Source organism: Escherichia sp. MOD1-EC5950 (assembly GCF_002965345.1).
Lineage (GTDB): Bacteria > Pseudomonadota > Gammaproteobacteria > Enterobacterales > Enterobacteriaceae > Escherichia > Escherichia marmotae.
Map to the genome: position 1 here is coordinate 56854 of NZ_PTSR01000006.1, position 57671 is coordinate 114524.

Annotated in this window: 47 protein-coding genes (2 of these 47 only partly in view); 17 read left to right on the forward strand and 30 right to left on the reverse strand. The window is 50.1% G+C overall.

Annotated elements, in window-relative coordinates; genetic code table 11:
* On the forward strand, positions 1–1411 hold the 3' portion of the coding sequence (gene pckA / locus BEA93_RS09175) for a phosphoenolpyruvate carboxykinase (ATP) (RefSeq protein WP_001517232.1). It extends 212 nt beyond the left edge of the window; 1411 of the gene's 1623 nt are visible here — the last part of the coding sequence; its start codon lies off the left edge, out of view; it ends in the stop codon at positions 1409–1411.
* A 74-nt stretch (positions 1412–1485) separates the two neighbouring features.
* Positions 1486–1878, forward strand: coding sequence for a hypothetical protein (locus BEA93_RS09180; protein WP_016249283.1), 393 nt, complete (start codon positions 1486–1488; stop codon positions 1876–1878).
* 90 nt (positions 1879–1968) lie between these two features.
* Here the strand turns inward: BEA93_RS09180 and envZ are convergent, their stop codons facing one another.
* On the reverse strand, positions 1969–3321 hold the full coding sequence (gene envZ, locus BEA93_RS09185) for a two-component system sensor histidine kinase EnvZ (RefSeq protein WP_001253702.1): 1353 nt from the start codon (positions 3319–3321) through the stop codon (positions 1969–1971).
* Positions 3318–4037, reverse strand: coding sequence for an osmolarity response regulator transcription factor OmpR (gene ompR / locus BEA93_RS09190; RefSeq protein ID WP_001157751.1), 720 nt, complete (start codon positions 4035–4037; stop codon positions 3318–3320). Before ompR ends, envZ begins: the two co-directional genes overlap by 4 nt.
* Positions 4038–4264: 227 nt before the next feature.
* Here ompR and greB point away from each other — a divergent pair, with 227 nt between their 5' ends.
* The 8 genes from greB (at position 4265) to BEA93_RS09245 (ending at position 12463) form a co-directional block, all read left to right on the forward strand.
* Positions 4265–4741: a transcription elongation factor GreB gene (gene greB / locus BEA93_RS09200; RefSeq protein ID WP_001517234.1), complete on the forward strand. Its 477-nt coding sequence runs from the start codon at positions 4265–4267 to the stop codon at positions 4739–4741.
* A gap of 96 nt (positions 4742–4837) precedes the next feature.
* A complete protein-coding gene (locus BEA93_RS09205) occupies positions 4838–7159 on the forward strand; it encodes a Tex family protein (RefSeq protein ID WP_000980770.1) in 2322 nt (773 codons plus the stop codon).
* Between the two features lie 698 nt (positions 7160–7857).
* Positions 7858–8085: a ferrous iron transporter A gene (feoA, locus tag BEA93_RS09215; protein WP_001200455.1), complete on the forward strand. Its 228-nt coding sequence runs from the start codon at positions 7858–7860 to the stop codon at positions 8083–8085.
* A gap of 16 nt (positions 8086–8101) precedes the next feature.
* Positions 8102–10423 (forward strand): Fe(2+) transporter permease subunit FeoB, encoded by a 2322-nt coding sequence (gene feoB / locus BEA93_RS09220; RefSeq protein WP_000737036.1) that lies wholly within the window; start codon positions 8102–8104, stop codon positions 10421–10423.
* 10 nt (positions 10424–10433) lie between these two features.
* Positions 10434–10670 carry a [Fe-S]-dependent transcriptional repressor FeoC gene (feoC, locus tag BEA93_RS09225; RefSeq protein ID WP_000157586.1) on the forward strand — a complete coding sequence of 79 codons (237 nt, stop codon included), beginning with the start codon at positions 10434–10436 and terminating at the stop codon, positions 10668–10670.
* Positions 10671–10885: 215 nt separating this feature from the next.
* Positions 10886–11812, forward strand: coding sequence for a recombination-promoting nuclease RpnA (gene rpnA / locus BEA93_RS09235; protein ID WP_105224507.1), 927 nt, complete (start codon positions 10886–10888; stop codon positions 11810–11812).
* 19 nt (positions 11813–11831) lie between these two features.
* Positions 11832–12104 (forward strand): AbrB/MazE/SpoVT family DNA-binding domain-containing protein, encoded by a 273-nt coding sequence (locus BEA93_RS09240; RefSeq protein ID WP_032141466.1) that lies wholly within the window; start codon positions 11832–11834, stop codon positions 12102–12104.
* Complete coding sequence (locus BEA93_RS09245) at positions 12098–12463, forward strand: type II toxin-antitoxin system PemK/MazF family toxin (protein ID WP_105224506.1); 366 nt, start codon at positions 12098–12100, stop codon at positions 12461–12463. The genes BEA93_RS09240 and BEA93_RS09245 overlap by 7 nt, the downstream gene beginning before the upstream one ends.
* Before the next feature lie 18 nt (positions 12464–12481).
* Here the strand turns inward: BEA93_RS09245 and bioH are convergent, their stop codons facing one another.
* Positions 12482–13252: a pimeloyl-ACP methyl ester esterase BioH gene (gene bioH, locus BEA93_RS09250; protein ID WP_001060066.1), complete on the reverse strand. Its 771-nt coding sequence runs from the start codon at positions 13250–13252 to the stop codon at positions 12482–12484.
* A 37-nt stretch (positions 13253–13289) separates the two neighbouring features.
* Here bioH and gntX point away from each other — a divergent pair, with 37 nt between their 5' ends.
* From gntX to gntT, 3 genes are all read left to right on the forward strand, one after another.
* On the forward strand, positions 13290–13973 hold the full coding sequence (gene gntX / locus BEA93_RS09255; protein ID WP_001517237.1) for a DNA utilization protein GntX: 684 nt from the start codon (positions 13290–13292) through the stop codon (positions 13971–13973).
* A 58-nt stretch (positions 13974–14031) separates the two neighbouring features.
* Positions 14032–14607, forward strand: a complete 576-nt coding sequence (gene nfuA, locus BEA93_RS09260; RefSeq protein ID WP_000619389.1) for a Fe-S biogenesis protein NfuA — start codon at positions 14032–14034, stop codon at positions 14605–14607.
* A gap of 361 nt (positions 14608–14968) precedes the next feature.
* Positions 14969–16285, forward strand: coding sequence for a gluconate transporter (gene gntT, locus BEA93_RS09265; protein WP_001131743.1), 1317 nt, complete (start codon positions 14969–14971; stop codon positions 16283–16285).
* Positions 16286–16386: 101 nt separating this feature from the next.
* Here the strand turns inward: gntT and malQ are convergent, their stop codons facing one another.
* Positions 16387–18471 carry a 4-alpha-glucanotransferase gene (gene malQ / locus BEA93_RS09270; protein ID WP_016249287.1) on the reverse strand — a complete coding sequence of 695 codons (2085 nt, stop codon included), beginning with the start codon at positions 18469–18471 and terminating at the stop codon, positions 16387–16389.
* A 9-nt stretch (positions 18472–18480) separates the two neighbouring features.
* Positions 18481–20874 carry a maltodextrin phosphorylase gene (gene malP / locus BEA93_RS09275; RefSeq protein WP_000081932.1) on the reverse strand — a complete coding sequence of 798 codons (2394 nt, stop codon included), beginning with the start codon at positions 20872–20874 and terminating at the stop codon, positions 18481–18483.
* A gap of 623 nt (positions 20875–21497) precedes the next feature.
* Here malP and malT point away from each other — a divergent pair.
* Positions 21498–24203 (forward strand): HTH-type transcriptional regulator MalT, encoded by a 2706-nt coding sequence (malT, locus tag BEA93_RS09280; protein WP_000907051.1) that lies wholly within the window; start codon positions 21498–21500, stop codon positions 24201–24203.
* A 42-nt stretch (positions 24204–24245) separates the two neighbouring features.
* Here the strand turns inward: malT and rtcA are convergent, their stop codons facing one another.
* Both rtcA and rtcB read right to left on the reverse strand, forming a co-directional pair.
* Positions 24246–25262 (reverse strand): RNA 3'-terminal phosphate cyclase, encoded by a 1017-nt coding sequence (gene rtcA, locus BEA93_RS09285; protein ID WP_105224505.1) that lies wholly within the window; start codon positions 25260–25262, stop codon positions 24246–24248.
* Between the two features lie 3 nt (positions 25263–25265).
* A complete protein-coding gene (gene rtcB, locus BEA93_RS09290; protein ID WP_105224504.1) occupies positions 25266–26492 on the reverse strand; it encodes an RNA-splicing ligase RtcB in 1227 nt (408 codons plus the stop codon).
* A gap of 188 nt (positions 26493–26680) precedes the next feature.
* Between rtcB and rtcR the strand changes: the two genes are divergently transcribed.
* Positions 26681–28279: a DNA-binding transcriptional regulator RtcR gene (gene rtcR, locus BEA93_RS09295; protein ID WP_001232910.1), complete on the forward strand. Its 1599-nt coding sequence runs from the start codon at positions 26681–26683 to the stop codon at positions 28277–28279.
* Here the strand turns inward: rtcR and BEA93_RS09300 are convergent.
* From BEA93_RS09300 to glpE, 3 genes are read right to left on the reverse strand one after another with little or no spacing between them, the layout of a single operon-like run.
* Entirely contained in the window at positions 28261–29019 is a 759-nt protein-coding gene (locus tag BEA93_RS09300; protein ID WP_000815101.1) for a DeoR/GlpR family transcriptional regulator, read from the reverse strand. The genes rtcR and BEA93_RS09300 overlap by 19 nt on opposite strands.
* A gap of 16 nt (positions 29020–29035) precedes the next feature.
* On the reverse strand, positions 29036–29866 hold the full coding sequence (gene glpG / locus BEA93_RS09305) for a rhomboid family intramembrane serine protease GlpG (protein WP_001517241.1): 831 nt from the start codon (positions 29864–29866) through the stop codon (positions 29036–29038).
* A gap of 44 nt (positions 29867–29910) precedes the next feature.
* Entirely contained in the window at positions 29911–30237 is a 327-nt protein-coding gene (gene glpE / locus BEA93_RS09310; RefSeq protein WP_001517242.1) for a thiosulfate sulfurtransferase GlpE, read from the reverse strand.
* A 189-nt stretch (positions 30238–30426) separates the two neighbouring features.
* On the opposite strand from glpE, the gene glpD reads away from it, so the two are divergent.
* Positions 30427–31932, forward strand: a complete 1506-nt coding sequence (glpD, locus tag BEA93_RS09315) for a glycerol-3-phosphate dehydrogenase (RefSeq protein WP_105224503.1) — start codon at positions 30427–30429, stop codon at positions 31930–31932.
* Between the two features lie 337 nt (positions 31933–32269).
* On the opposite strand, the gene BEA93_RS09320 is transcribed toward glpD, so the two are convergent.
* The 16 genes from BEA93_RS09320 to asd all read right to left on the reverse strand — a co-directional run bounded on the left by BEA93_RS09320 (position 32270) and on the right by asd (position 53179).
* Positions 32270–32734 carry a hypothetical protein gene (locus tag BEA93_RS09320; protein ID WP_105224502.1) on the reverse strand — a complete coding sequence of 155 codons (465 nt, stop codon included), beginning with the start codon at positions 32732–32734 and terminating at the stop codon, positions 32270–32272.
* A gap of 3 nt (positions 32735–32737) precedes the next feature.
* On the reverse strand, positions 32738–33142 hold the full coding sequence (locus BEA93_RS09325) for a hypothetical protein (RefSeq protein WP_105224501.1): 405 nt from the start codon (positions 33140–33142) through the stop codon (positions 32738–32740).
* 21 nt (positions 33143–33163) lie between these two features.
* A complete protein-coding gene (locus BEA93_RS09330; protein WP_123057411.1) occupies positions 33164–34678 on the reverse strand; it encodes a PstS family phosphate ABC transporter substrate-binding protein in 1515 nt (504 codons plus the stop codon).
* 81 nt (positions 34679–34759) lie between these two features.
* The gene (locus BEA93_RS09335; protein WP_016249294.1) at positions 34760–35890 is read right to left on the reverse strand and encodes a fimbrial protein; all 1131 of its coding nucleotides are present in this window, start codon (positions 35888–35890) and stop codon (positions 34760–34762) included.
* Positions 35891–35903: 13 nt separating this feature from the next.
* The gene (locus BEA93_RS09340) at positions 35904–36680 is read right to left on the reverse strand and encodes a fimbrial biogenesis chaperone (RefSeq protein WP_016249295.1); all 777 of its coding nucleotides are present in this window, start codon (positions 36678–36680) and stop codon (positions 35904–35906) included.
* Positions 36646–37170, reverse strand: coding sequence for a fimbrial protein (locus BEA93_RS09345; RefSeq protein ID WP_000199134.1), 525 nt, complete (start codon positions 37168–37170; stop codon positions 36646–36648). Before BEA93_RS09345 ends, BEA93_RS09340 begins: the two co-directional genes overlap by 35 nt.
* 7 nt (positions 37171–37177) lie before the next feature.
* Complete coding sequence (locus BEA93_RS09350; protein WP_072274845.1) at positions 37178–37693, reverse strand: fimbrial protein; 516 nt, start codon at positions 37691–37693, stop codon at positions 37178–37180.
* 47 nt (positions 37694–37740) lie between these two features.
* Complete coding sequence (locus tag BEA93_RS09355; RefSeq protein WP_105224499.1) at positions 37741–40332, reverse strand: fimbrial biogenesis usher protein; 2592 nt, start codon at positions 40330–40332, stop codon at positions 37741–37743.
* A 41-nt stretch (positions 40333–40373) separates the two neighbouring features.
* On the reverse strand, positions 40374–41126 hold the full coding sequence (locus BEA93_RS09360; protein WP_105224498.1) for a fimbria/pilus periplasmic chaperone: 753 nt from the start codon (positions 41124–41126) through the stop codon (positions 40374–40376).
* A 121-nt stretch (positions 41127–41247) separates the two neighbouring features.
* Positions 41248–41952 carry a fimbrial protein gene (locus BEA93_RS09365; protein WP_001517251.1) on the reverse strand — a complete coding sequence of 235 codons (705 nt, stop codon included), beginning with the start codon at positions 41950–41952 and terminating at the stop codon, positions 41248–41250.
* A gap of 483 nt (positions 41953–42435) precedes the next feature.
* Positions 42436–44883, reverse strand: coding sequence for a glycogen phosphorylase (gene glgP / locus BEA93_RS09370; protein ID WP_000993434.1), 2448 nt, complete (start codon positions 44881–44883; stop codon positions 42436–42438).
* Between the two features lie 18 nt (positions 44884–44901).
* Complete coding sequence (gene glgA / locus BEA93_RS09375; RefSeq protein WP_001197632.1) at positions 44902–46335, reverse strand: glycogen synthase GlgA; 1434 nt, start codon at positions 46333–46335, stop codon at positions 44902–44904.
* Complete coding sequence (gene glgC / locus BEA93_RS09380) at positions 46335–47630, reverse strand: glucose-1-phosphate adenylyltransferase (RefSeq protein WP_000624233.1); 1296 nt, start codon at positions 47628–47630, stop codon at positions 46335–46337. Before glgC ends, glgA begins: the two co-directional genes overlap by 1 nt.
* 17 nt (positions 47631–47647) lie before the next feature.
* Positions 47648–49621, reverse strand: coding sequence for a glycogen debranching protein GlgX (glgX, locus tag BEA93_RS09385; RefSeq protein ID WP_000192558.1), 1974 nt, complete (start codon positions 49619–49621; stop codon positions 47648–47650).
* Positions 49618–51804 (reverse strand): 1,4-alpha-glucan branching enzyme, encoded by a 2187-nt coding sequence (gene glgB, locus BEA93_RS09390; protein WP_000116221.1) that lies wholly within the window; start codon positions 51802–51804, stop codon positions 49618–49620. Before glgB ends, glgX begins: the two co-directional genes overlap by 4 nt.
* Positions 51805–52075: 271 nt before the next feature.
* Positions 52076–53179: an aspartate-semialdehyde dehydrogenase gene (gene asd / locus BEA93_RS09395; protein ID WP_001517255.1), complete on the reverse strand. Its 1104-nt coding sequence runs from the start codon at positions 53177–53179 to the stop codon at positions 52076–52078.
* 192 nt (positions 53180–53371) lie between these two features.
* On the opposite strand from asd, the gene yhgN reads away from it, so the two are divergent.
* Positions 53372–53965, forward strand: a complete 594-nt coding sequence (gene yhgN, locus BEA93_RS09400) for an NAAT family transporter YhgN (RefSeq protein ID WP_001002535.1) — start codon at positions 53372–53374, stop codon at positions 53963–53965.
* Positions 53966–54250: 285 nt separating this feature from the next.
* Here the strand turns inward: yhgN and gntU are convergent, their stop codons facing one another.
* From gntU to yhhW, 4 genes are all read right to left on the reverse strand, one after another.
* A complete protein-coding gene (gntU, locus tag BEA93_RS09405) occupies positions 54251–55591 on the reverse strand; it encodes a gluconate transporter (protein ID WP_000210103.1) in 1341 nt (446 codons plus the stop codon).
* A 3-nt stretch (positions 55592–55594) separates the two neighbouring features.
* The gene (gene gntK / locus BEA93_RS09410; RefSeq protein WP_000108330.1) at positions 55595–56122 is read right to left on the reverse strand and encodes a gluconokinase; all 528 of its coding nucleotides are present in this window, start codon (positions 56120–56122) and stop codon (positions 55595–55597) included.
* Between the two features lie 138 nt (positions 56123–56260).
* A complete protein-coding gene (gene gntR / locus BEA93_RS09415) occupies positions 56261–57256 on the reverse strand; it encodes a gluconate operon transcriptional repressor GntR (protein ID WP_000730265.1) in 996 nt (331 codons plus the stop codon).
* Positions 57257–57349: 93 nt separating this feature from the next.
* Positions 57350–57671 carry the 3' end of a quercetin 2,3-dioxygenase gene (yhhW, locus tag BEA93_RS09420; protein ID WP_016249303.1) on the reverse strand. The gene runs 374 nt beyond the window's last position, so 322 of the gene's 696 nt are visible here — the last part of the coding sequence; its start codon lies off the right edge, out of view — the gene reads right to left on this strand; its stop codon occupies positions 57350–57352.

Sequence of the window (57671 nt, forward strand, 5' to 3'; positions counted from 1 at the left end):
TATCGTCCGTGACGATACTACCCGCGATACCTTCTGGTGGGCCGACAAAGGCAAAGGTAAGAACGACAACAAACCTCTCTCTCCGGAAACCTGGCAGCATCTGAAAGGCCTGGTGACCAAACAGCTTTCCGGCAAACGCCTGTTTGTCGTTGACGCTTTCTGTGGCGCTAACCCGGACACTCGCCTTTCCGTGCGTTTCATCACCGAAGTGGCTTGGCAGGCGCATTTCGTCAAGAACATGTTTATTCGCCCGAGTGATGAAGAGCTGGAAGATTTCAAACCAGACTTTATCGTCATGAACGGCGCGAAGTGCACCAACCCGCAGTGGAAAGAACAGGGTCTGAACTCTGAAAACTTCGTTGCGTTTAACCTGACTGAGCGCATGCAGTTGATTGGTGGCACCTGGTACGGCGGCGAAATGAAGAAAGGGATGTTCTCAATGATGAACTACCTGCTGCCGCTGAAAGGCATTGCCTCCATGCACTGCTCCGCCAACGTTGGCGAGAAAGGCGATGTTGCGGTGTTCTTCGGCCTTTCCGGCACCGGTAAAACCACCCTTTCCACCGACCCGAAACGTCGCCTGATTGGCGATGACGAGCACGGCTGGGATGATGACGGCGTATTTAACTTCGAAGGCGGCTGCTACGCGAAAACCATCAAGCTGTCGAAAGAAGCAGAACCCGAAATCTACAACGCCATCCGTCGCGATGCGCTGCTGGAAAACGTCACCGTGCGTGAAGATGGCACTATCGACTTTGATGATGGTTCAAAAACCGAGAATACCCGCGTTTCTTATCCGATCTATCATATCGAAAACATCGTTAAGCCAGTCTCCAAAGCGGGCCACGCGACTAAAGTGATCTTCCTGACCGCAGATGCTTTTGGCGTACTGCCGCCGGTTTCTCGCCTGACTGCCGATCAAACCCAGTACCACTTCCTCTCAGGCTTCACCGCCAAACTGGCCGGTACTGAGCGTGGCATCACCGAACCGACGCCAACCTTCTCTGCCTGTTTCGGCGCGGCATTCCTGTCGCTGCACCCGACTCAGTACGCAGAAGTGCTGGTGAAACGTATGCAGGCGGCGGGTGCGCAGGCATATCTCGTTAACACCGGCTGGAACGGCACTGGCAAACGTATCTCCATTAAAGATACCCGCGCCATTATCGATGCCATCCTGAACGGTTCGCTGGATAACGCAGAAACCTTCACCCTGCCGATGTTTAACCTGGCGATCCCAACCGAGCTGCCGGGCGTAGACACGAAGATCCTCGATCCGCGTAACACCTACGCTTCCCCGGAACAGTGGCAGGAAAAAGCTGAAACGCTGGCGAAACTGTTTATCGACAACTTCGATAAATACACCGACACCCCTGCGGGTGCCGCGCTGGTCGCTGCTGGCCCGAAGCTGTAATCAGTTAAGTTAAGAGACAAAAGCCCCCGTTTCGCAAGATACGGGGGATTTTTTATAGTAGAAAGGAAGCATCAATGAGCTACGATTTAATGGTGTTTGAACGTAGTGCAGCCCCACAAGATCCGGCTGTTTTTATGGAATGGTATGAGAAGCAAACTTCGTGGAGTGAACAACACGACTACAATAATTCAGAAATAAGCAGCCCCGCCCTTAGAAATTTTTACTCAACTCTGATTCAAACCTTCCCTAATTTAAATGGGCCGGATGCCCCCGATGACGAACAGTTCGATAAGCTGGATGAGTCAGGATTAGATGTTTATTTGACCGACTATTCAATTGGAAAAAATATTATCTATATGGCATTTAGCTGGTCTGTAGCAGATGACGCATTGAAAAAAGTTCGTGAAATAGCTCACCTTCATCAAGTTGGTTTTTGCAATGTAAGTAGCAATATGGAAGTTGAATAATCTTATCAACACGATGAGTCTATATTCTCGTGTTGTGAGCATAATGTATTAGAAGCGAAAAAAACGGGAGGCTCATCGCCTCCCATTTTTTTACCCTTCTTTTGTCGTGCCCTGCGCTCGCGTGACCGGTACAGGCAACCAGGCGCGAATGGAAAGCCCGCCTCGCTCGCTGGTGCCGAGCTCCAGCATCCCGTTATGGTTATCGATGATACGCTGCACAATTGCCAGCCCTAACCCCGTTCCGCTAATGGTGCGCGCGCTGTCGCCGCGGACAAACGGCTGGAATAAGTGCTTACGCTGCTCTGGTTCAATACCAGGACCATCATCTTCCACCTGGAACCAGGCGCGATTCGGCTCCGTACCACTACTGACTTTAATCCAGCCATTGCCGTAACGGGCGGCGTTCACCACCATATTTGCCACTGCGCGTTTGATGGAGAGCGGATGCATTTTTACTTCAATGCTGCCCGGCTCAAGCGCGGTTTCAATTTCCCGCTCATAGCCACTTTCCGCAGCAATCACCTCACCAAGCACGGCATTAAGATCGGCCAACTCCATCGGCATCTCCTGCCCGGTGCGTAGATAGTCGATAAATTGCTCAATGATGGCATTGCACTCTTCGATATCCTTGTTGATCGATTCCGCCAGGTAGCCATCCTGCTCACTCATCATCTCCGTTGCCAGGCGAATACGCGTCAGCGGCGTGCGCAGGTCATGACTCACCCCTGCCATCAACAACGTGCGGTCATCCGCCAGTTGCTTGACACCAGCCGCCATATGGTTGAAGGCACGGGTAACCGAACGCACCTCCGAAGCACCATATTCACGCAGCGGCGGAGGAATAATCCCCTTACCCACCTGCAAAGCCGCATGTTCGAGATCGACTAACGGTCGGTTCTGAATACGAATAAACAGCCACGCGCCGCCTATCGCCAACAGCATTATCGCCAGCGTATAGCGGAACAGCGGGGAGAAATCACCCTGATGAATTTCGGTCAGCGGCACACGCACCCAGATATTGGGCGACAGCCAGGTTTTCAGCCAGACGACAGGCGAGCTTTTGTTGACCTCGACGCGAACTTCCGTCGGACCGCCCAGTTGCTGCGCCATCTGATGGCTTAAGAATTCATAGTGTTGCGCCCAACGCAGCCCGGCCTCTTCGGCAGCTTCGTTGGAATAGAGAGAGATCCCCAGCTCACGGTAGATCTCCCGACGAAAAGCGGGAGGCACAACCAACTGCGTGCCGTCCTCCAGTTGCAGTTTGTCGGTCATCAACATACGTACTTCGTATGCGAGGACTTTATTAAACTGCTGAAGGCTCGGCAAAATCGCGAAGTTCAGTACCACCAGGTAAGTCGTCACCAGGCTGACGAACAGCAAGGTGACGATGAGCAATAACGTGCGGGCAAATGAACTTCGTGGCGAGAAGCGCAATCGCCTCATGCTTTAGAACCGTCCGGCACGAAGACGTAGCCCAGACCCCAGACGGTCTGAATGTAACGTGGGTGCGCCGGATCTTCTTCCACCATGCGGCGCAGACGCGAGATCTGCACGTCGATGGAGCGTTCCATTGCGGAATATTCACGTCCACGGGCAAGGTTCATCAATTTATCGCGGGAGAGCGGCTCACGCGGATGACTGACCAGCGCCTTCAGTACCGCAAATTCACCGCTGGTGAGCGGCATCGGCTCATCTTCACGGAACATTTCGCGCGTACCGAGGTTAAGTTTGAACTTACCGAAAGCAATTACCGCTTCTTCCTGCGACGGCGCGCCCGGCAACTCGTTCGCCTGACGACGCAGTACCGCACGAATACGAGCCAGCAGTTCACGTGGGTTAAACGGTTTCGGAATGTAATCGTCAGCGCCAATCTCCAGGCCAACGATACGGTCAACTTCTTCCCCTTTCGCCGTCACCATAATGATCGGCATCGGGTTACTCTGGCTACGAAGACGTCGGCAAATCGACAAGCCATCTTCACCAGGTAACATCAAATCCAGTACCATAAGATGGAAAGATTCACGGGTGAGCAGGCGATCCATCTGTTCTGCATTAGCGACGCTTCGAACCTGGAAGCCTTGTTCGGTGAGATAACGCTCCAGCAGCGCGCGCAGGCGCATGTCGTCATCGACCACCAGAATCTTGTAGTTCTCTTGCATTGTTTATACTCCCAAAGGTTCGCAACAATTTGTAAGCGTGTATTCTTAAAAAAGCTTACGTTCGTCACCAGCTAAATCTGGTATAAATTTCAGCCTAAATTGTTACAAAGCATATTAAACAGCAGTTTAAGTATACAATTTATTCGGCGGAACATTATTGATTCTGTTGATATGATCACGTTATACCCAATGTGCGCATTATCAAACAGACAAAGGGAATCAACGAGATGAAAACGCCCCTGATTACCCGGGAAGGGTATGAAAAACTCAAACAAGAGCTCAATTATCTCTGGCGTGAAGAACGCCCCGAGGTCACAAAAAAGGTGACCTGGGCTGCAAGTCTGGGCGACCGCAGCGAAAATGCTGACTATCAGTATAATAAAAAGCGCCTGCGTGAAATCGACCGCCGCGTGCGCTACCTCACTAAATGCATGGAAAATCTAAAAATCGTCGATTATTCCCCGCAGCAGGAAGGCAAAGTGTTCTTTGGCGCGTGGGTGGAGATTGAAAACGACGATGGTGTTACCCACCGTTTTCGTATCGTCGGCTACGATGAAATTTTTGGCCGTAAAGATTACATCTCTATTGATTCCCCAATGGCCCGCGCATTGCTGAAAAAAGAGGTTGGCGATCTGGCGGTGGTGAATACCCCTGCCGGGGAAGCGAGCTGGTATGTTAATGCCATCGAGTACGTGAAACCATAAGGAAGAGTCTTAACCTCCTGCCGATGGCTGGCATTTTTGCCAGCCAGTCCGTATAACTATCCCCTGATTTTTGATCCGAAAAGATGAACTCAAACCATGATGAATGATTCGTTCTGCCGCATTATTGCGGGTGAAATTCAGGCGCGCCCGGAACAGGTTGAAGCCGCCGTTCGCCTGCTTGACGAAGGGAATACCGTGCCGTTTATCGCACGTTATCGTAAGGAAATCACCGGCGGTCTGGATGACACGCAGTTGCGTAATCTGGAAACGCGTCTGGGATATTTGCGCGAGCTGGAAGAGAGACGTCAGGCGATCCTCAAGTCCATTTCTGAGCAAGGTAAACTCACCGATGAGCTGGCGAATGCCATCAACGCCACTTTGAGCAAAACCGAACTCGAAGACCTCTATCTGCCCTACAAACCTAAACGCCGCACCCGTGGGCAAATCGCCATTGAAGCAGGTCTTGAGCCGTTAGCTGACCTGTTGTGGAACGATCCATCGCAAACGCCGGAAATTGCCGCTGCGCAATTTGTTGATGCTGATAAAGGCGTAGCGGATACCAAAGCCGCGCTGGACGGCGCGCGCTATATACTGATGGAACGTTTTGCCGAAGATGCCGCCCTGTTGGCGAAAGTGCGTGATTATCTGTGGAAGAACGCACATCTGGTCTCAACCGTAGTGAGCGGTAAAGAAGAGGAAGGGGCAAAATTTCGCGACTATTTCGATCATCACGAACCGCTGTCAACGGTGCCCTCTCACCGCGCGCTGGCGATGTTCCGTGGGCGTAATGAAGGCGTACTCCAGCTTTCGCTGAATGCCGATCCGCAGTTCGACGAGCCACCGAAAGAGAGCTATTGCGAACAAATCATTATGGATCACCTCGGCCTGCGCCTGAACAATGCTCCGGCGGATAGCTGGCGCAAGGGCGTGGTGAGCTGGACCTGGCGCATCAAGGTGCTGATGCATCTGGAAACCGAACTGATGGGCACCGTGCGCGAACGCGCAGAAGATGAAGCAATCAACGTTTTTGCCCGTAACCTACATGATCTGCTGATGGCGGCTCCTGCCGGGCTGCGTGCGACGATGGGCCTCGATCCGGGTCTGCGTACCGGGGTAAAAGTAGCGGTAGTCGATGCGACCGGTAAACTGGTGGCAACCGACACCATTTATCCGCACACCGGGCAGGCCGCAAAAGCAGCGATGACCGTTGCTGCTCTGTGTGAAAAACATAACGTTGAACTGGTGGCGATTGGTAACGGTACGGCTTCCCGCGAAACCGAGCGTTTCTATCTCGACGTTCAGAAGCAGTTCCCGAAAGTGACGGCGCAAAAAGTGATCGTCAGCGAAGCAGGCGCATCGGTTTACTCTGCTTCCGAACTGGCAGCACAGGAGTTCCCGGATCTCGATGTTTCTCTGCGTGGCGCGGTATCTATCGCCCGTCGTTTGCAAGATCCGCTGGCGGAGCTGGTGAAAATCGATCCGAAATCCATCGGCGTGGGTCAGTATCAGCATGACGTCAGCCAGACACAACTGGCTCGCAAACTGGATGCAGTGGTGGAAGACTGCGTAAACGCCGTTGGCGTCGATCTCAACACCGCTTCTGTTCCGCTGTTAACTCGCGTGGCGGGTCTGACGCGCATGATGGCACAAAACATCGTTGCCTGGCGCGATGAGAATGGGCAATTCAAAAACCGTCAGCAATTGTTAAAAGTTAGCCGTTTAGGGCCTAAAGCCTTCGAGCAGTGTGCGGGCTTCCTGCGTATTAACCACGGCGATAACCCGCTGGACGCGTCTACCGTTCACCCGGAAGCCTATCCGGTGGTCGAACGCATTCTGGCGGCAACGCAACAGGCTCTGAAAGATCTGATGGGTAACAGCAGCGAACTGCGTAACCTGAAAGCCTCTGACTTTACCGATGAGAAATTCGGTGTGCCGACGGTAACTGACATTATCAAAGAGCTGGAAAAACCGGGTCGCGACCCGCGTCCGGAATTTAAAACCGCTCAGTTTGCCGATGGCGTCGAGACAATGAACGACCTGCAACCGGGTATGATCCTCGAAGGTGCAGTCACCAACGTCACCAACTTTGGCGCGTTTGTCGATATCGGCGTACATCAGGACGGTCTGGTTCACATCTCTTCCCTGTCGAATAAGTTTGTGGAAGATCCGCACACCGTGGTGAAAGCGGGTGACATTGTGAAGGTGAAAGTGCTGGAAGTGGATCTCCAGCGTAAACGTATCGCCCTGACCATGCGCCTGGACGAACAGCCTGGTGAAACCAATGTCCGTCGTGGCGGCGGTAACGATCGTCCGCAAAACAACCGCCCGGCAGCAAAACCGCGTGGCCGTGAAACGCAGCCTGCCGGTAACAGCGCGATGATGGATGCGCTGGCAGCAGCAATGGGTAAAAAGCGTTAAACACTATGACTGGCCTACGGTTCAGCTTTGCACGGGTTCGTAGGCCAGATAAGGCGTTCACGCCGCATCTGGCAATAAACGCCTTAACTGACATAAAAGTGCCGGAGAACATCTCCGGCATTTGAGATTGCTGACAAACTCGCTTGCGGGTCAAAACAGGCACAACTTTCCCCCCTCTCCCCAGCCCTCTCCCCGATGGGGCGAGGGGACCATCCGTGCACTTGCCTGGCTCCGGTATTTTTATTCCACAGCCAAAACCACAATATATTCCGCTAATATTTATCACATCATTAACAATTGAAACCTTAATAAAACATTAAGCAGCCATAATAATTCGCCCTCCGAATTATATTTTTGCTCTGATATAACCTTGAGCCACATCAACATTGGCGCAAATTATTATCTAAACCAACATTCGCACACATTTTAAGTATTGCTGATAGAAACCATTCTCATTATCATTGTACTGTTGATTATTTAATCTCTCCTTCGTTGGCGAATCATCTGGTCTCATGTCGCTGTCAAACGCCCCATGAGGTAGTTAACCAGTTTTACTCTAAATAATTCGAGTTGCAGGAAGGCGGCAAGTGAGAGAGTCCCCGGGTACTTACTCCAGTAAGTAACTGGGGTGAGCGACCGAAGCCGCAGCACATGCAATTTGAATTATGACGAGTATAGCGAGAAACAAGTAGGCACCTATGCAATACACCCCAGATACTGCGTGGAAAATCACTGGCTTTTCCCGTGAAATTAGCCCGGCATATCGTCAGAAGCTGCTTTCTCTTGGCATGTTACCTGGCTCCTCTTTTAATGTGGTGCGCGTCGCTCCACTCGGTGATCCTATTCATATCGAAACCCGTCGTGTAAGCCTGGTATTACGGAAAAAAGATCTGGCCTTATTAGAAGTGGAAGCGGTTTCCTGTTAATACGGTGAGAATAACAATGAAAAAATTAACCATTGGCTTAATTGGTAATCCAAATTCTGGCAAGACAACTTTATTTAACCAGCTCACCGGTGCTCGTCAGCGTGTAGGAAACTGGGCTGGTGTTACCGTCGAACGTAAAGAGGGTCAGTTCACCACTACCGATCATCAGGTCACCCTGGTGGATCTGCCCGGCACTTATTCTCTGACCACCATCTCTTCGCAGACTTCGCTGGATGAGCAAATCGCCTGTCACTACATTTTAAGCGGCGATGCCGATCTGCTGATTAACGTGGTGGATGCGTCTAACCTTGAACGTAACCTTTACCTGACGCTGCAACTACTGGAGCTGGGTATTCCGTGCATCGTGGCACTGAACATGCTCGACATTGCCGAGAAGCAAAATATTCGCATTGAAATTGATGCCCTGGCGGCGCGTCTTGGCTGCCCGGTGGTTCCACTGGTCTCCACTCGTGGTCGTGGTATTGAAGCGCTGAAACTGGCAATTGACCGCTACAAAGCCAACGAGAATGTAGAACTGGTGCATTACGCCCAACCGCTAATCAATGAAGCCGACGCACTGGCGAAAGTGATGCCGTCCGACATCCCGCTGAAACATCGCCGCTGGCTGGGTCTGCAAATGTTGGAAGGCGATATTTACAGCCGCGCCTACGCTGGTGAAGCATCGCAGCATCTGGATGCTGCTCTCGCCCGTCTGCGTAATGAGATGGACGATCCGGCGCTACACATTGCCGATGCGCGTTACCAGTGTATTGCCGCCATCTGTGATGTGGTGAGCAACACCCTGACGGCAGAACCCAGCCGTTTCACCACTGCCGTAGATAAAATCGTGCTTAACCGATTCCTTGGTCTGCCGATTTTCCTCTTTGTGATGTACCTGATGTTCCTGCTGGCTATCAATATCGGCGGGGCGCTACAACCGCTGTTTGACGTCGGTTCCGTGGCGCTGTTTGTACATGGTATTCAGTGGATTGGTTACACACTCCACTTCCCGGACTGGCTGACTATCTTCCTCGCCCAGGGCCTGGGTGGTGGCATTAACACCGTTCTGCCACTGGTGCCGCAAATTGGCATGATGTACCTGTTCCTCTCCTTCCTGGAAGACTCCGGATATATGGCGCGTGCGGCGTTTGTGATGGACCGTCTGATGCAGGCGTTGGGATTACCGGGTAAATCTTTTGTGCCATTGATTGTTGGCTTCGGTTGTAACGTGCCGTCGGTGATGGGCGCGCGAACCCTTGATGCACCGCGTGAACGCCTGATGACCATCATGATGGCTCCATTTATGTCCTGCGGCGCACGTCTGGCAATCTTCGCGGTATTTGCGGCTGCGTTCTTTGGGCAGAACGGCGCGCTGGCTGTGTTCTCACTGTATATGCTGGGTATCGTGATGGCTGTGCTGACTGGCCTGATGCTCAAATACACCATCATGCGCGGTGAAGCGACGCCGTTTGTCATGGAGTTGCCGGTATACCACGTACCACACGTTAAGAGCCTGATTATCCAGACCTGGCAGCGTCTGAAAGGTTTCGTTCTGCGCGCCGGTAAAGTGATTATCATCGTCAGTATTTTCCTGAGTGCCTTCAACAGCTTCTCGCTAAGCGGGAAAATCGTCGACAACATCAACGACTCAGCGCTGGCTTCTGTCAGCCGTGTGATCACCCCGGTCTTCAAGCCAATTGGTGTACATGAAGATAACTGGCAGGCAACGGTTGGCCTGTTCACGGGTGCCATGGCGAAAGAAGTGGTGGTGGGTACGCTCAACACCCTCTACACCGCAGAAAATATTCAGGACGAAGAGTTCAATCCGGCGGAATTCAACCTTGGTGAAGAGCTGTTCAGCGCGGTAGATGAAACCTGGCAGAGTCTGAAAGACACCTTTAGCCTTAGCGTACTGATGAACCCAATTGAAGCCAGCAAAGGCGACGGTGAAATGGGCACCGGGGCGATGGGCGTGATGGATCAAAAATTCGGTAGCGCGGCAGCAGCTTACAGCTATCTGATTTTTGTCCTGCTGTATGTACCGTGCATCTCGGTAATGGGCGCCATCGCTCGTGAATCAAGCCGTGGCTGGATGGGCTTCTCCATCCTGTGGGGGCTGAATATCGCTTACTCGCTCGCCACCTTGTTCTATCAGGTTGCCAGCTACAGCCAGCACCCAACCTACAGTCTGGTGTGCATTCTGGCGGTGATCCTGTTTAACATCGTGGTCATTGGCCTGCTGCGTCGCGCGCGTAGCCGGGTTGATATCGAACTGCTGGCAACGCGCAAATCGGTAAGCAGTTGCTGCGCAGCCAGCACCTCTGGCGATTGCCACTAAGGATACGGCAATGGCTTCGCTCATCCAGGTGCGTGATTTGCTGGCGTTACGGGGCCGTATGGAAGCGGCCCAAATCAGCCAGACGCTGAACACTCCACAACCGATGATTAACGCAATGCTGCAACAACTGGAAAGTATGGGCAAAGCCGTGCGAATTCAGGAAGAACCTGACGGCTGCCTCTCCGGCAGTTGCAAAAGCTGCCCGGAAGGAAAAGCCTGTCTGCGTGAGTGGTGGGCGTTGCGTTAACATTGTTCCACAACATTGTTCCACCACCTGTTTTGAAAAGCCCGGTATGCGTTTGCTACCGGGCTTTTTTGCGTGCCACTTTCCATAAAAATGCAACTCTTGCAGCACGACGTAAATTCCTCTGAAAGAGTCTCGCAGGGATGAAAACTGGCTAATGCACAGGTGTGGAGTGGCGCGTAGAGTCGCGGCATTCAAACAACAGGTGAAGGAACGCCATGAGCAAAAAGCAGAGTTCCACCCCACACGATGCACTGTTCAAACTCTTTTTACGCCAACCGGACACGGCGCGCGATTTTCTTGCGTTCCATTTACCGGCCCCCATTCACGCGCTCTGTGATATGAAAACCCTCAAGCTGGAGTCGAGCAGTTTTATTGATGACGATCTGCGTGAAAGCTACTCTGACGTGCTGTGGTCGGTGAAAACCGAGCAAGGACCAGGATACATCTATTGCCTGATTGAACATCAAAGCACCTCAAACAAACTGATCGCATTTCGCATGATGCGTTACGCCATTGCCGCAATGCAAAATCACCTGGATGCCGGATACAAAACGTTGCCGATGGTGGTGCCGTTGTTGTTTTACCATGGTATTGAAAGCCCCTATCCCTATTCGCTGTGTTGGCTGGATTGTTTCGCCGATCCCAACCTGGCAAGGCAGCTTTATGCCTCTGCATTTCCGCTGATTGATGTCACCGTCATGCCTGATGATGAAATCATGCAACACCGACGCATGGCGCTGCTGGAGTTAATTCAAAAACATATTCGTCAACGCGACCTGATGGGACTGGTAGAGCAAATGGTCTGCTTATTAAGTAGTGGATACGCTAATGACAGACAAATCAAAGGGCTGTTTAATTACATACTACAAACAGGCGATGCGGTACGTTTTAACGATTTTATCGATGATGTGGCCAAACGTTCACCGAAACACAAGGAGAGTTTAATGACTATTGCGGAAAGATTGCGGCAGGAGGGACATCGTCAAGGGGTACAACAAGGTGTACAGCAAGGTGTACAGCAAGGACGACGCCTGGAAGCCCTGGATATTGCCCAAACGATGCTGAAAGCGGGTATCCCCCACGAAGACATAATCTTATTTACCAGCCTGACGATGGAGGAGCTTAAAGAAATTATCCATTGATAAAACAAAGGAGAGTTTAATGACTATTGCAGAAAGATTACGGCAACAAGGAGGAGCCATGATCGTTACTATCCCACGAGATCTTGCCACCGATCCTGGCTGGTCACCGGGCACAGAGATTACCGTGGAGAAAAAAGGCGATAGCGTTAATTTGCGCGCCACAGAGCACAAGCCGCGTGGGCGTCTTACCGTCGCGCAATTGTTGAGCCAGATCGATGAAAGCGAAATTACGGAGCTAAATCAGTCGACAGAAGGATGGGCAGAAGGGAAAAAAGGTAATGAAGCATGGTAAAGGCACGGACGCCACATCGTGGTGAGATCTGGTATTTTAACCCTGCTCCGGTTGCCGGGCATGAACTTCGGGGTCCACATTATTGCATTGTGGTAACAGACAAAGAACTCAACAATGTCTTAAAAGTTGCTATGTGCTGTCCGATTTCAACAGAGGCAAATGCAGCACGTTCCACAGGGGTGACGGTGAACGTCCTCCCCCATGATACGCAAACCGGTAACCTGCATGGCGTTGTGCTTTGTCACCAGCTAAAAGCTGTCGATCTTATTGCCCGTGGCGCTAAATTTCATACCGTTGCCGATGAAACATTGATTAGTAAGGTACTCGGTAAACTGGTAAATTTAATCGACCCACAATAATTTGCCCTTACTTACCACCTACACCCTCTGCTTCAACGCCACCAGCAGGTGACAAAACTCATCCGGATGCGAAATAAACGGCGCATGAGCCGCTTTGGCGAAGATATATGATTTGCTGTGAGGCCATAGTTCATCCAGCATTGGCACTACTTTGCGCGGCACCAGACCGTCAAGATAGCCATATAAGCGCAAAAACGGCATTTGTACGCTTTGCAACGGCTGACGGAGATCGACCGTTTTCAGAATTTCCAGCCCACCATTAAGCACGTCAACCTCCGGCATCGGTAACGCCAGAACGGTTTTCTTCAGCGCTCGCGCATCCTGACGCGCCGTTTCCGTGCCCATCGTTTGTAGTGCAAGGAACCGTTCCACTGTACGCTGAAAATCTTCACTTAGCTGCTGCTGAAAACCCGCCAGCACGTCCGGTTTTATCCCCGGCCACTCATCACGAGCACTGAAACACGGTGACGAAGCTACGGTAACCAGCGCCTGAACACGCTCGGGATGGGTTAACGCAATCTGACTTGCCACCAGCCCGCCCAGACTCCAGCCCAACCAGATGGCTTTATTCGGTGCCCGTTGCAGCACGCATTCCGCCATGTCAGAAAGCGACATCGCGCCATATCCCTGGCTGCGCCCGAAGCCAGGCAGATCAACAAGATGCAGCGTAAAATGCGAGCTGAGTTCCTCATCGATGCAACGCCACACTTCGGCATTCAGTCCCCATCCGTGCAACAGCACAAGATGAACATTCCCCTGACCTTTGGTCTGCCACCAGATGTTATTCATCCGCTATTGTTCTCTTTTGACTCACAAGGATGAATATATGCTAACAGTACCGGGATTATGCTGGCTATGCCGAATGCCGCTGGCGTTAGGTCATTGGGGAATCTGTTCTGTCTGCTCCCGCGCCGCACGTACACATAAAACGTTATGCCCGCAGTGTGGATTACCGGCTTCACACTCACATCTTCCCTGCGGTCGCTGCCTGAAAAAACCGCCACCGTGGCAAAGACTGATCACTGTTGCCAACTATGCACCTCCATTAAGCCCGCTCATTCACCAGCTTAAGTTTTTGCGACGTAGTGAAATCGCCAGCGGCCTGTCACGTCTGTTACTATTAGAAGTCTTACACGCCCATCGGACTACCGGATTACAACTGCCGGATCGTATCGTCAGTGTTCCGTTATGGCAGCGCCGCCACTGGCGTCGGGGATTCAATCAAAGCGATTTGCTGTGCCAGCCTTTATCGCGCTGGCTGCACTGCCAATGGGATAGCGACGCCGTCACGCGTATAAGAGCCACTGCGACCCAGCATTTCCTCAGTGCCCGGCTGCGCAAGCGCAACCTGAAAAATGCCTTTCGCCTTGAATTGCCCGTGCAAGGTCGCCATATGGTGATTGTGGATGATGTCGTTACCACCGGAAGTACCGTCGCAGAGATTGCGCAGTTGCTTTTACGCAATGGTGCGGCGACAGTCCAGGTCTGGTGCCTTTGTCGAACCTTGTAGAGCCTCGATGATGGGCGTATTATAACCAACTAAAATAGTCAACTATTAGGCCATTACTATGATCCGTATTTCCGATGCTGCACAAGCGCACTTTGCCAAACTGCTGGCAAACCAGGAAGAAGGGACACAAATCCGCGTATTTGTGATTAACCCTGGCACGCCTAACGCTGAATGTGGCGTATCTTATTGTCCGCCAGACGCCGTAGAAGCCACCGATACCGCCCTGAAATTTGACCTGCTGACCGCGTATGTTGATGAACTAAGCGCACCTTACCTGGAAGATGCAGAGATTGATTTTGTTACCGACCAACTGGGTTCTCAGCTAACGCTGAAAGCCCCGAACGCCAAAATGCGTAAAGTGGCTGACGATGCGCCGCTGATGGAGCGCGTGGAGTATATGCTGCAATCGCAGATTAACCCGCAGCTTGCCGGTCACGGTGGTCGTGTCTCGCTGATGGAAATCACCGAAGACGGTTATGCCATTCTGCAATTTGGCGGCGGCTGTAACGGTTGTTCCATGGTCGACGTGACGCTGAAAGAAGGGATCGAAAAGCAGTTGCTGAACGAATTCCCGGAACTGAAAGGTGTACGTGACCTCACCGAACACCAGCGCGGCGAACACTCTTACTACTAAGTTATCCCCCTCTTTTGTAGATTGCCCGATGCGACGTTAAAGCGTCTTATCGGGCTACGTTGAACATGTGCCAGACGTTGGCACGGCATTACCTCAGTAAATCTAATCCCTTCATTTCCCCACGATAATATGACCAACCTCTCATAATTTAAATTTACCCCGCTCTGGTGATTCTCAAGCGCATAATGTTACCCGTATCATTCTCATGGGCACCAAACACACTCATAACATTTGACGACACTAATTCGTTTTAGGAGTCATCAGCCGTGGTGCCGTTATATCTCTGTTCCCAGTTGGGACAACCAGGATTTGTCGTCAGAAACCTGACGTTACCCATAACAAATTAAAGGCCAGGTAAATCATGCCATTAGTCATTGTTGCTATCGGTGTAATCTTGTTATTACTCCTGATGATCCGCTTCAAAATGAACGGCTTCATCGCTCTCGTCCTGGTGGCGCTTGCTGTTGGATTAATGCAAGGGATGCCGCTGGATAAAGTTATTGGCTCTATCAAAGCCGGTGTCGGCGGAACGCTCGGTAGCCTTGCCCTGATCATGGGTTTTGGCGCAATGCTGGGCAAAATGCTGGCAGACTGCGGCGGCGCACAACGTATCGCCACCACGCTGATCGCCAAATTTGGTAAAAAGCACATTCAGTGGGCAGTGGTACTGACCGGTTTTACCGTCGGTTTTGCCCTGTTCTATGAAGTGGGCTTCGTACTGATGCTGCCGCTGGTGTTTACCATCGCCGCTGCTGCAAATATCCCGCTGCTGTATGTTGGTGTACCGATGGCCGCTGCGCTTTCCGTAACCCACGGCTTCCTGCCACCGCATCCTGGCCCGACTGCGATTGCAACCATTTTCAATGCCGATATGGGTAAAACCCTGCTGTACGGTACTATTCTGGCAATCCCGACCGTTATTCTCGCGGGTCCGGTTTACGCTCGCGTGCTGAAAGGCATTGATAAGCCGATCCCGGAAGGCCTGTACAGCGCGAAAACCTTTAGTGAAGAAGAGATGCCGAGCTTTGGCGTCAGCGTCTGGACTTCTCTGGTTCCGGTTGTACTGATGGCAATGCGAGCCATCGCTGAAATGATCCTGCCGAAAGGTCACGCTTTCCTGCCGGTAGCAGAGTTCTTAGGTGACCCGGTAATGGCAACGCTGATTGCCGTACTAATCGCGATGTTCACCTTTGGTCTGAACCGTGGTCGCTCAATGGATCAAATTAACGACACGCTGGTTTCTTCGATCAAAATCATCGCCATGATGCTGCTAATCATCGGTGGTGGCGGTGCGTTCAAGCAGGTGTTGGTAGACAGTGGCGTGGACAAATATATCGCCTCCATGATGCACGAAACCAATATTTCCCCGCTGCTGATGGCCTGGTCTATTGCCGCCGTACTGCGTATCGCGCTGGGTTCCGCAACCGTTGCGGCAATTACTGCGGGCGGTATCGCTGCGCCGCTGATTGCAACAACTGGCGTCAGCCCAGAGTTGATGGTTATCGCGGTTGGTTCCGGTAGTGTGATTTTCTCTCACGTGAACGATCCGGGCTTCTGGCTGTTCAAAGAGTACTTTAACCTGACTATCGGTGAGACCATCAAGTCCTGGTCGATGCTGGAAACCATTATCTCGGTGTGCGGTCTGGTAGGCTGCCTGCTGCTGAATATGGTGATTTGATAACACTGACTGCCGGATATGGCGTGAATGCCTTATCCGGCTGCTCTAATGAGTAGGCCGGATAAGACGCATCAAGCGTCGCATCCGGCATTAACCGCACTCTACGTCTTCTTCCCTGCCGCCCTGCGCCGTCTGTCCAAATCCTTCAGTAACTTGTTCACGCCATCATCGGAAAACATCGTCTCAAGGGTTGTAGACAGCTTGCGCCGCCAGTTTTTGTACTGGTAACTGGTGCCAGGAATATTCACCGGTTCCGCCATATCCAGCCAGTCTTCCGGCTGTAGCCCTAACAGAGCGCTGTTACTGTCGGCAATGTACCGCTGCAAACCACGATTAAGCATCGGCGTCATCGACATCAGCGATGCCTTATGTCCGGCACGTTTTGGCAGACAACCATATTTATGCAGCGCATCCAGTAGCCCTTGCTTCGCCAGCTCGCGATCCTGATACAAACCGCGCAGCACTACTTCATCCGGGTACAGCCCCAGCGTTTTGCCCAGCGTTAAATCCCCGCTCTCCCAGTAACCACGCAACGTTGGCAGGTCGTGCGTTGCTGCTACTGCCATCGACTGTTCCGGATACGCTTTCGGTGCGCGGAACGTCTTCTCATGGTCACTTTCGAAATAAAGCACTTTGTAGGAGTAAACCCCGCTACTGCGCAGCTTACCGACAATCTCTACCGGTACAGTGCCGAGATCTTCGCCAATCACCATGCAGCGATGGCGTTTGCTTTCCAGCGCCAGAATAGCGAGCAGATCATCCACCGGATAGTGAACATACGCTCCCTGATCCGCCGTTTCGCCATACGGTATCCACCACAAACGCAGCATCGACATCACATGGTCAATTCGCAATGCGCCGCAGTTTTGCATGTTCGCGCGCAGCAGTTCGATAAACGGTTCATAGGCGCGCGCGGTGATGATATGCGGGTCCATCGGCGGCAAACCCCAGTTTTGCCCTAACGGGCCAAGGATATCTGGCGGTGCGCCAACCGATGCTTTCAGGCAATACAACTCACGGTCACACCAGGTTTCTGCCCCACCTTCCGCTACGCCAACCGCCAGGTCACGATACAAGCCAATCGGCATTTCATAGCCCTGGCTTATCTCCCAGCAGGCGGCAAACTGGCTGTAGGCCAGCCACTGCAGCCAGAGATAAAAATCGACGTCATCACGATGTTCTTCACAGAACTGACGCACTTCTGGCGAGTCTACGTTCTGATACATCTCGGGCCATGCTGGCCAGCCCCAGCGCATTTCGTCTTCTTTTACTTGTTGTGCATGTAGCGCATCAAACGCCGCCTGCCAGAACAGGCTGTCGCCCTGTTCAGCAACAAACTGGCGAAACGCTACCATTTGTCCATCATCACGTTGTGCGAAGACTTTCCACGCCATCCGCAGTGCGGTCATTTTCAGTGCGGTGACGGTAGAGTAATCGACCCAGTCAGTATCCCGCGCCTGTTGCAGCGCCTGTTGCGTAGTCGGCATGTGCCACCAAGCCTGCGCCTCCTCGCTAAGATGGAAATCTTCAACGGCGTTAACATCAATATAAATCACGTTCAGCCAGCGGCGAGAAGACGGGCTATACGGGCTGGCACTTTCCGGGTTTGCCGGATAGAGCGCATGAATCGGGTTCAGGCCAATGAACGACCCGCCGCGTTTCGCCACATCCACCAACATGGCTTTGAGATCGCCAAAATCACCGATGCCCCAGTTTTTTTCCGATCGCAGGGTATAAAGCTGAACGCAAGCGCCCCACAGTTTTTGTTTATTCAACAATGCCTGCGGTTCGTAGCAGCGTTTCGGTGCGACAATCACCCGACAATGGGCGCGCTGTTCGTCCTGGGTAAGCGTCAGCGTGTGATAACCTTCCGGCAGCTTCGCCGGAAGATTGAAGGCTTTGCCACCACTCACGTTGCCTTTGTACTGTGTTCCTTCTTCGGTAGTCAGCAGCCAGCTAAATTCGCCGCTGCCCTCCACCGCCATTGGCATTTTTTTACCGAAGGTATACACCATGACGTTGGGTACTGGCGTTACCGCCACTTTCGTGGCGGTACTCCGATGCATCGCGTCAAGCAAACGCCGTTTGGTTTCGGCGCCAATCGACTGCGGTTTACCGTGGGCATTGATGTAATTGGGGCTGATCCCCGCCGCCAGCGCGGCATTATCCAGACGTTTGCTTTCCATCGAGCTTCCTTAGCGTTTTGCCTGCCAGATACGAGCCTGATAATCGCGAATAGAGCGATCCGAGCTAAACATACCGCAGCGGGCGGTATTGAGGATCGCCGCGCGTGTCCAGGCTTCCTGGTCGCGGTACAGCACATCCACCTGCTTTTGTGCCTCTACATAGGCTGCGAAATCCGCCATCACCAGATATGGATCGCCGCCCTGCTTACCGATACTGTGCAGCATCTGGTCAAACGCATGTTTATCGCCGTCGCTGTATTTACCGCTTTCCAGCTCTTTCAATACTGCATCGAGCTGCTTGTCTTTCTTACGCCATTTGAGCGGATCGTAGCCCTTCGCTTTCAATGCCTTAACCTGCTCCACGGTATGACCGAAGATAAAGATATTTTCTTCACCGACTTTTTCAGCAATTTCGACATTTGCGCCATCCAGCGTACCGACAGTGAGCGCACCATTAAGAGCCAGTTTCATATTGCCCGTGCCAGAAGCCTCTTTCCCAGCAGTCGAGATCTGCTCAGAGATATCCGCCGCCGGGATCAGCATTTCCGCCGCCGAGACACAGTAATCCGGCAGGAACACCACTTTCAGCTTGTCACCCACTTTTGGATCGTTGTTGATCACTTCAGCCACTTTATTGATCGCAAAAATAATGTTCTTCGCCAGATAGTAGCCCGGCGCGGCTTTCGCCCCGAACAGGAACACACGCGGTACGCGGTCAGCTTGCGGGTTTTCGCGAATCTCTTTGTACAACGCCAGAATATGCAGCAGATTCAGGTGTTGCCGTTTGTACTCGTGCAGACGTTTAATTTGGACGTCGAAAATTGCCTGCGGGTTGATTTCAATACCAGTACGCGCTTTTACAAACTCTGCCAGACGAACTTTATTCGCCTGTTTGATTTCGCGATATTGCTGGCGGAATTTCGCGTCATCAGCGAATTTTTCCAGATTAATCAACTGATCGAGATCGTTAGCCCACTCTTTTTTCAGCGATTTATCCAGCAGCGCCGCCAGTGCCGGGTTGCACTGTTTGATCCAGCGACGCGGAGTAATACCATTAGTGACGTTATGGAATTTGTTCGGCCACAACTGGTGGTATTCCGGGAACAAATCTTTCACCACCAGATCCGAGTGCAGCGCCGCCACGCCATTCACCGCAAAGCCGCTAACCACACACATATTGGCCATACGAACTTGTTTGTCATGTACCACCGCCAGTTTCGCCCATACCGCCTTGTCGCCCGGCCAGGTTTGTTCCACCAGCTTCTTAAAGCGGTTATTGATTTCGTTGATTACCTGCATATGGCGTGGCAACAGCGCTTTAATCAGCTTCTCATCCCAGCACTCCAGTGCTTCTGGCATCAGGGTATGGTTGGTATAAGCGAAGGTTTTACTGGTGATTGCCCAGGCGTCATCCCAGCTCATTTGGTGCTCATCTATCAGCACACGCAGCAGTTCAGGAATGGCAATAGTCGGGTGTGTGTCGTTAAGTTGAATGACTTCGTAATCCGCCAGCTCGTGCAGTTTACGCCCCGCCAGATGATGGCGACGAAGAATGTCAGCAATCGAACAGGCGCACTGGAAGTATTGCTGCATCAGGCGCAATTTTTTACCGGCGGTATGGTTGTCGTTTGGATAGAGAACTTTAGTCAGTTTTTCCGCGTTGATGCCCTGTTGTTCAGCACGCAGGAAATCACCGTCATTAAATTTGGTAAGATTGAACGGATGAGCATGAGTCGCCTGCCACAAACGTAGCGGCTGTGCTACGCCGTTACGGTAGCCCAACACCGGAAGATCCCACGCTTGCCCGGTAATGGTAAATTCCGGTTCCCAGCGTCCATCTTTCGTCACTTTGCCGCCAATGCCCACCTGCACATCCAGCGCTTCGTTATGGCTAAACCACGGATAGTTGCCACGATGCCAGTCGTCTGGCGCTTCAGACTGTTTGCCACCGACAAAGGACTGACGGAACAGGCCATACTGGTAGTTAAGACCATAGCCAGTAGCTGACTGCCCAACGGTTGCCATTGAGTCGAGGAAACACGCAGCCAGACGCCCCAGGCCACCGTTCCCCAACGCCGGGTCGATCTCTTCTTCCAGCAGGTCTGTCAGGTTGATGTCATAAGACTTCAATGAATCCTGAACAGCCTGATACCAGCCGAGGTTTAACAGATTGTTGCCTGTCAGACGACCAATCAAAAACTCCATTGAGATGTAGTTAACATGACGCTGATTCGCCGCCGGTTTGGCAAAAGGCTGAGCCCGCAGCATTTCCGCCAACGCTTCACTCACAGCCAGCCACCATTGGTGAGGGGTCATCTCAGCCGCTGAAGTTAAACCATAACGCTGCCACTGGCGTGACAGGGCTTCCTGAAATTGCTTTTCATTAAAAATGGGTTGTGACATAGGAGTTCCAGTTTTCTTAGATATTAAACACAACGTTATCGTTAGTTTGCCAGGCTCCATGTTGACCTTCCTCATCCTACGGGGGATTAGGCGGGGAGGAGTGACGGGGATGAGCAAGAAAATGTGATCGCGCCCACTTAAAGGTAGTGCAATCAACTGCAAAAGTATCAGCTCAGTGCCAGAGAGCGCAGAAAACCTGTTATTAACAGTCAGAAATGGCCGTTGCGTATTATCAAAAAGCGGAAAGTAACTCTATAAATTAAGTAAAGCGGCGAAATAGTTTCAACAATGAAATATCCATCAAAGGGCATCTCATTCTTAATAGATTTATTAAGATCATCTTTCCAGAGAGACCTTTCATCAGGAATTAAGGAGGTTTCATTGCTTTAATGAACCTTTTGGATTAAGGGAAAACACCCTAGGATCCAATATCCACACTGCATTTGCGTTGTTTTAAGATGAGGCATTAATAAACGTTTGGAATTGTGACAGAGTGCAAATTCAGACACATAAAAAATTGTCATCGCTTGCATTGCACAGGTTTCTGGCCGAACTTATAACTATTAATTACGAAGCGCAAAAAAAATAATATTTCCTCAATTTCCACAGTGAAGTGATTAACTATGCTGATTCCGTCAAAATTAAGTCGTCCGGTTCGACTCGACCATACTGTGGTTCGTGAGCGCCTGCTGGCTAAACTTTCCGGCGCGAACAACTTCAGGCTGGTGCTGATCACAAGTCCTGCGGGTTACGGAAAGACAACACTCATATCCCAATGGGCGGCAGGAAAAAACGATTTGGGCTGGTACTCGCTTGATGACGGCGATAACCAGCAAGAACGTTTCGCCAGCTATCTGATTGCCGCCGTGCAACAGGCAACCAGCGGGCACTGCGTCATCAGTGAAACAATGACGCAAAAACGGCAGTATGCCAGCCTGACGTCACTGTTTGCCCAGCTTTTCATTGAGCTGGCGGAATGGCATAGCCCACTTTTCCTGGTGATAGACGATTACCATCTGATCACCAATCCGGTTATCCACGAATCCATGCGCTTCTTCATTCGCCATCAACCAGAAAATCTCACCCTGGTGGTGCTGTCACGCAATCTTCCGCAATTGGGCATTGCCAATCTGCGCGTACGTGAACAACTATTAGAAATTGGCAGCCAGCAACTGGCGTTTACCCATCAGGAAGCCAAGCAGTTTTTTGATTGTCGTCTGTCATCACCGATTGAAGCGACCGAAAGCGGTCGGATTTGCGATGATGTGTCCGGTTGGGCGACGGCGTTGCAGCTAATCGCGCTCTCTGCGCGGCAAAATACCCACTCGGCCCATAAATCAGCGCGCCGTCTGGCGGGCATCAATGCCAGCCATCTTTCTGATTATCTGGTCGATGAAGTGCTAGATAACGTTGATCTGGCGACACGCCATTTCCTGCTAAAAAGCGCCATTTTGCGCTCAATGAATGATGCGCTAATCACCCGCGTGACCGGCGAAGAAAACGGGCAAATGCGTCTTGAAGAAATTGAGCGCCAGGGGCTGTTTTTGCAACGGATGGATGATACTGGCGAATGGTTCTGCTATCACCCGCTGTTTGGTAACTTCCTGCGCCAACGCTGCCAGTGGGAGCTGGCGGCGGAGCTGCCAGAAATCCACCGTGCCGCCGCAGAAAGCTGGATGGCACAAGGCTTTCCCAGCGAAGCTATTCATCATGCGCTGGCGGCAGGCGATGCTTTGATGTTGCGCGATATTTTGCTTAATCACGCCTGGAGCCTGTTCAACCATAGTGAACTGTCGCTGCTGGAAGAGTCACTCAAAGCCCTGCCGTGGGACAGTCTGCTGGAAAATCCACAGTTGGTGTTATTGCAAGCCTGGTTGATGCAAAGCCAACATCGCTACGGCGAAGTGAACACCCTGCTGGCGCGAGCCGAACACGAGCTCCAGGACATCAGAGAAGGCACCATGCATGCAGAGTTCAACGCCCTGCGCGCCCAGGTGGCCATTAACGACGGTAATCCGGAAGAAGCCGAACGACTGGCAAAACTGGCTCTGGAAGATCTGCCTCCGGGTTGGTTCTATAGCCGCATTGTTGCGACCTCTGTGCTTGGCGAAGTGTTGCACTGTAAAGGTGAGCTGACCCGCTCGCTGGCATTAATGCAACAAACTGAGCAGATGGCGCGTCAGCACGATGTCTGGCACTACGCCTTGTGGAGTCTGATTCAGCAAAGCGAAATTCTGTTTGCTCAAGGATTCCTGCAAACTGCGTGGGAAACGCAGGAAAAAGCGTTCCAGTTGATTAACGAACAGCATCTGGAACAGTTGCCGATGCATGAATTTTTAGTACGTATCCGCGCGCAACTGTTATGGGCATGGGCACGGCTGGATGAAGCCGAAGCCTCGGCGCGTAGTGGAATTGAAGTCTTATCGTCTTATCAGCCACAGCAACAGCTCCAGTGTCTGGCGATGTTAATTCAATGTTCGCTGGCTCGTGGCGATCTGGATAACGCCCGTAGCCAACTTAACCGCCTGGAAAACCTGCTGGGGAATGGCAAATATCACAGCGACTGGATCTCTAACGCCAACAAAGTTCGCGTTATTTACTGGCAGATGACCGGCGATAAAGCCGCCGCAGCAAACTGGTTGCGCCATACTGCGAAGCCGGAGTTTGCCAATAACCACTTCCTGCAAGGTCAATGGCGCAACATTGCCCGTGCACAAATCTTGCTGGGCGAGTTTGAACCTGCGGAAATTGTCCTCGAGGAACTCAACGAAAACGCCCGCAGTCTGCGGTTGATGAGCGATCTGAACCGCAACCTGCTTTTACTCAATCAGTTGTACTGGCAGGCAGGGCGGAAAAGTGACGCCCAGCGCGTATTGCTGGACGCATTAAAACTGGCGAATCGCACAGGATTTATCAGTCACTTTGTCATCGAAGGCGAAGCCATGGCGCAGCAGTTACGCCAACTGATTCAACTCAATACGCTGCCGGAACTGGAACAGCACCGCGCGCAGCGTATTTTGCGGGAAATAAACCAACATCACCGGCATAAGTTCGCTCACTTTGACGAGACCTTTGTCGAACGTCTGCTAAATCACCCGGAAGTGCCGGAACTTATCCGTACCAGCCCGCTGACCCAACGCGAATGGCAGGTGCTGGGGCTGATTTACTCCGGTTACAGCAATGAACAAATTGCGGGCGAACTGGAAGTGGCAGCGACCACCATCAAAACGCATATCCGCAATCTGTATCAGAAACTCGGCGTTGCCCACCGTCAGGCTGCGGTACAGCACGCACAGAAACTGCTGAAGATGATGGGATATGGGGTGTAAGCTTGGTCGGATAACATTCCTGCTCCGACTTACATCCCTGCATTATTCAACGCTAACTCGCGTTACATCGTCTGTTTCAGTCAGAGTAAACCGCACAGGTAAGAACCGTTCCACCACCGCGATATTGGTCAGCAGATGGCATGAGGGATGCGCGACCGTAAACGTCCCCGCACCCGCCAACGCCATGGGCAACACCAGTTGATCTGCGAGATATTCACCTACTGCCACCGGACTTGCCAGGTAACGTTTCACTTCTTTAACCAACTGCGCTGCTACCACTTCGGCACTGACGCGCTTTTCACCGACGGCAAAAAAGCGTTCGGTAATATTTTCGCTTTCCACTTCTAGCGAGACGGTATTTCCCGGTCCCTGCTCACGCGGCAAGAGATGGATATTCTGCTCATACAGCGAAAAACTGGCTGCCAGCGCAACGAGTTCACGTTCTCCGACATGCCGTGGCACACCAGCTAATAATACTTCGCCGCGTAATCGCATAACGGTGCCCCGCTCGCCCAGTTGTAACGCGTTTAGTGATGCCACGGGCGTGACTTCCGCTACCACCACACCGCCTCCGGCAGGGTAAAAACCGTGGCGTAACAGCGTGGTTTGCTGATGAATCCCCATTTGTGCCAGCAGAGGTTCCAGCACGCGGCAGATAAAACCCGCGGGCGGCGCCGACGGGTTTTCGGTGCCACCGCTGACTTCTACGCGAGAAGGTCCATCGGCAAACCACAGCGCAGGCAACACCGTTTGCAGCACCAAAATGCAGCTTCCGGCACTACCGATAGCAAAGCGATAATCGCCGCCACGCACATTACCGGGCCGGAAGACCAGGCGCTGCGAACCCAGTTCCGCGCCGTCTACTATAGCTCCGCAAATTTCCGTCGCCGCCTTTACCGCGGTCAGATGCTGGCGCAACAGCCCCGGTTTCGCCCGTCCGGCACGAATGCCTGTGATGGTAAACGGCTTACCGGTTATCATCGACAGACTTAACGCCGAGCGCAGGATCTGCCCGCCGCCTTCGCCCTGTGCACCATCCAGCGCAATCATCCTTTTCATCATTTATCCTTTTACGCACACCACCTGACGCAGGGTGTAGACGACTTCCACCAGATCGCTTTGTGCTGCCATTACTGCATCAATGTCCTTATACGCCATCGGGATTTCGTCGATCACCTCGGCATCTTTACGGCATTCCACATGCGCTGTAGCACGGATCTGATCTTCCACACTAAACAGTTTTTTCGCTTTGGTACGGCTCATCACGCGACCTGCACCGTGGCTGCATGAGCAGAAAGACTCTTCATTTCCCAGCCCACGCACGATAAAGCTTTTCGCCCCCATCGACCCAGGAATAATTCCGTACTGCCCGGCACGCGCAGACACCGCGCCTTTCCGCGTCACATAGATCTCTTCGCCAAAGTGCAGCTCTTTTTGCACATAGTTGTGGTGGCAGTTGATCTCTTCCATTGCCAGCGTTTGCGGCTGTCTCACCGTTTTATGCGTAATGCTCTGCAACGCCGATACCACGTTTTCCATCATCGCATCACGGTTGAGGCTGGCAAAAAGCTGCGCCCAGGCCACTGCTTTCAGGTAATCGTCAAAATATTCCGTTCCTTCAAGGAAGTACGCGAGATCACGTGACGGCAACGTTTCAAGCTGTTCCTGCATCTCTTTTTGCGCCAGGTCGATAAAGTAAGTTCCGATGGCGTTACCAATTCCGCGTGAACCGGAGTGCAGCATAATCCACACCCGATCCGCCTCATCAAGGCAGATTTCAATAAAGTGGTTACCCGTTCCCAGCGTTCCCAGGTGTTTATAGTTATTGGTATTCAGGAAACGCGAGTATTTTTGCGTTAACCACTGATAACCGGCTTCCAACCCGGCCCATTTAACATCGACGTTAACAGGCGGATTTTCCCATGCACCTTTATCACGTTTACAACGCCCGGTAGTACGCCCGTGTGGCACGGCAGTTTCAATTGCCTGACGCAGCTCCGCCAGGTTTTCAGGCAAGTCTGCCGCCGTTAACGCGGTACGCAGTGCGTTCATTCCACAGCCGATATCCACACCCACCGCCGCCGGAATAATCGCCCCTTTGGTCGGGATCACGCTACCAATGGTGGAACCTTTCCCCAGGTGCACATCGGGCATCACCGCAATATGCTTGAAAATAAACGGCATCTTCGCCGTATTTATCAGTTGCTGGCGCGCATCGTCTTCTACCGGCACGCCTTTGGTCCACATTTTTACCGGGGCATTTTCAGTGGTCAGTAATTCGTAATTCATTTTCTTTTTCTCGTTTCGTTGTTTGCTGTCCTGATAATTGCAACCGTCGTGCCAGAAAATTAAATCAGCAGATTAAATCTATAATTAATTGTTTTTATTTAATTAAAAGTACAAAGTCCGTATACGGAGATTTTCTATAAAGCCACTTAACCGATAATGAAATATCGTCTTTTATAAGGATATCTAAGATGCGTAAAACAGTGGCTTTTGGTTTTGTCGGAACCGTACTGGATTATGCCGGGCGCGGTAGCCAACGCTGGTCGAAATGGCGGCCGACACTCTGTTTATGCCAGCAAGAATCATTGGTGATTGATCGACTGGAATTATTACACGACGCCCGCTCACGCTCGCTGTTTGAAACGCTTAAACGCGATATCGCCAGCATTTCACCAGAAACGCAGGTTGTAGGTGTAGAAGTGGAACTCCATAATCCGTGGGATTTCGAAGAGGTCTACGCCTGCCTGCATGATTTCGCCCGTGGTTACGCTTTTCAACCTGATAAAGAAGACTATTTAATTCACATCACCACTGGCACCCACGTAGCGCAAATTTGCTGGTTTTTGCTGGCAGAAGCGCGTTACCTGCCCGCCCGACTGGCGCAAACTTCCCCGCCGCGTAAGAAAGAACAGCCGGATAGCGCAGGCGCAGTGACGATTATTGATCTCGATTTAAGCCGTTATAACGCTATCGCCAGCCGCTTTGCCGAAGAACGCCAGCAAACGCTCGATTTTCTTAAGTCAGGCATCGCCACGCGTAACCCACACTTCAACCGCATGATTGAACAGATCGAAAAAGTAGCGATTAAATCCCGCGCGCCAATCCTGCTTAATGGCCCGACCGGCGCGGGCAAGTCGTTTCTGGCACGACGCATCTTCGAATTAAAACAGGCACGGCATCAGTTTAGCGGCGCGTTTGTTGAAGTGAACTGCGCCACGCTGCGCGGTGATACCGCCATGTCGGCGCTGTTTGGTCATGTGAAAGGTGCGTTCACCGGCGCGAGAGACGCGCGGGAAGGGTTATTACGCAGCGCCAACGGCGGCATGTTGTTTCTTGATGAAATTGGCGAACTGGGCGCAGATGAACAAGCCATGTTGCTGAAAGCCATTGAAGAGAAAACTTTTTATCCGTTTGGCAGCGATCGCCAGGTGAGTAGCGATTTTCAGCTTATCGCCGGAACGGTGCGCGATTTACGCCAGTTGGTCGCTGAAGGGAGATTTCGTGAAGACCTGTATGCGCGGATAAATCTCTGGACCTTCACTCTGCCAGGACTACGCCAGCGTCAGGAGGATATTGAGCCTAACCTGGATTATGAAGTGGAGCGCCACGCCTCACTCACCGGCGATAGCGTGCGTTTTAACACCGAAGCGCGGCGCGCATGGCTGGCTTTTGCGACATCCCCCCAGGCAACATGGCGCGGTAATTTTCGCGAACTTTCTGCCAGTGTTACGCGTATGGCGACGTTTGCCAATAGCGGACGCATCACTCTGGAAGCTGTGGAAGATGAGATTCGCCGTCTGCGCTATAACTGGCAGGAGAGTCGCCCTTCGGCACTTACGACGTTGCTGGGCGCAGAGGTGGAGAACATCGATCTCTTCGACCGAATGCAACTGGAAAACGTGATTGCCATTTGTCGCCAGGCAAAATCGCTTTCCGCCGCCGGACGTGAACTTTTTGACGTTTCGCGCCAGGGCAGAGCCAGCGTTAATGACGCGGATCGGCTACGCAAATACCTGGCGCGTTTTGGTCTGACGTGGGAATCGGTACTGACTCAGCACAGTTCCAGTTGAATATGATGGTCCGTCAGCACCTGCATCACCCCCGCAGGCGGCATGGTGTCGGTGTAAACGGCATCGACCATGCTGATGCTGCCCATGTTTACCATCGCATTACGGCCAAATTTTGAGTGATCGACAACCAGCATAACGTGGCGCGAGTTCTCAATAATGGCGCGTTTGGTGCGAACTTCATGGTAATCGAACTCCAGTAACGAGCCGTCGCTGTCAATGCCGCTGATCCCAAGAATGCCGAAATCGAGGCGGAACTGAGAGATAAAATCCAGCGTCGCTTCGCCAATGATCCCGCCATCGCGGCTACGCAATTCACCACCGGCGAGAATAATGCGGAAATCTTCTTTCACCATCAGCGTATTAGCGACATTGAGATTGTTGGTGACAATGCGCAAATTGCTGTGATTGAGCAGCGCGTGCGCCACCGCTTCCGGCGTGGTGCCGATATCAATAAACAGCGTCGAACCGTTGGGGATCTGCTCGGCCACTTTACGGGCGATACGCTCTTTTTCTTCGGTCTGGGTAGCTTTGCGATCGTGCCACGGCGTGTTAACCGAACTGGAAGGCAGCGCCGCGCCGCCATGATGGCGCAGGATCAGGTTCTGTTCCGCCAGTTCATTGAGGTCACGGCGAATAGTCTGCGGGCTGACGGAAAAATGCTCTACCAGCTCTTCGGTGCTGACATAGCCCTGCTGCTTAACCAGTTCGATAATACCGTTGTGTCGTTGTGTTTGTTTCATTTATAAATCCCTGGAATTATTTTCGTTTTCGCGCATTGAGCGAATCAACAAAAGCCATCGCTAAACCCACGGCTAACCCGGCGATGTGTGCTCCATTCGCCATCGACATCCCAAACAAATCAAACCATCCGGCAACAATCCAGATCAGCGCAAAGATGATTAACCCACGTTGCAGGTAAATACCGCTTTGCGGATCGCGCTCGCCGCGTAGCCAGACGTAGCCCATCAGTGCATAAACCACACCGGAAAGCCCGCCAAACCACGGCCCACTGAACTTTTGCTGCACATAGCCGCTTAGCAGGGCGCTGATGAGAGTAATGACTATCAGCTTACCGCTACCGAGGCGTTTTTCCACTGCGCCACCGAGATACCACCACCAGAGCAGGTTAAAGAGGATATGCATCAGCGAGAAGTGCATTAACGCATGCGTGAAGTAGCGCCAGAACTCAAATTTCAGCGTCGGATCGAATGGCCAGGCCAGCCATAACATCACTTCCTGATCGCCAAGAATTTGCATGGCGATAAACACCAGCACGCAGGCAATCATCACTACCCAGGTGACCGGGCCTGCACGTTCACGCAAAGTGGCAAAGAAAGGAAAACGGCGATAGTGCAGGCCACTACCGGTATGACCTGACTGCCAACTGGCGGCGAGATAACGCGGATCTGCCGGGTTTTCGAGAAAACGCGCCAGCTCTGCCCGCACGCGTTCGGCCTGGGATTCATCCGCCAGCCAGACATCGCTTTGGTTATGTTGTTGAATCGTGAGGATAACGCCCTGTGTCGCCATGTAATCAACAAATGCCTGCGCCACGCGGGGGTTAGCAAAAGAGGTAATCATCAACATCGTTGCTGTCGCTTATTCCACACAAAAGGGGACAGTATAAAGCGTTACGCGCCGTAAGCCACCTCTGCGGGAAACTGACGCTGCCAGGCTTCAAAGCCACCATCGATACTGTAAACCACATCATAACCCTGTTGCAGCAGATACTGCGCCGCGCCTTTGCTGCTATTACCGTGGTAACACATCACCATTACCGGGGTATCGAAGTCATTTTCGCGCATGAACGCACCCAGCGTGTCATTGGTTAGATGGAAAGCCTGCGCCGCATGCCCCATTGCGAAACTTTGTGGATCGCGAATATCGACCAGCACCGCTTCTTTTTCCTGCAACTTCTGGTGCGCGTCGGCAACGTTAATACATTCGAACTGATCCATGCGTCTCTCTTTCTTTACAAACAAGTGGGCAAATTTATCGCACAGTTTACGTCGGAGCGGCAGATAAACGCCATAATGTTATGCATATCACTCTAAAATGTTTTTTCAATGTTACTCAAAGCGCGTTTGTTTGCTATTATGTTCGATAACGAACATTTATGAGCTTTAACGAAAGTGAATGAGGGCAGCATGGAAACCAAAGATCTGATTGTGATAGGTGGCGGCATCAATGGTGCTGGTATCGCGGCAGACGCCGCTGGACGCGGTTTATCCGTGCTAATGCTGGAAGCGCAGGATCTCGCTTGTGCGACATCTTCCGCCAGTTCAAAACTCATTCACGGTGGCCTGCGTTACCTTGAACACTATGAATTCCGTCTGGTCAGCGAGGCGCTGGCAGAACGTGAAGTGTTGCTGAAAATGGCCCCGCATATCGCTTTCCCAATGCGTTTTCGCCTGCCGCATCGCCCGCATCTGCGTCCCGCGTGGATGATTCGCATTGGTCTGTTTATGTACGATCATTTGGGTAAACGAACCAGCCTGCCGGGATCAACCGGTTTGCGTTTTGGCGCAAATTCAGTATTAAAACCGGAAATTACGCGCGGATTCGAATATTCCGACTGTTGGGTCGACGACGCCCGTCTGGTATTAGCCAACGCCCAGATGGTCGTGCGTAAAGGCGGCGAAGTGCTTACCCGTACTCGTGCCACGTCTGCCCGCCGCGAAAACGGTTTGTGGATTGTGGAAGCGGAAGATATCGATACCGGCAAAAAATATACATGGCAGGCTCGCGGCCTGGTTAACGCCACCGGTCCGTGGGTGAAACAGTTCTTCGACGAAGGAATGCATCTGCCCTCACCTTATGGCATTCGCCTGATCAAAGGCAGCCATATTGTGGTGCCGCGCGTGCATACCCAGAAACAGGCCTACATTCTGCAAAACGAAGATAAACGTATTGTGTTCGTGATCCCGTGGATGGACGAGTTTTCCATCATCGGCACCACCGATGTGGAATACAAAGGCGATCCAAAAGCAGTGAAGATTGAAGAGAGTGAAATCAATTACCTGCTGAAAGTGTATAACACGCACTTTAAAAAGCAGTTAAGCCGTGACGATATCGTCTGGACTTACTCCGGCGTGCGTCCGCTGTGTGATGATGAATCCGACTCACCGCAGGCAATCACCCGTGATTACACCCTTGATATCCATGATGAAAACGGCAAAGCACCGCTGTTGTCGGTATTTGGCGGCAAGCTGACGACCTATCGTAAACTGGCGGAACACGCGCTGGAAAAACTGACGCCGTATTATCAGGGTATTGGCCCGGCGTGGACGAAAGAGAGCGTATTACCTGGTGGAGCCATCGAAGGCGACCGCGACGACTACGCAGCCCGCCTGCGCCGCCGCTATCCGTTCCTGACTGAATCGCTGGCACGTCATTACGCACGTACTTACGGCAGCAACAGCGAACTGCTGCTCGGCAATGCGGAGGCGATAAACGATCTCGGGGAAGATTTCGGTCATGAGTTTTACGAAGCGGAGCTTAAATATCTGGTTGACCACGAATGGGTCCGCCGCGCCGATGACGCTCTGTGGCGTCGCACGAAACAAGGCATGTGGCTGAATGCAGAACAACAATCTCGCATGAGTCAGTGGTTGGTGGAGTATACGCAGCAGAGGTTATCGCTAGCGTCATGATTTAACGTAAGCAGGCCAGGTCAGATTTCAATCTGACCTGAGACTGATGACAAACGCAAAAGCGGCCTGATGCGCTACGCTTATCAGGCCTACGTGGTTCATGCAATATATTGAATTTGCATGGTTTTGTAGGCCGGATAAGGCGTTCACGCCGCATCCGGCATGAACAAAGCGCACTAATTCCATTTGGTTGTCCTTTATTATTAACGGACAGTTTAAACTGTCAGGATAAACCTATCCTCTAGATGATATCTATTCAAAATCCGTGCAATAAAAAACTGTGCAAGGCTATTGAGAATGTCAGGAGTTTGTTGATAAATTCATTATTTCATAACGCTCATTCATTAACGCTATGTAGAAACACAGAAATATGGGACTCTATCCATCGTATCATTTCATTATGCCTGAAGCAGACATTCTCACCGTTAATTTTTCCACATAAACCAAAACCATTAAAATAGATATCACATTTTTTATTTTGATATGAAGTGATATTCACGCGCCACCTCAGATTAGTAACATTTTCCTCTTGTTCAGCATAATCCATCTGTAATAGCTCAACAATTTTTTTACTTTCTTTATCATCAAGCTCAGTGATTTCAACCTTGTATTTATAAATTTCATTCAGCCGTCCCTCATCAATTGAAACTGGCGAAGTGTATCCCTGCGGATAATTTATAATCTCTAGTTTATCTACACGATTACCTATGTGGCATAAATCGTTCACTTTGCCTTCGGCAACTGCGGATCCGGCGTAAATCATAAGCAAAACCGTTAAAGCTTTTTCTATTTTTTGTTTCATATTTTATTGAGTAACATTAACAGAGTCGTTTAGCGTTGATTTCTCCCTGTTGCCATCATCACTCCAGTAAATTAATTTATCGATATTATAATCAGGGTAAACTGCATATGATGTTGAAATATTTAACCTGTCCTCAAACGGACTTTTCGCGCTCACTCTCAATAAAACAGAAACTGATGGTCCTCTGACTTGATTCTCTATATCCGGGCAACGAAAAGCATAATATTGGTACAAGTCAAATTCATTTTCTGAATAATACTCAGACAAATTAATTCCGGGGTTAATTTGCTCTCTTTCACAAACTAATGTGTAATGCAGGAAAGGCGGTGAAATACTCTGGTGTGCAGCATTACTCTCAGGAAGAAAGAGTAAGCAACTGCTGATAGGTAATAAAATCTTCATATCCATATCTGCCCCCTGTTTACTTTATTATTTAATATCTGATAACGTTTTATACAGCGGCACATATCCCACATCTTCTACCAGGCTCTGCCCTTGTGGCGTTAAAAACCACTCCACCAGTTTTTGTGTTTCTGACGTTGTATTTTCCCGCGTCACCATGAACGCATCGACGATGTACGGATATTTGCCGTTGCGAATGTTTTCCGCAGTCGGCGCAATGCCGTTAATCGCTAATAATTTTATATTCTTATCAGCATTCATTTGCGTGGCGTAATAGCGGAAGGTGTAACCAATTGCGTTGTTTGTATTACGGTATTCGGCAACGACTTTAATCATTCCTTCCATCACACTTGCTACTTCTGTTTCCTGCGGAGAGATCATGCGGATATTTTTCATGACCTGTGATTGCATCACCGTCTGACTACCCGAGTCTTCCGGGCGTTGCCAGGTCTGAATCTCCTGATCATTACCGCCAACCGTGCGCCAGTTGGTAATTGCGCCACTGAAGATGTCACGCACTTGTTGTTCAGTCAGGGAATTAACCGGGTTATCCGCATTGACGATGAAAACAAATGCTTCGCGAGCAAAAGGTGTGTGCATCAAAGTAACACCTGATTCCTCTGCACGTTTTTTCTGCCCACCGGAAGGTTGAGCCACAAAAATAATATCAGCGTCTCCCTTAACGATTTTGTTATACGCCTCCGGCGTGCGAGAGTTCGCCAAATATTCCCGGGTGTGTAAATCTTCCGGTATTACGCTTAACGCATAAAATGCAGAGGCATAAATTGGGTACGCTGCCGTAGCGCCATCGAGTCGCGGCCAGTTTTGCGTAAACTGGATTTGTGGTTTACCACGCAGCGCTGTAAGTTGATTATTGAGTTTATCGGGTCGCCAGGCCCAGGTATCAATATTTTCGCGTACACCAACGCCGGGATTGAGCTGTTTATATAAATAAGCCTGATAACCAGCGACAAAACCAAGCATGAGAAGGATAAACAGGAGAGAATTACGGCAACGTAGCCCGGATGTGCCGGTTAAAGAATGTCTGGTTGGCCAGGCGTATCCCAGCGAAAAACTGATATGCGCCCCAACGGGAATTATGACTATCCACCAGAACTCACCACCAACTAATGAGACTAACAAAACGCCCATCCAGGGAAGCATAAGGTTTGCCAACCAATCTGCTCCCATCTGGCGAAATTGATAATCTGCCAGATGTAGCGTGATTATCCAGCCAACCAGGATTAATAGTGCCGGTAACAGAAAAAAGCATTGTCGCCAGGCGGCTATTTCTCTTTTTTCTGGAGCGCTATCGCCCGCCCATACTCGCCCCGAGAAAAATAGCATTATCGCGCCCAGCGCCAACATAAAAATGTTAAGCAGAAGGTAAATTGTTGGCGTGAAGAGTAAATTGCAAACCTCAAGAATGGCGGTAAGTCCGACCCCCAGCATGGCAACAACCGCTGCCAAAAATTGCGTCAGTATGGGGATGCCGAAAAAAGTCATTACCAGCGAGGTCAAAATCCATTTTCCGTTTTGCATATTATTCATCCTTGCTGTTACTGCGCTTTATTTTGCACCGATGGCTAAAAGCGGGCTAATCCGATTCTGTACTCACACACATTACTGATATTCCACCCGCAAAATAGCCAGGGCGTTATAACGACCCGCAGCAGGTAGCCGCCCTGTGGTACTGACGGGGAGAGACAGAAAAGTCACGTCTGCCGTCTGAGCTGACGCAGCCCGGTTTTCAACTAACTTAAATGGCACGCCAACATGCGCAGCCAGCTCATTCAAGTCTACGGACTCCTGTTGGCTATCCATAATCATAATGCCAACGTCTGGGTTATCCTCCGCCTGAATAATGCTTTGCCGACCATTAACATCTCTCGTTGATGAAATATTGCCATCAAAAACCAGCGTCATTACGGCATCAATATCTTTATTTGTACAGTTTATCGGAATAGTGGTTGCAACCGGGGAAACGCCCGTTGGCTTCACTCCAGCACCAGCCCGACTTAGCTCACTGGCCCAGACATCCGGCATATTAACGGTAAAACTGGTGCCCTCATTAATTGTGCAACCTTGTGGAACCTCAATATTTAAGTTACCAATATAAGCATTAAATACAGGAACTGGTCCGTGCTCCGTTGGGAACTGGCTGACATACAAAGAAACCAGCAGCACGTTATTTATTGAGATGTCGGATATTATTTTTTTATCAAGTCTGATTTTTATATAGCCTTCTGTTCCGGATGACCAACTCGATGGTTTACTTCTGTCTGCTGGATAATTGGTGCTATAGTTTTCAAAAGGAACTGTCTTATCTGTCATTGTTTCATTTCTCTTATAGAGTTTTATATGTGTTGAAACCGATATCTCATGAGTCAAGGGGATAAATATATCGCTTCCCTGATGATCACCAGACGCACCTGATGGGTCTATGCCAGATGTGGCTGTAAAATAAACCTCGTAATCATCCAGGGAATTGCAATACGCTTTATAAGTCCCTATTTTCCAGTTCTGCACTGGTAATATTTTTCCGGGAGAATTATTATTAACATCTGAGACAGTAACAGTACCAAAATTATAAGAAAATGTCGCAGGAGTAGTATTATTCCCTGGCTTTCCAGGATAACAAAAAGCGCGATCCCGTCCCATATCTTCTGCATACACGATGTTATAGCAACTACTGATTAAAAGAAAAAACAATATACAAATTACTTTTATATTTCCCCAGAAATAAGTTAACATTCTGCTTCTCCAGTTATCCATGTATCGCTACTGCACCCATAACATTATTTTGCAAAACATTTAATTTCACGTTACATACAGGTAAGGCATTATTATAAAGATCCAACGTTTGCCAGTTAACCTCACAATATCCTTGCCGCAAACACCAATTCTGTTGACGATGGCTAAATGGTGCGACCATGCCACCATTTATGCTTTTACCATCAATAGATAAATTATAGAGTGTCACATACCAGGGGGTAGGGTTAAAAATGGTGACAGTTTCATTGTTTCGCGACCAACGTAACTGTTTATAAGCGTCAAGTGGATTACCTGATAATGTCTCCGGGCGATAAAATATTTTCATCCTATTGCGTACGGCTACCTGGAGTTGATTTTCGTTCTTAAGCTGTGAGTTTGGTTCCTGAGCAGGTAACGCTGCAATATTCAGTATAAATAAACTCTCACGATCTGCAGGTAACTGGCCACCCACGTGATTAATTCTTATTTTGGTATGTTTATCTTGTTTAAGTACTAATAATGGTGGCGTCGCAATAAATATCTTATCTGGAAGTAAAGGCTGGGATTCCACTGTCCCTTTTAACTGACGTCCATCATCAGGTGTCACGGAAATTTTAACCAACATATCTTTACTGGCAGTATTTTTAAGCTCGACCGATATTGATGACTGCTTTTCTGGGTAAACAAAACGGGTACTGCCAACGACAACCCCTGCTTGCGCATTTGTGCAACATATTAAAAAGAATATCAGCACATTAATCATAAGTGACGATAAAGGAAACTGATGCATTCGCATCTCCTGGTTGTACATCATTTTTTATGGCTTTATAAGCCGCAAAGAAATGCAATGTGTTATCTACCAATGGCGTAAGAGCATAACTGGTGCTTATTATACCATTACTAATACTTTGTCTGTTGTTATCAAAAATAGCCAGCGCTAACCCCTCAACAGATCCCTCATCCAGTTTATACAGGGTGGTATCTTCACTTACTGATGTTCCATCAAATTTGATATTGGCATTACTGACATCACTGCCACAGCGGGTTAATTTTATAGAGAAGTCAATTTTTTCAGTGACATCTCCTGAATTTCTAACCCTATAACTGGGCACATCTGGCATGTTGACCGTAAAATTTTTAGACTCATCGGCAACAATGCAAGTCTTTGCCGTTATTATTCCTTCTATACGTACAACACCTGTATGCGTTGTATCATCAGCAATGGATGATATTGATATCACAGAGAATAACAAAGCAATTAAATTACAATAGCGCGTCATATTATCCTCACTGATAGTCTATATCAAAGTACAACAGTGCATTTGCCTGCCCCGCATGTACGTTTTGCTGAGTTGACTTATAGCGGAGTTTAAAGTCTAAACTGGCATCGCCATTATTATCTAAAACTAATTCTTTGAAACCTGACTCATCATTAATTGCAATAACTTTATCATCGTTATCTAAAATTTCGACGCCCACTCCAGTTGCACTATCTGCACTGGAAGTAAGGCGTAATAAGGTGGTATTGATGGTGTCTGTATCCCCGCTAAACCGCACATTAGCACTGACTCCTGAACTATAAATAGTACTGGTTGCCGTTGGACATCCTTCCAGATTTATCGTAAATGTATGACTGCCAGAAACATCTCCCACATTTAAAAAATCATTGGCGTCATAAGTTCCCATGCTTACTGGCTGGTCTTTACTTCCAGTTGTAATATCACATGTTTTTGCTAATAACTGACCTGTAAATGTGACCACGACGGTATCGTTAGCAAGTGCATTACATGAAACCACCACCATGAATAATGAAGTAAAAATTAATAAAATAAATTTCTGTAATATATTCATTAGCGGCACTCCAGATTTGCATAGCTAATAGCATTATCTATCTCGCTTTTCGGTAATTGATAGCTTGCCTGACATTGCTGATAAGAACCGTCGCCCCACTGTATATTTATTATGCCTTGTAAAGGCAAACCGGAGAGATAAACCTGACCACTGTCGCCAACAATTCCTGTAATCTGAGTCGTCCCCTCCGTGGGGACACTGGCTGTCGCACCAAATGGAACAGGTTTATTACGATAGCGAACATTAAATAAACCACGAATACCGACATGGGCATTAAACTCAGCGCGAACTAAAGCGCCTTTACTGGGTATCACTTCCATGCTGGTAGCATCTAATTCTGTATGCATACTCATAGACATAGGGTCTAAAGAGATATTATTACGCCGGTATTCCGTGGCATAAGGTACGACAGCATAGCCACGCCAGTCTGTCTTCACTCCCGTTCCACGTTCCACATTTACATTGTTTGCCCCAGGTGCTTTTATCAGTATATTTGTTTCACCTAACGGCTGGCTTAGCGTGAGACCATTTTCATGAACAACCAGGGCACCACTTAAACCATAGTTAAATTGCTGGTTACCATTATTATCGTAGCTGTATCCTGAATTTAGTGAACCATAAGCACCACGGTAGTTTAAACCTACCGATCCATTCCCACCATTATTCTGATTGGCGAAATTTTGTTGAATGTTATAGTTAAGATTATGTTGCTCCAGCAGTGAGCCTGATACTCCAGCATACTGATTCACATGGCCGCTATTATCCTGACTGTAACCATAAGTCGCAGTCATAGAATTTGATGCATTACGCCCATCAACGGCTGGTGATAGCCAATTGCTGATCGGCAATGAGACATTGACGGATAAGATTCTGTCAGCATCAGAACCCGGTGATTTGCTATAATTATAAGCAACATTTAAATAAACCCCATGCACGCTCGTATTATAGCCGACCTGATATAAGGTATCTTTATTATTCGTATTCCAGTAACTTTGCTGACTTGCCGCCAAATACATAGAACCATATTTACCTAATGGTTGCGATATATTTGCCTGAAACTTTCCTCTTTTGTTATAACGCAAATTGTAAAAATCATTCCAGTTATAAACATAGTCTTTTTCATTAAGAGTATCTGGATCGATAACTGTCCCCGACATTTGTTTATATGTGGTATCACTCAACGAATAAAATCCTTCCGTCGAGTAACGATAACCAATAATCTGAAAAGCCGTACCTGTTTGCACTAATGATTTTGAGTATAGAAAACGGTACGATTTCCCTTGATGTTTACTGCCATCGGCAAGCGTGCTATTGGCTTGCGTCAAATCGAATGACGTCGCTCCAAACATACCAAGATTGAACCCCAGCCCGAGAGCTATTGCCCGATAATTATCAGAATATTGTATTCCTCCATATGCAGTAATATCCCAGGGTAATCCCCAAATCAAATCGCCCTGAAAGATATATGGATTATTTTGATTGTAACTATTAGTACGATATTTACCGGCCGTCGCGGAATATTTTATATGGCCTTCGCGTTGAAGGATGGGAACAGCGGCGTAAGGAATGGTATAGATAGTTTCGGAATTATCAGACTCTTTGATCGTAACTTCCAAATCCCCTGCGGAAGACGTAGGGTTCAGATCGTTGATTTCAAAAGGTCCGGGAGGAATATAAGTCTGATAAATAACATAGCCATTTTGTTTAATCGTTACCTGAGCATTGCTTTTAGCAATGCCGCGCACAGTAGGGGCAAAACCACTTTGGCTATCGGGCAGCATGTTTTCGTCGGACTCAAGTTTAGCACCACGAATACTCACGCTGTCGAAAACATCTGATGAAGACCAGGTATCACCCAGTGTTAATTCACTTTTGAAAGGAATAATTACCCGTTGTAATGTACTACTCACATGTGCAATTTTCCCCGGTGAATTACCTGAACGACTCCATGTAGAGTAATCACGAAAACGCCACGCCCCTAAATTTAAACCTGAACGCAGATTTAAATAATAGCTATCAGACACGTAGTCGCCACGATCACTATTGCCAGAAAAATCATAATTAATAAGAACTGCCGGGATACCATTATCCCATTCTTCAGGTGGAATATAGCCACGTGCCTCATGCTTTAATATTGCCTGCGGGAAAGTCAGTTTGAGTCGTTGCGCATCAAGTTCAGGTGTATATTGAACTTCTGCAAACCATATACGCAAATCGAGACAATGATTCCCCTCATCTTGCGCCTGCTCCGGCAATGCACTTTTGTTGATTCCTAAAATGACTAATTCATCGAGCGAAAAACAGGGAATCAACTGATTCTGCTCATCAGCTTTGAAAGTGACCTTACGTGATGTCAAAGGCGAATCATTGACCCATATTTCAACCTCATAACTACCAGGTAGATAAGTCATCCCTTTCTCAAAACGAGATAAATCAGCAACAGCTTCAGTATCACCTGACAGAAAGGCAGGGTTAAAGCGCATACCCGCCACTGAATACGCAGGCAAAAGTGTCAGTAGAAGCGGTATACACTGCCCCATCTGCTTGTTCCTTGCCATCCAGTGTTCGAGTTTTTTGAGCTTTAGGTTCATGTCCCTGACCTGAGTTGCTTTAACGTTTTAATCTTCCAGGTTTATTGCATCGTTCCCTTTTGCCTGGCCGTTGTGGCACCGTAATCATTGATAGTTTGATAAGTAATTTCGCCCGCTAACGTCACCGGAGAAGATACTGTGATGTCGCTTTTTGGGGGAACAAACGTATTGGGTAATTTTACCCCTTGCACCCTGATTCCTGTCACCGTCAGATAATAGGGAGAAAGATTAATGATTTTCAGTTGTTTACCTTCGTATTTAAATCGCAACATATCCCGTGCTTTACCAGCCTGAACGGGTAAGTTAGTCGGACGGTAAAATAATTTAATCCTGTTTTGTAACGCCAGTTGTAATGTGTTTTTCTGGGTATTCTTCTCATCCGTCGGAGGAATCGCTTTCACGTTCATCCAGAATAGTGTTTCACGGTCAGTCGGTAACTGTGTTTTACCAATAAACATTATCCGCAGTGATGCTTCTTTTCGGGTTGGCAACATAAATAATGGAGGCGTAACCACAAAGTTTGGACTTTTCTTACCACTTTGATTGTCATCCACCCATGACTGAATTAAATAGCTGGTATTGGACCCACCATTCTGCACACTTAACGTAATTTGCTGACTGTCAGATGGATAAACCAGACGCGTAGAACCAAGACCGAAACCACCCGCTGCAATAGCGTTGATAGATATGGCGGACAGTAAAAATAGAGCACCGACCCTTATGGCATATTGAGTCTTCAGCGAAGGTTTAATGTTTCTATTTGCAAAACATTTATTTTTTGAAATCCATCTCATACTGCATCCTTGTAGATGAAAATTAACTGCAATTATTAACTCGTGTATATTTATTATAAATAAACACGTAGTATTAATTTCAGGCTACAAATAACTGTAACCTGAAATTATATTGCTGTAATTATTCGTACAGCACGACGAAACTGGCCGTAGATTTCACCAGACCTGGTGCAACGGTACTACCGTTCTGAGCATATCCCGCGGTAAATGCAGCGATAAAATCATGGGCGGTTGCATCGCCAGGAATCACGTAAGCCGCCGAAGAACTACTCCCCTGAGGAGATTGTGTATTCAGTTTAACCAGGCCATCAGTTGTCGTGTTTTTAGAATAAATACGAATCCCTACTCCAGTTGCTCCCGCTTCGCCAGTACCATCAGCATCAGCAGCCCCTTCCACTTCATTGGCAAGCGTCTGGTTGGCACCGTCCGCTGCACCAGTAAAACGGAATTCAATATTTTGACTGGTCGTATTGCTACAATCGGTTAGTTTAATGTTGAAGTTAGTCTGGTTACTGGCACCCGTTGCTTCAGTATCGATGCCCGTGAAAGCGTTAGAAGGTACGACTGGCAGTACCACTTCAATCTGTTTCGATTCTGTTGCAATCTTACACGTTGCTTTAACCACGCGACCAGTAAAACGAATGTTTCCGCCCATCGCATCGGTGTTGTCATCCATATCGGTAAGTTTCGGATAATCAACGGTGCTCCAGTCTGTATCGGCACCACCAAATTGTGATGCATCGCCTGGCGCAGCGGTTACCGCAGTTGACATCAGCATACCTGATGCGAGTAAAACTACGGATAAATTAGATAGATTGAATTTCATTTATACCTTTCCTTTTGTTAAAAAATCCAAGCAATATTGGCGATTATTATTACATTCAGCTTTAACAAGTCACATTATTAAGATGAGCAAAGCTGGCGTTGGTGAATCCCAGGGGGATTTTATTAAGGGATAGATTGACTTAAAAATATTATATGTGCTGTTTAGCAATGTAACTAAAAAATCCCATACTCGCAATGAGTGACTTTATATAAACATACAGTAGATTGAAAATAAAGGGTTTTATTTTAAACAGAATAGCTGAGGAGTGGTGAAATATATAAATATAACGAATGATTTATTGGTTATTTATTTATGGTGTTTATTATATGATGCGTACTCAGATGAAATTTTTTATTAATAATTTATTATTAATAGATGCTGTGTGTAAATCGTCATGACATATTATTTATCTGATATAAAAATGCCGTATGCCCATTAACGATAGTTTTAAATGGAACACACGGCAGTTATCACTTTGCGAAATTACAATCTCACTGGATCAATATGCCAGATAAGATCGGCGTACTCTTTGATGGTCCGATCAGAAGAGAAGTAGCCCATATTGGCGATGTTCAGCATCGCTTTGGCTGTCCACTCTTCCGGACGCTCGTAAAGTTCGTCAACCTTATCCTGGCAATCGACATAGCTGCGATAATCCGCCAGTACCTGGTAGTGATCGCCAAAGTTGATCAGCGAATCAACCAGATCGCGGTAGCGGCCCGGATCTTCCGGACTGAACACGCCGCTGCCGATTTGCGTCAGCACCTGATGCAGTTCTTCATCTTTCTCGTAGTATTCACGCGGTTTGTAGCCCTGACGACGCAGTTCTTCCACTTCTTCCGCTGTGTTACCAAAGATAAAGATATTGTCCGCACCGACATGATCCAGCATCTCAACATTCGCGCCGTCCAGCGTACCGATAGTCAGCGCACCGTTAAGTGCAAACTTCATGTTGCTGGTGCCAGAAGCTTCTGTCCCTGCCAGTGAGATCTGTTCGGAAAGATCGGCCGCCGGGATGATCAACTGCGCCAGGCTGACGCTGTAGTTCGGGATAAACACCACTTTCAACTTGTCGCCAATCTGCGGATCGTTGTTGATCACCGTCGCTACATCGTTGATCAAATGGATAATGTGCTTCGCCATGTAATAGGCCGATGCTGCCTTACCGGCAAAAATATTCACACGCGGAACCCATTTCGCATCAGGATCGGCCTTGATACGGTTATAGCGGGTGATAACGTGTAACACATTCATCAATTGACGTTTGTATTCGTGAATACGTTTGATTTGCACATCAAACAGCGCTTTCGGATTCACCACCACATTCAGTTGTTGTGCGATGTACTCCGCCAGACGCTTTTTGTTATCCAGCTTCGCCTGATGAACAGCATGATTGACCATCGGGAAATCACAGTGCTGTTGTAGCTCGTTTAATTGGCTCAGGTCGGTACGCCAGTTACGCCCCAGGTGTTCGTCCAGTACGGCTGAAAGCGACGGGTTCGCCACCGCCAGCCAGCGACGCGGCGTCACACCGTTGGTGACGTTGGTGAAACGTCCTGGGAAGATTTTCGCAAAGTCGGCAAACAGCGATTGCACCATCAGATTAGAGTGCAACTCCGACACACCGTTAACTTTGTGACTGACCACAACAGCCAGCCAGGCCATCCGCACACGACGCCCATTAGATTCATCAATGATCGACGCCCGTCCCAACAAGTCGGTATCGTTCGGATACTGCTCCTGCAAGGTTTTCAGGAAATAGTCGTTGATCTCAAAGATAATCTGCAAATGACGCGGCAGAATTTTACCCAGCATATCGACCGGCCAGGTTTCCAGCGCCTCGCTCATCAGCGTGTGGTTGGTGTATGAGAAGACCTCACAGCACACTTCAAAAGCGTCGTCCCAGCTAAATTTGTGCTCATCAATCAGCAGGCGCATCAGCTCAGGAATCGACAGCACCGGATGGGTGTCGTTGAGATGAATCGCGATTTTATCCGCCAGATTATCGTAGGTTTTATGCAACTGATAATGGCGACTTAAAATGTCCTGAATGGTTGAGGAGACCAGGAAATACTCCTGACGCAAACGCAGTTCACGCCCGGAATAGGTGGAATCATCCGGGTAAAGCACGCGGGAAACGTTCTCGGAGTGGTTTTTGTCCTCCACCGCCGCGAAGTAATCTCCCTGGTTAAATTTACCGAGATTAATTTCGCTACTGGCTTGTGCGCTCCACAGACGCAAGGTGTTTGTCGCGTCAGTATCATAACCTGGGATGATTTGGTCGTAAGCCACGGCCAAAATTTCTTCGGTTTCAATCCAGCGCGTTTTCTTGCCTTCTTGCTGAATACGACCGCCAAAACGCACTTTGTAGCGCGTATTGTGGCGTTTAAATTCCCACGGATTGCCGTACTCCAGCCAGTAGTCCGGAGACTCTTTCTGACTGCCGTTAACGATGTTCTGTTTGAACATACCGTAGTCATAACGGATTCCGTAACCGCGTCCCGGCAACCCTAAAGTCGCCAGTGAATCCAGGAAGCAGGCCGCCAGACGCCCCAGGCCGCCGTTACCGAGGCCCGGGTCATTTTCCTCATCAATCAACTCTTCGAGATTTAATCCCATCGACTCCAGCGCACCCTGGACATCGTCATAAATACCTAACGACAGCATGGCATTGGAGAGAGTTCGGCCAATCAAAAACTCCATCGACAGGTAGTAAACCTGACGAGTTTCTTGCGATAGCTGGGCACGGTTCGAGCGTAACCAGCGCTCCACGAGACGATCGCGCACAGCAAATAACGTTGCGTTCAGCCATTCATGTTTATTGGCTACGACCGGATCCTTTCCAATCGTAAACATCAGCTTATAAGCGATAGAGTGCTTAAGAGCTTCTACGCTAAGCGTGGGCGATGAATATGTAAACGGAGCATTCATATAGGCGTTTCCTGAAAACTATTTCAAGCGATAGTAAAGCTCACGGTACGACTTCGCCGCGACCTGCCAGCTAAAATCCATTGCCATAGCCTGACGTTGCACAAACCGCCACAGCGAAGGGCGGGACCACAGAACAAAAGCGCGCCGAATAGCCCGTAACAACGACCAGGCATTACTATCTTCAAAGACAAACCCACTGGCGACGCCATCTGCAAGGTTCTCAAGAGAACAGTCAGAAACCGTATCAGCAAGCCCACCGGTACGCCGCACTAACGGCAGCGTGCCGTACTTCAATCCATAAAGTTGCGTTAAGCCGCACGGTTCAAAACGACTGGGCACCAGAATGACGTCCGCGCCGCCCATAATGCGATGCGAAAATGCTTCGTGATAACCAATCTGTACACCAACCTGCCCAGGATGTTCCGCCGCTGCGGCAAGAAAACCTTCCTGCAACACCGGATCGCCCGCGCCGAGTAACGCCAGTTGTCCACCCTGTTCCAGAAGGCCCGGTAAGGCCTCCAGCACCAGGTCAAGACCTTTCTGGCTGGTCAGACGGCTCACCACTGCAAAAAGCGGCACCTTATCGTCAACCTTAAGCCCCATTGCGATTTGCAACTGGCGCTTATTCTCCGCTTTATCCTCCAATGAATCGCGGGTGTAACGCGAGGCTAAAAGTAAGTCCGTCTCTGGACTCCATATTTTCTCGTCCACGCCGTTCAGTATGCCGGAAAGCCGCCCTTCACGATGACGTTGCTGGAGCAGACCTTCCATACCGTAGGCAAACTGAGGTTCAGTAATCTCACGAGCGTAGGTCGGACTAACCGCGGTAATGTGGTCAGCGTAATACAATCCGGCTTTCAGGAAAGAGATTTGCCCGTTGAACTCCAGTCCGTGAACATTAAAGAATGACCATGGCAATTGGATGTCATTCATGTGATGTGCATAAAACATGCCTTGATAGGCCAGATTGTGCACAGTAAACACCGACTTCGCCGGACGCCCACTTGCCGCCAGATACGCAGGCGCAAGGCCTGCATGCCAGTCGTGCGCATGCACCACATCAGGACGCCAGAATGGGTCAAGCCCGCTTGCCATCTCTGCCCCAACCCACCCCAGCAGTGCAAAACGCAATACGTTGTCGGTGTAGGCAAATAAGTTGGTATCGTGATACGGGCTTCCGGGACGATCGTAGAGATGTGGCGCATCAATCAGGTAAATGCCAACCCCGTTGTAATGCCCGAACAGCAGCGTGAAATGCCCAGCAAAGGTATCACGACGAGATACCACCTTTGCATCGGTCACGCCGCGGCGAATATCGGGAAATGCAGGCAACAGTACGCGAGCGTCAACGCCGTCTGCGATTTGTGCTGCGGGTAATGCCCCAATAACATCAGCCAGACCGCCGGTTTTAAGCAGCGGGAACATCTCTGAACATACATGTAAAACCTGCATTATCGCTCCTGTTTATACCCTAACTTCCGTAGCATTTCGCGCGTAACCAGCACGATGCCTTCTTCTGAACGATAGAAACGACGTGCATCCTCTTCTGCATCCTCACCAATCACCATGCCTTCCGGAATAACACAAGCGCGGTCAATGACACAGCGACGCAGACGGCACGAGCGACCTACCCATACTTCTGGTAGCAATACGGCGGAATCAATGTTGCAGAATGAATTCACGCGAACGCGTGAGAACAGAACGGACTGCACCACCACCGAACCAGAGATCACACAACCGCCAGAAACCAGGGAGTTAAGGGTCATCCCGTGGCTACCGGAGCGATCCTGAACGAATTTCGCTGGCGGCAATGATTCATTGTAGGTACGAATCGGCCAGTTGCGATCGTACATATCCAGTTCCGGCACGACAGAGGCCAGATCGAGGTTCGCTTTCCAATAAGCTTCCAACGTCCCCACATCGCGCCAGTACGGCTCGGCGTCCGGGTCGGACTGTACACAAGAGAGCGGGAATGGATGCGCATAGGCGAGGCCTTCTTCGGTAATTTTTGGAATCAAATCTTTACCAAAGTCGTGGCTGGAGTTTTCATCGCGATCGTCTTCTTCCAGCAGTTCATACAGGTAGTCTGCGTCAAAGACGTAGATCCCCATACTCGCCAAAGATTTGCTCGGATCGTTTGGCATTGACGGCGGGTTAGCCGGTTTCTCAACAAATTCGATAATTTTATCGTTTTCATCGACAGCCATAACACCAAATGCAGAGGCTTCTTCAATTGGGACTGGCATACAAGCAACGGTACAACGCGCACCTTTTTCGACGTGGTCGATAAGCATTCGCGAATAGTCCTGCTTGTAGATATGGTCACCCGCCAGGATTACTACATACTCCGCTTTATAACGGCGAATAATGTCGAGGTTTTGGGTAACTGCATCTGCCGTACCGCGATACCAGTTTTCCCCTTTCATTCTCTGCTGCGCTGGCAGCAGATCGACAAACTCGTTCATTTCTTCATTGAAGAACGACCAGCCGCGCTGAATGTGCTGCACCAGGGTGTGAGACTGGTACTGGGTGATCACGCCCATACGGCGGATACCGGAGTTGATGCAGTTGGACAGAGCAAAGTCGATAATGCGGAACTTGCCGCCGAAGTGTACGGCAGGCTTTGCTCTCTTATTGGTTAAATCCTTCAGGCGAGTACCGCGTCCCCCCGCCAGAATCAAGGCAACAGACTTCAATGGCAGCTGGCGTGCCAACATTAAGTGATCGTTCTTCTCTAAACTAATCATGACTAACTCCTTTTTTATCATCTCTGGAACACACACAATCCGTGTGCAGGTCCCGGCCAGACAGCCGTAATCACTGGGTTATCCTCTCCAGCGAATGGGGGAATGGCATGCCACTCCCCTGCAGGTAAAACAATCTCTGTTACCTCAAGCGTGGCGTTTATTGCGATCAAGAAACGATCCGAAAGCAAAATTTGCAGTTGCTTCGGCCCGTTCTGCCACTCATCCGAGCTTAAAGATTGAGCATATCGATTTAGCCAACGGACATTGCCGTCGCCTTCTTCCCACCAGCGATCCTCTACCAAAGCAGGAATGCGCTTGCGCAGATGGATTAACGCGGCGGTAAACGCGATTAAACCACTGCTTGCTTGCGACCAGTCCAACCACGTTAGTTGGTTATCCTGACAGTAAGCATTGTTATTGCCATGCTGGCTGTGACCATGTTCGTCACCGGCCAGTAACATCGGCGTACCCTGGGAGAGCAACAACGTTGTTAACAGGGCGTGAATGCTGTCGCGCCGCCGTTCAACCAGATCAAGAGTACCGCCTAATCCTTCTTTACCATGATTGTTACTGTAATTGTTGTTGGTTCCGTCGCGATTTTCTTCTCCATTTGCTTCATTGTGCTTATGGTTGAAACAAACGCAGTCGCGAAGCGTAAAACCGTCATGTGCTGTGACCAGATTAATCGCAGCACTCGGCAGACGGCCATTACGTTTAAAAACATCACTGGATGCGGCAAAGCGTCCGGCAAACTCTCCCAGAGGTAAATCATAATGCAGCCAGAAACGGCGGGCGGCATCGCGGAAATGATCGTTCCACTCGGCAAACAGCGGAGGGAAATTCCCCACCTGATAGCCGCCGGGTGCGATATCCCACGGTTCAGCAATCAGCTTCACTTGCGAAAGCACCGGGCAATTCTGGATAGCGATAAACAGCGGCGCATCCTGACGAAACTCCGGCGTTCTCCCCATGACTGTTGCGAGATCGAAACGGAAGCCATCAACGTGACAGGTTTCCACCCAATAGCGTAGACAGGCGCTGGCGTATTCCACCACTGCCGGATGGCTCAAGTTGAGTGTGTTGCCACAGCCGGTCCAGTTGTGATAATCGCCGTCTTCTCTTATCCAATAATAGCTACGGTTATCGATCCCGCGCAGTGAGAATACCGGACCGTCGAGATCCAGTTCCGCACTGTGGTTGAGCACGATGTCGAGAATGACCTCAATGCCCGCTTTATGCAGGGCTTTGACTGCATCACGAAACTCATCCAGCGCCGTTTCTGGCGAGCAGGCATACGCCGGATGCAGCGCAAACAGCGCCACCGGGTTGTAACCCCAGTAGTTGCTTAGCCCCATGCGTTGCAAACGCGGCTCACTGGCAAATTGCGCCACCGGCAGCAGCTCCAGTGCGGTAATGCCCAACTGTTTTAAATAGTTGATCATCACCGGATGCCCCAGGGCTTTATAAGTGCCGCGGATCTCTACCGGGATCTCCGGGTGCAAGTAGGTTAATCCTTTGACATGGGCTTCATAAATGATAGTGCTGCCCCACGACGTGCACGGCGGGGCATCATCTTCCCAATCATAGTGGTCCACTACCACGACACATTTCGGCGCAATGGCAGCATTGTCGCGATAGTCAGGTTCACTATGGCCAGCGTGCAGCAGCGGGTTATCTTTAAATTCCCCGACAATCTGCCGCGCGCAAGGATCAATCAACAACTTCGCCGGGTTAAAGCGATGCCCCATGGCGGGTTGCCATGGGCCATGAACGCGATAACCATAACGCAAACCCGGGCGCGCATCCGGCAGATAACCGTGCCAGATATCGCCACTTCGTCCTGGCAAGTCATACCGATGTTCTACGTCCTGGGCGTCAAACACACACAGCTCTACCCGCTCGGCATGAGCGGAGAAGAGCGTAAAGTTGACGCCCTGGCCGTCGTAATGCGCGCCAAGGGGAGCGGGTTTGCCAATGGCAAGTTGTGTCATTCTCCCTCCCGAACCAGCCAGATAGTGGCCAGCGGCGGTAGTGTAAGGCTTAATGAATGCTGACGACCGTGGCTGGCAATCTCATCGCTGTGTACCGCGCCGCCATTGCCGGCATTACTACCGTGGTAGTGCATAGAATCAGTGTTGAGGATTTCACGCCATTTACCCGGCTGATTAATGCCAAAGCGATAGTCATAGCGCGGCACCGGCGTAAAGTTACTGGCAACGATAATTTCATTCCCCTCTTTATCGCGGCGAACAAAAATCAGCACCGAGCGTTCATGGTCATCCACCACCAGCCATTCAAAGCCATACGCGTCGAAATCCAGCTCATGCAGTGCTTTATGATGACGATAAGTGTGGTTCAGATCGCGTACCAGACGCTGGACACCGTGATGCCAGTTGTCACCGCCTTCCAGCAGATGCCAGTCGAGGCTGGCATCGTGGTTCCACTCTCGCCCTTGGGCAAATTCATTACCCATGAACAGCAGTTTTTTGCCCGGAAACGCCCACATCCAGGCATAGTAGGCGCGCAAATTGGCAAACTTCTGCCATGCATCACCCGGCATTCTGTCGAGAATCGATTTTTTGCCGTGCACCACTTCGTCGTGCGACAACGGCAGGACGAAGTTTTCAGTGTAGTTGTAGAGCATCCCGAAGGTGAGTTTATCGTGATGGTATTGACGATAAATCGGGTCGAGCTTCATGTAATCCAGGGTGTCGTGCATCCAGCCCAGGTTCCATTTGTACCAGAAGCCCAGGCCGCCAATATCCTGAGGACGAGAAACGTTCGGGAAGTCGGTAGACTCCTCCGCCATCGTTACCGCGCCAGGAACTTGCTCACCGATAATACGGTTGGTATTGCGCAGGAACTCAATCGCTTCCAGATTCTCGCGTCCACCAAACTCGTTGGGGATCCACTCACCCTCTTTACGGCTGTAATCACGATAAATCATCGACGCTACTGCATCGACACGCAGCGCATCAATACCAAAACGTTCAACCCAGTACAGCGCGTTACCGACGAGGAAATTGCTGACTTCACGACGTCCATAGTTGTAGATCAGGGTATTCCAGTCCTGGTGGTAGCCTTCACGCGGATCGCTGTGCTCATACAGGTTCGTACCGTCAAATTCGGCAAGCGCAAAGTCATCAGTCGGGAAGTGCCCCGGCACCCAGTCGAGAATAACGTTCAAACCGGCTGCGTGTGCGGCATCAATGAAATAACGGAAGTCATCACGAGTACCAAAACGACGAGTTGGCGCATACAGACCCGTCGGCTGATAGCCCCAACTGCCATCGAACGGATGTTCATTAATCGGCAACAGTTCGAGGTGGGTAAAGCCCATCCACTTGGCGTAAGGCACCAGTTGATCAGCCAGTTCGCGATAGCTTAGCCAGAAGTTGTTGTCGGCGTGACGACGCCAGGAGCCCAGGTGAACTTCATAGATAGAGATTGGCGCATCAAACTGATTCGCTTTTTTGCGCTCTTCAGTCTGTACGACTTTTTCAGGCAGTCCGCAAATAAGGGAAGCGGTTTCCGGGCGCATCTGCGCTTCGAAAGCATAGGGATCAGACTTCAGACGGAGATTACCGTTAGCATCAATCATCTCGTATTTATAGAGCTGACCGTTATGCGCGCCAGGGATAAACAGTTCCCAGATACCGCTTTCTTTACGCAGACGCATTGGGTGACGGCGGCCATCCCAGTAGTTGAATTGCCCAACGACCGAGACTCGTCGGGCATTTGGTGCCCAGACAGAAAAACGCGTGCCGGTAACGCCATCCATAGTATCAGCGTGCGCGCCTAAGGTTTCATATGGGCGCAGGTGAGTACCTTCAGATAACAGCCAGGCATCCATTTCCTGGATTAAAGGACCAAAACGGTAAGGATCATCAATCAGGTTCTGCTGACCATGCCAGACAACAGCCAACTGATAACGGAAAAAATTCTTACGCCGCGGTATGACGCCGCTAAAGAATCCACGAGAGTCGAGACACTCCAGTTTAGCGACTTTGCGTCCGGTTTTTGGTTCAATCACCCACACATCGGTGGCATCAGGTAAAAGGGCACGGACTTCCAGTCCCGCTGTAGTTTTATGCATTCCCAGTACGGAAAATGGGTCTGCAAAATGGCCTGCAATTAGCGCGTTTATCACGTCTCTATCGATACGAACGGACATGCTTGTCTTCCTGTTTTATTGTGTCACCCCATCCAACTGATTTTTGACATCTGGTTGTGACATTTTTTTGACCTGAACGACGCAGCACTCTGTGCATCCTCTCTGCGTCGTCCTCCCTTCAGGTAAGGCAGTGAATACCCAGGTATTCTGCCACCCTTAAAGAATAGCCAATGCTTTATCTAACTCCCGGTAAATCATGAAACATCTGCGCTTACTCCTGTATTACGCACTAAAAGGGGCGGCATCGCGCCCCAAATTTAATGAATAAAGATTACGCCAGTTGACGAAGCATCCGACGCAGCGGCTCCGCGGCCCCCCACAGCAACTGATCACCCACGGTAAAGGCTGACAGGAATTCTGGTCCCATATTCAGTTTACGCAGGCGCCCTACAGGCGTGGTCAGCGTGCCGGTAACGGCTGCTGGGGTTAGCTCACGCATCGTGATTTCACGATCGTTTGGTACTACTTTCGCCCACGGATTGTGCGCAGCCAGCAGTTCTTCCACGGTCGGAATGGATACATCCTTTTTCAATTTAATGGTGAATGCCTGGCTGTGGCAGCGTAGTGCCCCGACACGCACACATAAGCCATCTACCGGGATCACGGAAGATGTGTTGAGGATCTTGTTAGTTTCCGCTTGCCCTTTCCACTCTTCGCGGCTCTGACCATTATCGAGCTGTTTGTCGATCCACGGAATCAGGCTACCAGCCAGCGGCACGCCAAAGTTATCAACTGGCAGTTCGCCGCTGCGGGTTAGCGTCGTAACTTTGCGTTCGATCTCGAGAATAGCAGAGGAGGGGGTCGCAAGTTCATCCGCCACATGGCCATACAACTGACCCATCTGGGTTAATAACTCACGCATATGTCGCGCACCACCGCCGGAAGCCGCCTGGTAGGTCGCAACGGAAACCCAATCAACAAGATTATTAGCGAATAAACCGCCCAACGACATCAACATCAGGCTGACAGTACAGTTACCGCCAACAAAAGTCCTGATGCCTTTATTTAATCCGTCGGTAATGACGCCCTGATTAACAGGGTCAAGGATGATGATGGCGTCATCTTTCATGCGCAGAGACGATGCTGCGTCAATCCAGTAACCTTGCCATCCGCTTTCACGAAGCTTTGGATAGATTTCGTTGGTATAATCGCCGCCCTGACAGGTCACGATGATATCGAGAGCCTTCAGCGCTTCCAGATCAAAAGCATCCTGAAGTGTGCCGGAGGTGCCGCCAAAGGACGGCGCAGCCTGGCCAGACTGGGAAGTCGAAAAGAAGACAGGGCGAATGGCGTCGAAATCGCGCTCTTCAACCATGCGTTGCATGAGAACGGAGCCGACCATACCGCGCCAGCCGATAAAACCAACATTTTTCATAAGCGTTTTTTTCCTGCAAAGATGTGTGCTGTATAAATGTGCCTGTGTCCTCATGGCACATCTTTCACCATACAAAAAGCAGCCAAAGTCGCAAGTGAAATTAATCAATGATAGCGAAGCCATCAGTAATGCGACTTATCCTGCTTTAACAGCACGCAGAAAGTCCACCGCAATTATCAGGGAACTTGAGTTATGAATGAAATCATTTCTGCAGCAGTTTTATTGATCCTGATTATGGATCCGCTCGGAAACCTACCTATTTTTATGTCCGTACTAAAACATACTGAACCGAAAAGACGCCGGGCAATCATGGTGCGAGAATTGCTCATCGCGCTATTGCTGATGTTAGTGTTCCTGTTTGCGGGCGAGAAAATTCTGGCATTTCTTAACCTGCGGGCAGAAACCGTCTCTATTTCTGGCGGCATCATTCTTTTTCTGATTGCCATTAAGATGATTTTCCCCAGCGCCTCGGGTAACAGTAGTGGACTTCCGGCAGGTGAAGAGCCGTTTATCGTGCCGCTGGCAATTCCACTGGTGGCGGGGCCGACTATCCTCGCCACGCTGATGCTGCTGTCACACCAGTACCCGAATCAGATGGGCCATCTGGTGATTGCCCTGTTGCTGGCCTGGGGCGGCACATTTGTCATTCTGCTACAGTCATCGCTCTTTTTGCGCCTGCTGGGCGAGAAAGGGGTAAACGCACTGGAACGCCTGATGGGGTTGATTCTGGTAATGATGGCAACCCAGATGTTCCTCGACGGTATTCGGATGTGGATGAAGGGGTAATGTTCAAACAGGTGCTGCGCACAACCAGCATTTTTCGCCGCTGATTAACCACAGCATCTATAGCTTCCCATTGCCCTTCCCTGAAGGTAGCGGTGGCGTTACTTAACATCCGTTGTAACAGCAATTCAGCTCCGTGTTTCTCCATCATCTTCTCCTGCGTCCGTTAACGCAGTGATTAGAATGGATAATGAGCCAGTGTTTTTGCGAGAGAGATCAAAAAGATGAAGAGAGGGGAAAAGAGAAATGAATTACTGCGAGCAAGCTCGCAGTAATTTGTCGCGGTAATTAACTCAACAACTGAAACGCAATCATTCCGACGATGGCACCGACAGTACCAAGAATGGTTTCCATCATGGTCCAGGTTTTCAGCGTTTCGGCTTCGGTCGCGCCGGTAAATTTACCGAACAACCAGAAACCGGCGTCGTTAACATGGCTGACTACAATCGAACCACCAGCGATACAAATCGACAGCGCCGCCATTTGCGCACCGGAGTAATTCAGTTGTTCAATAACCGGCATCACCAGCCCCACCGCCGTTAAACAGGCAACGGTTGCAGATCCCTGAATGATGCGCACCGCCGCTGCCAGCACGAAGCAGGTGATCGCAATCGGCAGGCCCATCCCGGTTAACGCTTCGCCCAGCGCCGGACCTACGCCAGAGTCAACCAGCACCTGTTTGAACACACCGCCCGCACCAATCACCAGCAGAATAATCCCCGCAGGTTGCAGCGCGTGACCGCAAATCTCCATCACTTTGTCTTTCGGCATACCCTGACGCATCGCCAGACCATAAATCGCCACCAGACAAGCAACCAGAATCGCGGTAAATGGATGGCCAACAAACTCAAACCATTCATAAGCCGTTGACCCTTCTGGCACAAAACGTGCAGCAATGGTTTTCAGCCCAACCAGTACTAACGGCAGCAGGATCAGCGACAAACTGAATCCGAAGGACGGCATTTTGCCTTCGCCAAGATGCGGTTCACTGATGTCGTCAGGAATATGCAGCTCAACGTAACGGCTGATGAAATTACCCCACAGCGGGCCGGCAATAATCATCCCCGGAATTGCCGCACACAGGCCAATCAGGATCATCCAGCCAAAGTCGGCATTCATCTGCGATGCCAGCAGCATTGGCGCTGGCCCCGGCAGCAAGAACGCCGCTGCCGCTGCTACGCCTGCAAACAGCGGGATAACCAGCTTTACCAGGTTTGTGCCCGTGTGGCGCGCCATTGAGAATGCAACGCTAATCAGCAGAACAATCGCCACTTCAAAGAACAATGGTAACGCACAGACCAGACCCGCAAGGCCAATGGCATAATGCGCGCGGCTGTGACCGAAGGATTTGAGCATTTTGACGGCAATCTGATCGACTGCGCCGGTTTCATGTAAGATCTTGCCAAACATGGCTCCCAGGGCGACAACCACCGCCAGGAAACCAAGAGTGCCTCCCATCCCTTTTTCCATCGTCGCTGCGATTTTATCGAGCGGCATACCGGAAAAAAGGCCTGCCCCCATAGACACCACCATCAAAGCCAGGAAAGCATGCATACGCGCCTTCATGACTAAAAACAGCAGCAGTAAAACAGACCCTACTGCTGTTAAAACAAGCGTTAATGTAGTCACTACTTATTTGCCTTTTTTAATAACCTCAATGGTGCTTGCCACAACACCTTCCAGCGGCTGATCGATATCTACCACCAGTACATCGGTTTCGTCCGCACCCGGTTCCTGCAGCGTTTCAAACTGCGTCACCAGCATTTGGGTTTTAAAGAAATGGCCTTTGCGCGCTTTCAGGCGGCTTTCAATCACATCAAAATCGCCTTTCAGGTAGATGAAAGAGAGATTTGGATTACCTTCACGCAGCAGGTCGCGATAGTGCTTTTTCAGTGCAGAACAGACGATCAGCGACACTTTATTGGTACGCTGCATGGCAAACGCGGCGTCGTTCAGCGCCTGTAACCACGGTTTACGATCATCATCATTCAACGGTTCACCGGACGCCATTTTTTCGATATTGCGACGCGGATGGAGGAAATCGCCATCAAGAAACGCGGCATGAAGTTGATGCGCCACTTCACTGGCGACCGCAGATTTGCCGCTGCCCGATACGCCCATCAGAACGTAAATGTGGTGATCATGGTTAGTCGTGCTCAAAGTGGTGCCCCCACAGTACAAGAATTAAAAATGTTACGGGTAACTGTTATCGGTAACATTGTCCGGCCGGACAAAAACAGAAGCAATATCCATCCGTGCCTTAAGTGTATAAGTGTGAGCTACTTCAAATTTGTGAGCTTAAATAGATCCGCCCGGTGACAAGGTGAAACCTAAATCTAACATTTTCGGTGTCACCGCTTCGCCACGAATACGCGCCAGCAGGCGCTCAGCGCCAATGCTGCCCATCCGCTCACGCGGCGTCAGCACGCTCGCCAACCGTGGCTCCATCACCTGACCAATATCGTGACCGTGGAAACCGGCGATCGCCATATCATCAGGGATTTTCAGCCCCAGGCGCTGACATTCAAATGCCGCGCCAACGGCCAGGTCATCGTTGGTACAGAACACGCCATCTAACTGCGGATATTCCCGCCGCGCCTGGCGAATCAGTTCAATACCAGAAGAGTAAGAAGAGGATTGCTCGACCATCACGCTATACGGCACCAGGCCGGCATCCAGCATCGCCTGCTCATATCCCTTCTGTTTGATGATAGTACGTTCATCGAGGCGCGCACCAAGATAAGCCACATGACGATGCCCACGGGCAATGATAGCGGCGGTCATCTGCCGTGCCGCTTCAAAGTTATTAAATCCGACAGCGATATCGAGACACGGCGACTGGCTGTCCATCAGTTCCACCACCGGAATACCTGCCACTTCAATCATCTTTAATGTGCGCGGCGTGTGGGTACGTTCGGTGAGGATCAGCCCGTCGATATTCCACGAGAGCATCGATTCGAGGCGTTCTTGCTCCATTTCCGGTTTATAACCGTAGTGAGCCAACATGGTTTGATAACCGTGTGCGTCGGTAACGCTTTCAATTCCGCGTAACACTTCGGCAAAAACCTGGTTAGTCAGAGAAGGTAGCAGGACGCCAATCGCCCGACTGGTGGCGTTTGAGAGGATATCGGGTGCGCGATTGGGAATATAACCCAGTTCATCAAGAGCGGCAGCGATCTTGCCGCGCAGGGCGACGGAGACTTGCTCCGGGTTGCGTAAAAAACGACTGACCGTCATTTTGGTCACGCCTACACGATCAGCCACATCCTGAAGTACGGGTCTTTTCTTTTTCATCGTCCTGAAAGGTACAAAAGGGATAGATTCCTTTAGTTTACCACGGACGCATCAGAACCTTCCCGATTCCTCGGGAAGGTTTGTGAGATAAATTTAGACTGGCGGTAAATCGAACAGCAGAATTTCACTGTCGCTATCGGCGTGGATGGATATCGCCTGCTCATCCCAAATTGCCAGGCCATCGCTGGTCGAGGCTTTTACGCCGTTAATGGTGACGTTGCCTTTCACCACCTGGATCCAGACGCGGCGTTCAGCGGCAATCTGATGTATTGACTGTTCATCTTTCACCAGCGCCCAGCGGTACAGCTCCATATCCTGATGCACTTTCAACGAACCGTCACGCGCATCCGGCGAGAGCACCAGTTGTTTGCCCTGTACGGCATCGAAGCGACGCTGTTCATAACGCGGCGTAATG

Excerpts from the sequence above, each read along its gene's own strand:
- BEA93_RS09365 (WP_001517251.1), bottom strand. The coding sequence starts at position 41,952 with ATGAAATTCAATCTATCTAATTTATCCGTAGTTTTACTCGCATCAGGT.
- glgX (WP_000192558.1), bottom strand. The coding sequence starts at position 49,621 with ATGACACAACTTGCCATTGGCAAACCCGCTCCCCTTGGCGCGCATTAC.
- rpnA (WP_105224507.1), top strand. The coding sequence starts at position 10,886 with ATGAGCAAAAAGCAGAGTTCCACCCCACACGATGCACTGTTCAAACTC.
- BEA93_RS09345 (WP_000199134.1), bottom strand. The coding sequence starts at position 37,170 with ATGACGCGCTATTGTAATTTAATTGCTTTGTTATTCTCTGTGATATCA.
- BEA93_RS09330 (WP_123057411.1), bottom strand. The coding sequence starts at position 34,678 with ATGCAAAACGGAAAATGGATTTTGACCTCGCTGGTAATGACTTTTTTC.
- malT (WP_000907051.1), top strand. The coding sequence starts at position 21,498 with ATGCTGATTCCGTCAAAATTAAGTCGTCCGGTTCGACTCGACCATACT.
- BEA93_RS09325 (WP_105224501.1), bottom strand. The coding sequence starts at position 33,142 with ATGGATATGAAGATTTTATTACCTATCAGCAGTTGCTTACTCTTTCTT.
- BEA93_RS09245 (WP_105224506.1), top strand. The coding sequence starts at position 12,098 with ATGGTAAAGGCACGGACGCCACATCGTGGTGAGATCTGGTATTTTAAC.
- BEA93_RS09240 (WP_032141466.1), top strand. The coding sequence starts at position 11,832 with ATGACTATTGCAGAAAGATTACGGCAACAAGGAGGAGCCATGATCGTT.
- greB (WP_001517234.1), top strand. The coding sequence starts at position 4,265 with ATGAAAACGCCCCTGATTACCCGGGAAGGGTATGAAAAACTCAAACAA.
- BEA93_RS09355 (WP_105224499.1), bottom strand. The coding sequence starts at position 40,332 with ATGAACCTAAAGCTCAAAAAACTCGAACACTGGATGGCAAGGAACAAG.
- rtcR (WP_001232910.1), top strand. The coding sequence starts at position 26,681 with ATGCGTAAAACAGTGGCTTTTGGTTTTGTCGGAACCGTACTGGATTAT.
- bioH (WP_001060066.1), bottom strand. The coding sequence starts at position 13,252 with ATGAATAACATCTGGTGGCAGACCAAAGGTCAGGGGAATGTTCATCTT.
- ompR (WP_001157751.1), bottom strand. The coding sequence starts at position 4,037 with ATGCAAGAGAACTACAAGATTCTGGTGGTCGATGACGACATGCGCCTG.
- malP (WP_000081932.1), bottom strand. The coding sequence starts at position 20,874 with ATGTCACAACCCATTTTTAATGAAAAGCAATTTCAGGAAGCCCTGTCA.
- feoC (WP_000157586.1), top strand. The coding sequence starts at position 10,434 with ATGGCTTCGCTCATCCAGGTGCGTGATTTGCTGGCGTTACGGGGCCGT.
- BEA93_RS09320 (WP_105224502.1), bottom strand. The coding sequence starts at position 32,734 with ATGAAACAAAAAATAGAAAAAGCTTTAACGGTTTTGCTTATGATTTAC.
- glgA (WP_001197632.1), bottom strand. The coding sequence starts at position 46,335 with ATGCAGGTTTTACATGTATGTTCAGAGATGTTCCCGCTGCTTAAAACC.
- gntX (WP_001517237.1), top strand. The coding sequence starts at position 13,290 with ATGCTAACAGTACCGGGATTATGCTGGCTATGCCGAATGCCGCTGGCG.
- BEA93_RS09180 (WP_016249283.1), top strand. The coding sequence starts at position 1,486 with ATGAGCTACGATTTAATGGTGTTTGAACGTAGTGCAGCCCCACAAGAT.
- gntT (WP_001131743.1), top strand. The coding sequence starts at position 14,969 with ATGCCATTAGTCATTGTTGCTATCGGTGTAATCTTGTTATTACTCCTG.
- glgP (WP_000993434.1), bottom strand. The coding sequence starts at position 44,883 with ATGAATGCTCCGTTTACATATTCATCGCCCACGCTTAGCGTAGAAGCT.
- malQ (WP_016249287.1), bottom strand. The coding sequence starts at position 18,471 with ATGGAAAGCAAACGTCTGGATAATGCCGCGCTGGCGGCGGGGATCAGC.
- nfuA (WP_000619389.1), top strand. The coding sequence starts at position 14,032 with ATGATCCGTATTTCCGATGCTGCACAAGCGCACTTTGCCAAACTGCTG.
- rtcB (WP_105224504.1), bottom strand. The coding sequence starts at position 26,492 with ATGAATTACGAATTACTGACCACTGAAAATGCCCCGGTAAAAATGTGG.
- feoB (WP_000737036.1), top strand. The coding sequence starts at position 8,102 with ATGAAAAAATTAACCATTGGCTTAATTGGTAATCCAAATTCTGGCAAG.
- BEA93_RS09205 (WP_000980770.1), top strand. The coding sequence starts at position 4,838 with ATGATGAATGATTCGTTCTGCCGCATTATTGCGGGTGAAATTCAGGCG.
- glgB (WP_000116221.1), bottom strand. The coding sequence starts at position 51,804 with ATGTCCGTTCGTATCGATAGAGACGTGATAAACGCGCTAATTGCAGGC.
- BEA93_RS09360 (WP_105224498.1), bottom strand. The coding sequence starts at position 41,126 with ATGAGATGGATTTCAAAAAATAAATGTTTTGCAAATAGAAACATTAAA.
- asd (WP_001517255.1), bottom strand. The coding sequence starts at position 53,179 with ATGAAAAATGTTGGTTTTATCGGCTGGCGCGGTATGGTCGGCTCCGTT.
- glpE (WP_001517242.1), bottom strand. The coding sequence starts at position 30,237 with ATGGATCAGTTCGAATGTATTAACGTTGCCGACGCGCACCAGAAGTTG.
- glgC (WP_000624233.1), bottom strand. The coding sequence starts at position 47,630 with ATGATTAGTTTAGAGAAGAACGATCACTTAATGTTGGCACGCCAGCTG.
- feoA (WP_001200455.1), top strand. The coding sequence starts at position 7,858 with ATGCAATACACCCCAGATACTGCGTGGAAAATCACTGGCTTTTCCCGT.
- glpD (WP_105224503.1), top strand. The coding sequence starts at position 30,427 with ATGGAAACCAAAGATCTGATTGTGATAGGTGGCGGCATCAATGGTGCT.
- yhgN (WP_001002535.1), top strand. The coding sequence starts at position 53,372 with ATGAATGAAATCATTTCTGCAGCAGTTTTATTGATCCTGATTATGGAT.
- BEA93_RS09340 (WP_016249295.1), bottom strand. The coding sequence starts at position 36,680 with ATGCATCAGTTTCCTTTATCGTCACTTATGATTAATGTGCTGATATTC.
- BEA93_RS09350 (WP_072274845.1), bottom strand. The coding sequence starts at position 37,693 with ATGGTGGTGGTTTCATGTAATGCACTTGCTAACGATACCGTCGTGGTC.
- gntR (WP_000730265.1), bottom strand. The coding sequence starts at position 57,256 with ATGAAAAAGAAAAGACCCGTACTTCAGGATGTGGCTGATCGTGTAGGC.
- BEA93_RS09335 (WP_016249294.1), bottom strand. The coding sequence starts at position 35,890 with ATGTTAACTTATTTCTGGGGAAATATAAAAGTAATTTGTATATTGTTT.
- glpG (WP_001517241.1), bottom strand. The coding sequence starts at position 29,866 with ATGTTGATGATTACCTCTTTTGCTAACCCCCGCGTGGCGCAGGCATTT.
- BEA93_RS09300 (WP_000815101.1), bottom strand. The coding sequence starts at position 29,019 with ATGAAACAAACACAACGACACAACGGTATTATCGAACTGGTTAAGCAG.
- rtcA (WP_105224505.1), bottom strand. The coding sequence starts at position 25,262 with ATGAAAAGGATGATTGCGCTGGATGGTGCACAGGGCGAAGGCGGCGGG.
- envZ (WP_001253702.1), bottom strand. The coding sequence starts at position 3,321 with ATGAGGCGATTGCGCTTCTCGCCACGAAGTTCATTTGCCCGCACGTTA.